Source organism: Curtobacterium sp. MEB011, from assembly GCF_030209655.1.
Taxonomy (GTDB): Bacteria; Actinomycetota; Actinomycetes; order Actinomycetales; family Microbacteriaceae; genus Curtobacterium; species Curtobacterium poinsettiae.
On the sequence record NZ_JARVRN010000007.1, the window covers coordinates 338,320 to 395,990 of the forward strand.

The 57,671-nt window shown below is 72.3% G+C and carries 47 protein-coding genes (1 of these 47 running past the window's edge); 24 read left to right on the forward strand and 23 right to left on the reverse strand.

The genetic code is table 11. The features are described from left to right. Together QRN30_RS11065 and QRN30_RS11070 are read left to right on the forward strand one after the other, a co-directional pair. Positions 1–1,625, forward strand: partial view of a glycosyltransferase family protein gene (locus tag QRN30_RS11065; RefSeq protein WP_139179874.1) — the 3' portion only. It extends 247 nt beyond the left edge of the window; only the last 1,625 of its 1,872 coding nucleotides appear in the window; its start codon lies beyond the left edge, outside the window; it ends in the stop codon at positions 1,623–1,625. Between the two features lie 101 nt (positions 1,626–1,726). Next, positions 1,727–2,758: a lysylphosphatidylglycerol synthase domain-containing protein gene (locus QRN30_RS11070; RefSeq protein WP_284761084.1), complete on the forward strand. Its 1,032-nt coding sequence runs from the start codon at positions 1,727–1,729 to the stop codon at positions 2,756–2,758. Between the two features lie 278 nt (positions 2,759–3,036). Here QRN30_RS11070 and QRN30_RS11075 read toward each other — a convergent pair whose 3' ends face one another. Together QRN30_RS11075 and QRN30_RS11080 are read right to left on the reverse strand one after the other, a co-directional pair. After that, on the reverse strand, positions 3,037–4,593 hold the full coding sequence (locus tag QRN30_RS11075; protein WP_284761085.1) for a DUF2142 domain-containing protein: 1,557 nt from the start codon (positions 4,591–4,593) through the stop codon (positions 3,037–3,039). 15 nt (positions 4,594–4,608) lie between these two features. Continuing rightward, positions 4,609–5,097: a GtrA family protein gene (locus QRN30_RS11080; protein ID WP_017888771.1), complete on the reverse strand. Its 489-nt coding sequence runs from the start codon at positions 5,095–5,097 to the stop codon at positions 4,609–4,611. A 113-nt stretch (positions 5,098–5,210) separates the two neighbouring features. On the opposite strand from QRN30_RS11080, the gene QRN30_RS11085 reads away from it, so the two are divergent. The 6 genes from QRN30_RS11085 (at position 5,211) to QRN30_RS11110 (ending at position 11,242) form a co-directional block, all read left to right on the forward strand. Continuing rightward, the gene (locus QRN30_RS11085; RefSeq protein ID WP_284761086.1) at positions 5,211–6,347 is read left to right on the forward strand and encodes a 5-(carboxyamino)imidazole ribonucleotide synthase; all 1,137 of its coding nucleotides are present in this window, start codon (positions 5,211–5,213) and stop codon (positions 6,345–6,347) included. A 206-nt stretch (positions 6,348–6,553) separates the two neighbouring features. After that, positions 6,554–8,209, forward strand: a complete 1,656-nt coding sequence (locus QRN30_RS11090; protein ID WP_284761087.1) for a glycoside hydrolase family 6 protein — start codon at positions 6,554–6,556, stop codon at positions 8,207–8,209. Between the two features lie 64 nt (positions 8,210–8,273). Further along, positions 8,274–9,374 (forward strand): glycosyltransferase, encoded by a 1,101-nt coding sequence (locus tag QRN30_RS11095; RefSeq protein WP_284761088.1) that lies wholly within the window; start codon positions 8,274–8,276, stop codon positions 9,372–9,374. A gap of 9 nt (positions 9,375–9,383) precedes the next feature. After that, positions 9,384–9,896, forward strand: a complete 513-nt coding sequence (purE, locus tag QRN30_RS11100) for a 5-(carboxyamino)imidazole ribonucleotide mutase (RefSeq protein WP_259575879.1) — start codon at positions 9,384–9,386, stop codon at positions 9,894–9,896. Between the two features lie 66 nt (positions 9,897–9,962). Beyond that, complete coding sequence (locus QRN30_RS11105) at positions 9,963–10,235, forward strand: hypothetical protein (RefSeq protein ID WP_056070860.1); 273 nt, start codon at positions 9,963–9,965, stop codon at positions 10,233–10,235. A gap of 239 nt (positions 10,236–10,474) precedes the next feature. Further along, complete coding sequence (locus QRN30_RS11110) at positions 10,475–11,242, forward strand: family 16 glycosylhydrolase (RefSeq protein ID WP_017888776.1); 768 nt, start codon at positions 10,475–10,477, stop codon at positions 11,240–11,242. A 13-nt stretch (positions 11,243–11,255) separates the two neighbouring features. Here QRN30_RS11110 and QRN30_RS11115 read toward each other — a convergent pair whose 3' ends face one another. The 5 genes from QRN30_RS11115 to QRN30_RS11135 all read right to left on the reverse strand — a co-directional run bounded on the left by QRN30_RS11115 (position 11,256) and on the right by QRN30_RS11135 (position 18,410). Then, positions 11,256–12,398, reverse strand: coding sequence for a glycosyltransferase family 4 protein (locus QRN30_RS11115; RefSeq protein ID WP_056071081.1), 1,143 nt, complete (start codon positions 12,396–12,398; stop codon positions 11,256–11,258). Between the two features lie 204 nt (positions 12,399–12,602). Next, positions 12,603–13,454 carry a dTDP-4-dehydrorhamnose reductase gene (rfbD, locus tag QRN30_RS11120; RefSeq protein ID WP_017888778.1) on the reverse strand — a complete coding sequence of 284 codons (852 nt, stop codon included), beginning with the start codon at positions 13,452–13,454 and terminating at the stop codon, positions 12,603–12,605. A gap of 11 nt (positions 13,455–13,465) precedes the next feature. Further along, positions 13,466–14,452: a dTDP-glucose 4,6-dehydratase gene (rfbB, locus tag QRN30_RS11125; protein ID WP_017888779.1), complete on the reverse strand. Its 987-nt coding sequence runs from the start codon at positions 14,450–14,452 to the stop codon at positions 13,466–13,468. A 90-nt stretch (positions 14,453–14,542) separates the two neighbouring features. Continuing rightward, on the reverse strand, positions 14,543–17,479 hold the full coding sequence (locus QRN30_RS11130) for a putative glycosyltransferase family protein (protein WP_284761089.1): 2,937 nt from the start codon (positions 17,477–17,479) through the stop codon (positions 14,543–14,545). Further along, on the reverse strand, positions 17,469–18,410 hold the full coding sequence (locus tag QRN30_RS11135; protein WP_017888781.1) for a glycosyltransferase family 2 protein: 942 nt from the start codon (positions 18,408–18,410) through the stop codon (positions 17,469–17,471). Before QRN30_RS11135 ends, QRN30_RS11130 begins: the two co-directional genes overlap by 11 nt. Positions 18,411–18,495: 85 nt before the next feature. Here QRN30_RS11135 and QRN30_RS11140 point away from each other — a divergent pair, with 85 nt between their 5' ends. From QRN30_RS11140 to QRN30_RS11150, 3 genes are read left to right on the forward strand one after another with little or no spacing between them, the layout of a single operon-like run. After that, positions 18,496–19,104: a dTDP-4-dehydrorhamnose 3,5-epimerase family protein gene (locus tag QRN30_RS11140; protein ID WP_194589677.1), complete on the forward strand. Its 609-nt coding sequence runs from the start codon at positions 18,496–18,498 to the stop codon at positions 19,102–19,104. Positions 19,105–19,114: 10 nt separating this feature from the next. Beyond that, a complete protein-coding gene (gene rfbA / locus QRN30_RS11145) occupies positions 19,115–19,978 on the forward strand; it encodes a glucose-1-phosphate thymidylyltransferase RfbA (protein ID WP_017888783.1) in 864 nt (287 codons plus the stop codon). 8 nt (positions 19,979–19,986) lie between these two features. Further along, positions 19,987–21,834, forward strand: a complete 1,848-nt coding sequence (locus tag QRN30_RS11150; RefSeq protein ID WP_017888784.1) for a glycosyltransferase — start codon at positions 19,987–19,989, stop codon at positions 21,832–21,834. Positions 21,835–21,887: 53 nt separating this feature from the next. On the opposite strand, the gene QRN30_RS11155 is transcribed toward QRN30_RS11150, so the two are convergent. From QRN30_RS11155 to QRN30_RS11180, 6 genes are all read right to left on the reverse strand, one after another. Then, the gene (locus tag QRN30_RS11155; RefSeq protein WP_284761090.1) at positions 21,888–22,427 is read right to left on the reverse strand and encodes a DUF805 domain-containing protein; all 540 of its coding nucleotides are present in this window, start codon (positions 22,425–22,427) and stop codon (positions 21,888–21,890) included. Between the two features lie 151 nt (positions 22,428–22,578). After that, complete coding sequence (locus tag QRN30_RS11160) at positions 22,579–23,433, reverse strand: glycosyltransferase family 2 protein (RefSeq protein ID WP_042538805.1); 855 nt, start codon at positions 23,431–23,433, stop codon at positions 22,579–22,581. Next, the gene (locus QRN30_RS11165; RefSeq protein WP_284761091.1) at positions 23,430–24,581 is read right to left on the reverse strand and encodes a glycosyltransferase family 4 protein; all 1,152 of its coding nucleotides are present in this window, start codon (positions 24,579–24,581) and stop codon (positions 23,430–23,432) included. The genes QRN30_RS11160 and QRN30_RS11165 overlap by 4 nt, the downstream gene beginning before the upstream one ends. 74 nt (positions 24,582–24,655) lie before the next feature. Then, positions 24,656–25,672 carry a glycosyltransferase family 2 protein gene (locus QRN30_RS11170; RefSeq protein WP_263136471.1) on the reverse strand — a complete coding sequence of 339 codons (1,017 nt, stop codon included), beginning with the start codon at positions 25,670–25,672 and terminating at the stop codon, positions 24,656–24,658. Between the two features lie 59 nt (positions 25,673–25,731). Next, positions 25,732–26,961, reverse strand: a complete 1,230-nt coding sequence (locus QRN30_RS11175) for an ABC transporter ATP-binding protein (protein WP_017888789.1) — start codon at positions 26,959–26,961, stop codon at positions 25,732–25,734. A 3-nt stretch (positions 26,962–26,964) separates the two neighbouring features. After that, positions 26,965–27,867 (reverse strand): ABC transporter permease, encoded by a 903-nt coding sequence (locus tag QRN30_RS11180; RefSeq protein WP_017888790.1) that lies wholly within the window; start codon positions 27,865–27,867, stop codon positions 26,965–26,967. 189 nt (positions 27,868–28,056) lie between these two features. On the opposite strand from QRN30_RS11180, the gene QRN30_RS11185 reads away from it, so the two are divergent. After that, positions 28,057–28,662 (forward strand): hypothetical protein, encoded by a 606-nt coding sequence (locus QRN30_RS11185; RefSeq protein ID WP_159556660.1) that lies wholly within the window; start codon positions 28,057–28,059, stop codon positions 28,660–28,662. 77 nt (positions 28,663–28,739) lie between these two features. Next, positions 28,740–31,232, forward strand: coding sequence for a hypothetical protein (locus QRN30_RS11190; RefSeq protein WP_284761092.1), 2,493 nt, complete (start codon positions 28,740–28,742; stop codon positions 31,230–31,232). 80 nt (positions 31,233–31,312) lie between these two features. Here QRN30_RS11190 and QRN30_RS11195 read toward each other — a convergent pair whose 3' ends face one another. Then, positions 31,313–32,599: a glycosyltransferase family protein gene (locus QRN30_RS11195; RefSeq protein WP_284761093.1), complete on the reverse strand. Its 1,287-nt coding sequence runs from the start codon at positions 32,597–32,599 to the stop codon at positions 31,313–31,315. A 138-nt stretch (positions 32,600–32,737) separates the two neighbouring features. Between QRN30_RS11195 and QRN30_RS11200 the strand changes: the two genes are divergently transcribed. Together QRN30_RS11200 and QRN30_RS11205 are read left to right on the forward strand one after the other, a co-directional pair. Beyond that, the gene (locus tag QRN30_RS11200) at positions 32,738–35,224 is read left to right on the forward strand and encodes a glycosyltransferase (protein ID WP_042538799.1); all 2,487 of its coding nucleotides are present in this window, start codon (positions 32,738–32,740) and stop codon (positions 35,222–35,224) included. Continuing rightward, positions 35,221–35,967 carry a polyprenol monophosphomannose synthase gene (locus tag QRN30_RS11205; RefSeq protein WP_284761094.1) on the forward strand — a complete coding sequence of 249 codons (747 nt, stop codon included), beginning with the start codon at positions 35,221–35,223 and terminating at the stop codon, positions 35,965–35,967. Before QRN30_RS11200 ends, QRN30_RS11205 begins: the two co-directional genes overlap by 4 nt. 155 nt (positions 35,968–36,122) lie before the next feature. Here the strand turns inward: QRN30_RS11205 and QRN30_RS11210 are convergent, their stop codons facing one another. Further along, the gene (locus QRN30_RS11210; protein ID WP_284761095.1) at positions 36,123–37,409 is read right to left on the reverse strand and encodes an O-antigen ligase family protein; all 1,287 of its coding nucleotides are present in this window, start codon (positions 37,407–37,409) and stop codon (positions 36,123–36,125) included. Positions 37,410–37,516: 107 nt separating this feature from the next. Here QRN30_RS11210 and QRN30_RS11215 point away from each other — a divergent pair, with 107 nt between their 5' ends. Then, a complete protein-coding gene (locus QRN30_RS11215) occupies positions 37,517–38,869 on the forward strand; it encodes a hypothetical protein (RefSeq protein ID WP_056070902.1) in 1,353 nt (450 codons plus the stop codon). Positions 38,870–38,882: 13 nt separating this feature from the next. On the opposite strand, the gene QRN30_RS11220 is transcribed toward QRN30_RS11215, so the two are convergent. Next, a complete protein-coding gene (locus QRN30_RS11220) occupies positions 38,883–40,262 on the reverse strand; it encodes an O-antigen ligase family protein (protein ID WP_017888797.1) in 1,380 nt (459 codons plus the stop codon). 66 nt (positions 40,263–40,328) lie between these two features. Here QRN30_RS11220 and manA point away from each other — a divergent pair, with 66 nt between their 5' ends. The 5 genes from manA (at position 40,329) to QRN30_RS11245 (ending at position 47,579) form a co-directional block, all read left to right on the forward strand. After that, entirely contained in the window at positions 40,329–41,537 is a 1,209-nt protein-coding gene (gene manA / locus QRN30_RS11225; RefSeq protein WP_017888798.1) for a mannose-6-phosphate isomerase, class I, read from the forward strand. A gap of 139 nt (positions 41,538–41,676) precedes the next feature. Next, positions 41,677–42,639, forward strand: a complete 963-nt coding sequence (galE, locus tag QRN30_RS11230; RefSeq protein WP_031260600.1) for a UDP-glucose 4-epimerase GalE — start codon at positions 41,677–41,679, stop codon at positions 42,637–42,639. 188 nt (positions 42,640–42,827) lie between these two features. Beyond that, positions 42,828–43,160, forward strand: coding sequence for a WhiB family transcriptional regulator (locus tag QRN30_RS11235; protein ID WP_416354611.1), 333 nt, complete (start codon positions 42,828–42,830; stop codon positions 43,158–43,160). A gap of 175 nt (positions 43,161–43,335) precedes the next feature. Beyond that, entirely contained in the window at positions 43,336–46,173 is a 2,838-nt protein-coding gene (locus tag QRN30_RS11240; RefSeq protein ID WP_140449320.1) for a glycosyltransferase, read from the forward strand. Next, positions 46,170–47,579 (forward strand): DUF5719 family protein, encoded by a 1,410-nt coding sequence (locus QRN30_RS11245; protein ID WP_071252169.1) that lies wholly within the window; start codon positions 46,170–46,172, stop codon positions 47,577–47,579. The genes QRN30_RS11240 and QRN30_RS11245 overlap by 4 nt, the downstream gene beginning before the upstream one ends. An 84-nt stretch (positions 47,580–47,663) precedes the next feature. Here QRN30_RS11245 and QRN30_RS11250 read toward each other — a convergent pair whose 3' ends face one another. Further along, positions 47,664–48,104, reverse strand: a complete 441-nt coding sequence (locus QRN30_RS11250) for a metallopeptidase family protein (protein ID WP_017888803.1) — start codon at positions 48,102–48,104, stop codon at positions 47,664–47,666. A gap of 59 nt (positions 48,105–48,163) precedes the next feature. On the opposite strand from QRN30_RS11250, the gene QRN30_RS11255 reads away from it, so the two are divergent. Continuing rightward, positions 48,164–48,379: a DUF3499 family protein gene (locus QRN30_RS11255; RefSeq protein WP_017888804.1), complete on the forward strand. Its 216-nt coding sequence runs from the start codon at positions 48,164–48,166 to the stop codon at positions 48,377–48,379. Between the two features lie 102 nt (positions 48,380–48,481). Then, positions 48,482–49,960 carry an adenosylhomocysteinase gene (gene ahcY, locus QRN30_RS11260; protein WP_017888805.1) on the forward strand — a complete coding sequence of 493 codons (1,479 nt, stop codon included), beginning with the start codon at positions 48,482–48,484 and terminating at the stop codon, positions 49,958–49,960. Between the two features lie 115 nt (positions 49,961–50,075). On the opposite strand, the gene QRN30_RS11265 is transcribed toward ahcY, so the two are convergent. Further along, positions 50,076–50,945, reverse strand: coding sequence for an RDD family protein (locus QRN30_RS11265; RefSeq protein WP_017888806.1), 870 nt, complete (start codon positions 50,943–50,945; stop codon positions 50,076–50,078). A 42-nt stretch (positions 50,946–50,987) separates the two neighbouring features. Between QRN30_RS11265 and QRN30_RS11270 the strand changes: the two genes are divergently transcribed. Then, positions 50,988–51,986: a stage II sporulation protein M gene (locus QRN30_RS11270; protein WP_194589667.1), complete on the forward strand. Its 999-nt coding sequence runs from the start codon at positions 50,988–50,990 to the stop codon at positions 51,984–51,986. 13 nt (positions 51,987–51,999) lie between these two features. Here the strand turns inward: QRN30_RS11270 and QRN30_RS11275 are convergent, their stop codons facing one another. From QRN30_RS11275 to QRN30_RS11295, 5 genes are read right to left on the reverse strand one after another with little or no spacing between them, the layout of a single operon-like run. Continuing rightward, positions 52,000–53,352, reverse strand: coding sequence for a DUF58 domain-containing protein (locus tag QRN30_RS11275; protein WP_194589666.1), 1,353 nt, complete (start codon positions 53,350–53,352; stop codon positions 52,000–52,002). Then, a complete protein-coding gene (locus QRN30_RS11280) occupies positions 53,352–54,359 on the reverse strand; it encodes an AAA family ATPase (RefSeq protein WP_371831414.1) in 1,008 nt (335 codons plus the stop codon). The genes QRN30_RS11275 and QRN30_RS11280 overlap by 1 nt, the downstream gene beginning before the upstream one ends. A gap of 5 nt (positions 54,360–54,364) precedes the next feature. Continuing rightward, positions 54,365–55,636, reverse strand: coding sequence for a DUF4350 domain-containing protein (locus QRN30_RS11285; protein ID WP_274008072.1), 1,272 nt, complete (start codon positions 55,634–55,636; stop codon positions 54,365–54,367). Next, a complete protein-coding gene (locus QRN30_RS11290; RefSeq protein WP_056070922.1) occupies positions 55,633–56,274 on the reverse strand; it encodes a DUF4129 domain-containing protein in 642 nt (213 codons plus the stop codon). Before QRN30_RS11290 ends, QRN30_RS11285 begins: the two co-directional genes overlap by 4 nt. Further along, positions 56,271–57,527 carry a glycerophosphoryl diester phosphodiesterase membrane domain-containing protein gene (locus QRN30_RS11295; protein WP_284761096.1) on the reverse strand — a complete coding sequence of 419 codons (1,257 nt, stop codon included), beginning with the start codon at positions 57,525–57,527 and terminating at the stop codon, positions 56,271–56,273. The genes QRN30_RS11290 and QRN30_RS11295 overlap by 4 nt, the downstream gene beginning before the upstream one ends. Between the last annotated feature and the right edge of the window lie 144 nt (positions 57,528–57,671).

Here is a 57,671-nt window from a genome sequence, read left to right on the forward strand (position 1 = left end):
ATGCGATCAACGCGTACTGGTCGCCGCTGGTCTCGTGGATGATGGCGCCGTTCGTCGCGCTCGGCCTCGGCCTGCAGACGGCCTTCGCGATCGTCAACTGCTTCGCCGCGGCCGTGGTGCTCGGCATCGGCGGGTGGCTCGTCTGGTCGCAGAACCACCGCATCGTCCCGGCCCTGGTCTTCATGGTCACGGCGATCCCCGCGCTGATGAGCGCCGTGCCGGTGCAGACCCCGGACCTGCTCGTCGTCGCGTGGGTCGTCGGGTTCCTCTGGGCACTCCGGTGGGCCGACCAGGCGCTGCACGGATCGACGCGGGCGCGGGTCGTCTCCGGAGCCGTGCTCGGTGCCGTCGCAGCCCTCGGCTACTTCACCAAGCTGTTCCTGCTGCCGGTGGCCATCGGTGCCGTGATCCTCTGGCTGCTGCTGCGCGTCTGGTCCGCCCGCCGTCGCCACGAGCCCGTGCGGCACTGGTGGACGGCGCCCGTCGCGACGATCGTCGTGTTCGTCGTCGTCATCGCCCCCTGGGTCGGTGCCCTGACCGCCAAGTACGACACCGTGACGCTCGGGTCGTCGCTGTCGGTCAACATCGGATCGAAGTTCGACGACGGCGGTCGAGCCACGGACTGGCCGTTCCTGCCGGTCCCGCCCAACGACCACGCCTTCTCGCCGAACGAGGACTTCACCCCGTCGGTCTACAAGCAGGGCCCGATGGACAACCCGGACCCCGCCGTGGTGCCGCCGGCCACCTCGTCGTCCAGCGACGACACCGCGCCGAAGGTCACGAAGGAGTCCGGCATCGCCGCCCGCGCCGGCTACTACCTGCACGAGCGCATGCTCGCCCTGCCGTACTACCTGCAGAAGATCAGCACGTTCGCCCCGTTCGCGGCACCGATCGCGCTGCTCTTCGCCGCCGCACTCGTCATCGGTGTCGTGCGCTTCCGCCGCTACGCCTTCACCTGCATCGTCGCCGCGACGACCCTGGTCTACTTCGTCGGCTACGGCATGATCACGTCGTCGTCGAGCGGCGGCGGCAACGCGCGCTACTACTGGCCGCTCTTCTACCTGACCGCGATGATCGGTGCGCTCATGCTGCCGGCGGTCTGGCGACTGGTGCGCCGTCGTGGCGTGGTGCGGACGATCGTCGCGTGCCTGGCGATCGCCGTGGTGCCCCTGGCGTCGTACACGCAGAACTGGCTCGGGTCGCCGGCGCCGTTCTACCCGTCGGTGAACCGGACCGAGCCGCTGCGCGTCCTCGGCCCGACCCGGGTGCCGGAGATCGTCCGGCTCGCCGACCAGATCCGGGCGAGCGGCGCGCTCCCCGAGGACGCCACCGTCATCGGGTCGAACTACCGGTCGCTGGCGTCGCTCGCCTTCCTGACCGACACGCGTGTGTACGGTCGCTCAGGTCAGGGGTACACCTACCAGTCGGACGCGATGCGCAAGCTGTTCCTCGACCAGGGCGTGCAGTACTTCGTGCAGTTCGACGCGGCCACCGCCCCGGCGCGCGACTACTCGGCGGCCGGCAAGGTCGTCGGCACGTACAACGCGACGATCTCGTGCAGCACCGACCGGTCGACCGACCCCGAGGTCCCCTGCCGCGTCCAGGTCATCAAGCTCGCCCGGTAGCGCGAGCGACGGGGCGAGCGAGGGCCGCAGCGGCACCGCAGGGAGCGGCCCGCCCCACCGTCTACCATGACCTGAGCCCGAGACCTGAGCAGGAGACCCGTTTGTCCGTCAGCACCAGCGACACCCCCGCGCCCGAGGGGAAGCGTCCGTCGAAGCGACGACGGTTCCTCGGCAAGGCGATCCCGATCGTCTTCTACGTCCTGCTCGCGGTGTTCCTCGTGCTGTACGTGCGCGGCGTCGACTGGGGGCAGCTCGCCGGACTCGACTGGCAGTGGTCGTGGGTGGCCCTCGCGACGGTGATCAGCCTCGGGTTCCGCTACTGGGGTGTCGGCATCTGGTTCTACCTGCTGCGACGACTCGGTGCGACCGGGCTGAAGGGCAGTGGCGTCACCCTGACCTACGTGTACGCGAAGTCGTGGATGGGCCGCTACATCCCGGGTGCTGCCACCTGGATCATCGGCAAGGTCTACTTCGCCTCGAAGCACGGCGTCTCGAAGGCCCGTCTCGGTGTGAGCGGCCTGCTCGAGGGTGCCCTGCAGATCGCCGCGACCCTGGCCCTGGCGCTCGTGCTGCTGCTCATCGACCCGCGCACCCACAACCTCGACCCGTGGCTCATCGTCCTGATGATCGCGGCGTTCGTCGGTTGTGTCGTCTGCCTGATCCCGCGGGTCTTCGTGTTCCTGATCGGGATCGCGCTGAAGATCCTGCGCCGCAAGCCGCTCGAAGCCGACGTCCGCCCGAACCTCGGCACGGTCCTCGGCGGGGCCGGTCTCTACGTCGCCGGAGCGGTGCTGTCCGGCACGGCGTACTACTTCATCACCCTCGGGGTGTACCCCTCGCTGAAGATCACCGACGCGGCCTTCGTGATCGGTGCCGCCAGCATGGCCTCGGCGATCAGCATGCTGGCCGTCTTCGCGCCCGGCGGGCTCGGTGTCCGCGAGGGCGTCCAGGCCCTCCTGCTGGCCCTCGTGATGCCGGTGCCGATCGCCCTCGTGGTCGTCGTCGTCACCCGTGTCTGGAGCCTCGCGGTCGACGGACTCTTCCTGCTCTGCGCCGCGGCCCCCACGTGGTTCCGGCGCAACCGGCCGACGGACGACCCCTCCGCGGTCGAGAGTGGCGTCCCCGCCGCCTGACGCGGCAGCGAGTGTGCAGAAGACGTCGGGTCCCGTGTCGGGACCCGACGTCTTCTGCTCACTGGGCGGCCGTGGCGCGCCTGGCGACGGACGGGAGGCCCGTGCCAGCTGGCACCGGGCCTCCTGTCCGTCTCGCAGGGGCGTCCAACCCGCGCCGTGCGCCGTCCGCCGAGTGGTCACGAAGTGTCGCCTGGAGACGCTCCAGACGACGGTTCGCGACCCCTCGGGGCCGCGCCTGCGGCACGTCGTGCCCGCCCGGCGCTCCGCGGCCGGGCGTGTCAGCGGACGGGAACCGTCGTCGACAGGGCGCGACGGTCGGCGCGCGCGACCTGCACGACCGAGGCGACGAGGCCCACCGCGACCAGCGCCACGACGACCACGAGCACCGCGGGTGGCACCGGGCCGATCTCGGAGTAGCGCAGCAGCCCACGCCCCGTCACCGGGAACACCGCCGCGTTCCAGAACCAGGCGGACGCCACCGCGAAGCCGTACACGCCCACGGCGGGCAGCGCGACCGCCAGTGCCACGGCGCCCCAGGCGCGTGCCCGTCCGGCCGGTACCAGCCGCCGCCACGCGAGCGCGCTCAGCACGATCAGGCAGACGATCGCGGGGAAGTAGTACCGGCCCTGGGTGGCGGCGACCTCGGTGGTGGTCAGGTACGAGTGCGCGCTCGTGCGGTTCTGGATGCCGATCAGGAGCGCCGGGAACACCGCGAGGCAGAGCGCCGTCCGCAGGTCCGGGCCGCGGCGGAACGCCCAGCCGACGAGCACCACGAGGGCGACCAGGGTGAGGACGGCGGTGAGCAGATCGCCGATCGTGACCTGTGCCCGGCCGCCGAAGCTGCCCCAGAACGTGCGGGCGAGGGTGCCCCAGCTGACGTCGAGGAAGTGCCCGAGCGTGGGGCTCTCACCCGGCGGGAAGTCCTTCGGGGGCCGCATGGCCGTGTAGCCGTTCGGCTGGATCCGCCCGTACGACACCAGGTTGTGCAGCCACCACCACGCGCCGATGCCGCCGGAGACCGCCATCGCGACGACCGTGCGCACGATCCGTTGCCGCAGGGACAGCACCCCGGCGCCGGCGAACAGCACCACCACCGCGACGAACGGCACCGCCGGCAACCCCGTGCCCTTGATCCAGACCAGGGCCCCGAGCACCGCCGCCAGTGCGATCGTGGTGCGCCAGCGGGTGTCCCCGGTGAGCAGACGCGTGGCGAGCCAGACGACGATCCCGGCGACGAGCAGGACGGGGGCGTCGTTGGAGAACGACGAGCCGATGGACGCGAGCTCGGGCGTCGCGAACACGGCGAGGGCGCCGATCAGCGCGGCGCGGGGGCTGCGGGTCACCCGGCGCACCGACGCCCAGACGAGCAGCGGCAGCGCGGTCACGGCCAGCACGTCGGCCAGGCGGAGGGCGATGAACGCGTGGTCCCAGCGGAGCTCGCCGAAGTCGACGGCACGGAGCACGGCGGCTCCGGCCAGGTAGGCGGTCGGCGGGTGCTGGGTCATCTGGTTGACCGTCGCCGAGGGGCCGGGGGCGTTCTGCAGCAACTCGCCCACCGTCGACCACTCGTCGGACGGCTTCGTCGCCTGCTCGACCTTGGCGGCCTGCACGGCGTTGGTGACGAACAGCTCGCCGGGGGCCGCCCACGCGTCGCCGAGGGCGAGGTGCACCGAGGCGTCGATGTGCGCGGTCTCGTCGGGCGCTTCGAACACCGGGACGATCAACGCCCACGCCACGAGCCACAGCCCGAAGGTCGCCGTGATCACCGCGATCGCGACACGTTCCCAGCGCGCGGTGCGGGGTGGAGCAGGGGTGGTGGTCGTCTCGGCCGTCACCCCACCGATCCTAGGTCAGGCGTCGTGGGGGACCCGCGGCCCGTCGGACACCGACTCGTCGGCGGTGGCCGGCTGCGTGGCGGTGCGCTCGGGGTGGTAGACCCAGACCTTGTAGAGCCAGAACCGGAAGACCGTGCCGAGCACGAGCCCGACGATGTTCGCGACGTTGTCGGCGAGCACCGAGGTGAGCCCCATGGCGTAGTGCGAGACCCCGAGGCAGGCGAGGGCGATGACCATGCCGCCGAGCGAGACGACGACGAACTCCACACCCTCGCGGGTGGCCACGGCGCGACGCTGCTCACGGAACGTCCAGTACCGGTTGCCCATCCAGTTGACGAAGATCGCCACGACGGTGGAGATGACCTTCGCCCAGAACGGGCCCGAGTGGACGTCCTCGGGGTTCAGGACGGTGATGCGCAGCACGTTGAACACCGTGGTGTCCACGACGAAGCCGACGGCACCGACGACGCCGAAGCGTGCCAGCTGGGCGATGAGGCGCCGCACGAGCCCTCCAGGATCCGTAGAGTTGTGACCGGTCGTCCAGAGCACGACCCGAACAGCGATTGTAGACAACGCGTTCCCACCGCGCGGTGGGAGCGCCGGAAGGATCACACAGCATGGCGTTGCGCGTCGGGGTCATCGGTGGGGGACAGCTGGCACGGATGATGGTGCCGGCCGCGGTCGAACTCGGGATCGACATCCGGGTGCTCGCCGAGGGGCCGCGCATGTCGGCGAGCATCGCCGCCACCGCCGAGGGCGACTACCACGACGCCGCCACGGTGCTCGAGTTCGCCCGACAGGTCGACGTCGTCACCTTCGACCACGAACACGTGCCCCAGGACGTTCTGCGCACGCTGGTCGACGCGGGCGTGGCGGTCCACCCCGGCCCCGACGCGCTGGCCGTCGCGCAGGACAAGATCACGATGCGTCGCCGGCTGAGCGACCTCGGCCTGCCGGTGCCCGACTGGGTGGCCGTGCACGACCCCGACGAGCTCCGCGGGTTCCTGGCCGACCACGGTGGCCGAGCCGTCGTCAAGACCCCGCGGGGCGGGTACGACGGCAAGGGTGTCCGGGTCGTCTCCGACGCCGCCGAGGTCGACGACTGGTTCATCGCCGTGGCCGAGGCCGGCGGCGACCAGGCCCTCCTGGTCGAGGAGCTCGTCCCCTTCACCCGCGAACTCGCGCAGTCCGTGGCACGCCGCCCCTCCGGGCAGGTCGTCGCCTGGCCGCTCGTCGAGACCGTGCAGCGCGACGGCGTCTGCGCCGAGGTCATCGCTCCGGCCCCGGACAGCGCCGGCCGGATCGCCGACCTGACCGAGTCGATCGCCGTCCGCATCGCCGAGGAACTCGGGGTCACCGGTGTGCTCGCCGTCGAGCTGTTCCAGACCGACGACGAGCGCATCCTCATCAACGAGCTCGCGATGCGTCCGCACAACACCGGGCACTGGACCATCGACGGCGCCACCACGAGCCAGTTCGAGCAGCACCTGCGTGCCGTCCTCGACCTGCCGCTCGGTGCCACCGGCTCGTTCGCCCCGGCGTCCGTCATGGTCAACGTGCTCGGCGGACCCGCCGACGGCGACCTCGCCGCCCGGTACCCCGCCGCACTCCAGGCCTTCCCCGAGGCCAAGTACCACTTCTACGGCAAGGCACCCCGGGCCGGGCGGAAGATCGGGCACGTCACGGTGCTCGGCGACGACGTCGACGACGTCGTCTACCGCGCTCGCGCGGCCGCTGCCCACTTCGACGACTGAGGTCGCGTCCTCGACGTGACCGGATGACGACACGGGAGGCCCGTGGTGACGCCGCCACGGGCCTCCCGTGTCGTGTCGGCGCGGGACGCACTTGTCGGCCGGTCTGCGGACACCCCCTCGGGTGGCACCCGCTCGGGAGGCTGGTGGGGGACGGGAACGCGTGTTCTCCTGGAGCAGTCAGGGAACACACGTCCAGGGGAGTCTCCATGCGCCGCCGTCCGCGCCGTACCGCCGTCTGCGCCGCCGCAGTCGCCCTCGTCGCTGCCGTCGCCGGCCTGCTGCCGACCGCGACCGCGTCGGCAGCGACCTCGGCTTCCGCCATCCGCTCGGCGACGTCCGCGTCGCTCTACGGCGCCGGGCCGTACCGGTCGCCCACGAGCGAGGCGGCGAAGGCCCAGACCGCCCTCGCAGCCACCGACCCGGCCGGTGCCGCGGCGGCCGGGACCATCGCCCGCTACCCCGTCGCCACCTGGCTCGGCGACTGGACACAGGGGACACAGCTGACCAAGACCATCAGCACCGCCCTGACCGGGGCCGAGCAGTCCGGCACCACCCCCGTGTTCGTGCTCTACGCGATCCCCGACCGTGACTGCGGCGGGTACTCGGCCGGCGGGTTCGACGAGCGTTCCTACGACGACTGGGTCGACCAGGTCACCGCGGCGCTCACCGGGCACCGTGCAGCCGTCGTCGTCGAACCGGACTCGCTCGCGATGCTCAGCAACGCCAAGTGCAGCACGGCGCTCGACGAGCAGCGCTACCGGATCCTCTCCCGCACCGTCGCCGGCCTGACCGCTGCCGGGGTCCCCGCGTACCTGGACGCCGGCAACTCGAACTGGGTGCAGCCCGCACTGATGGCGTCGCGACTGAACAGCGCGGGGGTGCAGCAAGCCCGCGGCTTCTTCACGAACGTCGCGAACTACTACCCGACCGCCCAGGAGCAGGCGTACGCGCAGAAGGTGTCCGCCGCGACCGGGGGTTCCCACTACGTGATCGACACCTCGCGCAACGGGCAGGGCTGGCGCGGCACGTGGTGCAACGGACCCGGCGCCGGGCTCGGTACCTCGCCCCGGGTGGTGTCCGACGGCACGGCGCTCGACGCCCTGCTGTGGGTGAAGACCCCCGGCGCGAGCGACGGCACCTGCAACGGTGCCCCGGCCGCCGGCAAGTGGTTCTCGGCCTACGCACAGGCCCTCGTCGCGAACGCCCGCCTGGGGGCACCCGCTGCCGACATGACACCCCGTGGGTCGCTCGAGGCCGTCGCCGGCACCGGCGGCGGCGTCCGCGTGTCCGGGTGGGCCTACGACGAGGACGACCCCACGCAGCCCGTGCGGGTCCGTGCCACCGTGGACGGGGCCGCGGCCGGCGTCGCCACCGCCGGGCTCGACCGTCCCGACGTCGACGCCCGCGCCGGTGTCGGCGCGACCCACGGCTTCGACGTCGTGCTGCCCACCGCGGCCGGCGCTCGCCGTGTCTGCGTCACCGCGGTGAACATCGGCGCCGGATCGGACACCGCGCTCGGCTGCTCGACCGTCCGCGCGTACCGGCACGACCCCTACGCCGGGCTCGAGTCCGCCACGGCCGTGGCCCGCGGCATCGCCGTGCGCGGCTGGGCGTTCGACGGCGACGCGGTGACCGCGGCGACCCGGGTGGCGATCACGGTCGACGGCAGACGGGTGACGTCACTGGACGCCGGCCGGAAGCGTGCCGACGTGGACGCGACCTGGGGCGCCGGCCGTTCGCACGGCTTCGCGGGCACGGTCCGGGTGGCGGCCGGCAAGCACACGGTCTGCGCGGTCGCGCACAACACCGGGACCGGAGCGGACCGGACGGCGTCAACGTGCCGGACGGTGCGGGTGCGCTGAGGCGGCGTGCGGCGTGCGGCGTTCGGCGTCCGGTGCGAGGTTCCGGGTGCGAGAGGATGGACGCATGCCGCGTGATCTCGTCCGCCGGGCCGCCCGACGCCTGCGCCGTGTGGTCGTCGGGGCCCCACCGCAGCCGGTGCCCCTGCCCGTGCTCGGGTACGTCGTCGCCGGCGGTGGGGGCGCGCACCCGGCCTCGGCACACGTCCGTGTGGTCCGGCGCACCGAGCACCTGGCGTCGAGCGGCACCGCCGAGGCCCGTCAGGTGGACCCGGCCGCGTTCGTCGACGGCTCCGACACGACGCCGTACGCCGCACTCCTGGTGCAGCGTGACATCCTGCCGCGTGACGACGTGCAGCCCTTCCTGGTGGCCGCCGCGGCCCGGGGCATCCGCGTCGTGGCCGAGGTCGACGACGACTTCTTCACCGATTCCGGGCGCGAACGACTGGCTCGTGCCGAGTACGACCCCGACCGGCTCGCCTCGATCGACGCCCTGGTGCGGGGTGCCGACACCGTCGTCGTGAGCACGCCCGAACTCGCCGACGTCGTCCGTCCGGTCGCGCGGGACGTCGTCGTCGTGCCGAACGCCCTGGACCCGGAGATCTGGACCGCCGGCCCGACGGACGACGATGACGACGAGCGCCCCGAGGGGGAGCACCGCGTGCTGTACATGGGCACGCTCACCCACGCCGCCGACCTCGAACTGCTCCGTGACGTCTTCGCCGACCTCGCCACTGCGGACGGCACCCCGATCCGGCTCGAGGTCATCGGCGTGACGGACGAGAGCGGCGCGGACTGGTTCCGCCGGGTCGTCGTCCCCGACGGGCACTACCCGGCCTTCTCCCGCTGGCTCGTGGCGCACCGGGAGCGCTGGCGAGCGGGTGTCGCACCCCTGCGCGACGAGGAGTTCAACCGCGCGAAGAGCGACCTGAAGTTCCTGGAGTACACCGCGCTCGGACTGCCCGCCGTGGTCTCGGACCGGCCGTCGTACGCGGTGGCACGGGCGCACGGCGCCGTGGCCGTCCCGGATGACGTCGGAGCGTGGCGGGACGCCGTGCGGACCGCTGTCGAACGCGGCCGACCGGACGAGCGCGCTGCGCGCTGGGTCGCCGGGGACCGCACGATCGGCCACGACGGCGACACCTGGCGGCGGGTCCTGCTCGGCTAGGCTCGTCGCGTGACCGACACCGCCGCACCCGCACAGCCGCTCGTCTCGATCATCATGGGGTCGGACTCCGACTGGCCGACCATGCGGGCCGCGGCGGAGATCCTCGCCGAACTCGGCATCCCGTTCGAGGCGGACGTCGTGTCGGCGCACCGCACCCCGGACAAGATGACCCGCTTCGCCCGCGCGGCCGCCGAGCGCGGCATCCGGGTCGTCATCGCCGGGGCCGGCGGCGCAGCACACCTGCCCGGCATGGTGGCCTCGATGACCACGCTGCCGGTGATCGGCGTCCCGGTGCAGCTCGCGCGCCTGGACGGCCTCGACTCGCTGCTCTCGATCGTGCAGATGCCGGCGGGCATCCCGGTGGCGACGATGGCGATCAACGGTGCCGCCAATGCCGGTCTGTTGGCGGCGCGCATCATCGGTTCCTCGGAGCCGGCCGTCGCCGCTCGGCTGACGGAGTACGCCGACGGGCTCGAGCGCCTGGTCGAAGAGAAGGCCGCGCGCCTCCGCGACGCGCTCTGACGCGGCGGGGCAGGGCTGGGCTGGGCTGGGCCGCGATCGGGTCCTGGGCCGCGCTACGGTAGCGGGATGCGCCGCGCCGTCCCCGTCCTCGTCCTCGCCGTGATCGCCGTGGTCGCCGCGGTGGTCTGCGGGTTCGCCCTGCACGCCGCCGGTCCGTTGAACCCGGTGTCCGGCTGGTCCGGCCCTGCTGAACGGGGCTTCGTCTCGACGAAGTCGCAGTACGACTCGATGCTCACCTCGGTGCACGTCGCCGAGGTCGCGGCCGTGGTCGTCGTCGTCGCGGTGCTGGCAGCCGTCGTGGTCGCGCTCGTCACGCGTCGTCGTCGCGCCCGGCCCTGATCGGACGGCGCAGACGACGACCCCTGCTCGAGTCGACGGGGCTCCCGGTCGCGCCACGCGCTCTGACCAGGACTCCCAGCCGACGGTTCGGTCATCGTGCAAGGCCCGCGCACTGGGGGTACGCAGCTGTGTCAACCCCCGGACGCACATCGTGGACAGCAACTACCGTGAACGCCGGGCAGCCGAGATCCGGTCGCCCGGCACCCACACCGAACGGGTGCGAACCGTCACGTCAGGGAGTGACCGAGCCCATGCAGGAACGCGCCACCAGGAGAGCCGCACTCGCCGTCGTGCTCCTCGGAGCAGCACTCGTCGCCGGCCCGCTCGGCCAGGGGACCGCAGCGACCGCCAGCTCGGCACCGCTCGGCGACGTCGGGAAGTTCAAGCAGACCTTCCGCGAGCAGTTCAGCACCCCGGCCAGCGCCAAGGGGGCCTTCGCGAAGCAGTACGCGAGGTCGTGGCAGCCGTACCCGGACGGCACCGGCGGCATGTACTACTCGGGGTCGCAGATCAGCTCGCACCACGGGTACATGGACGTCAAGCTCGACGGCAAGCACGGCGCCGCCGGCACCTTCGGCACGCCGACGGGCGCCTGGGGCCACAAGGGCGGGAAGTTCATCGTCCGCGCCAAGGCGACCGGTGGTGCCGGCAACGGCGCGGCCTTCATGCTCTGGCCGTCGTCCGACCGCTGGGCCGACGGGGAGATCGACTACCCCGAAGCCAACTTCGACCAGCAGCCGATGCTGCACCACCACTCGATGATCGCGGGACAGGAGGCGAACGCGGTGAGCGTGGGCACCGGTGTCTCCTGGCGGTCGTGGCACACGTACTCGATCGAGTGGATCCCCGGGAAGTCCGTCCGCTACCGCCTCGACGGCAAGGTGATCAAGACGGTCACCAGCCATGTGCCGAAGACGGCGCACCGGTACATGTTCCAGGTCGGCGACTGGGGCGACGCGGGGCACCTGTACATCGACTGGGTCAGCACCTACACGTACAAGGGCTGACGCGGTCCGACCGTCAGAGGTCGGCGTGCAGCTGCCAGGTCTCCGCCGCGGAGTCCGACCAGTCGTACATGCGTGCGCGGTCCGGACCCGCCACCGCCAGTCGGCTGGCCAGGTTCGGGTCGTGCACGACCTGGTAGACCGCCTGGGCGAGTCGTGCCGGGTAGGACTCCCGCGGCGACCGGGCGACGGTGACCCCGGCGTCCGAGGCGACCTCGGCCACGGCGGGGTCGTCGGAGTGGATCACCGGGGTACCGAAGCTCATCGCCTCGATCACGGGCAGGCCGAACCCCTCGGCGAGGCTCGGGAACACGAACACCGTCGCGCGGTCGTAGACCACCGCGAGGTCTGCGTCGTCGATGCGGCCGAGGACCTTCACCCGGTCGCGTGACAGGCCCGCACGCTCCGCGGTGCCGTACACGTCGACGTCTCCCCAGCCGTCCGGGCCCGAGATGACGAGGGGGATGTCGGCCGGAGCGTCCGGGTGGGCCATCGCCTCGATCAGGGAGGCCAGGGCCTTGCGGGGCTCGAGCGTGCCGACCGCGAGCACGTAGCGGTCGGGCAGGCCGAGACGTTCCGCGCGCAGGTCGGCGTCGACGGGCAGCCGGAGGCGTCCGCTCGGGGCGCCGCCGATGACGCGGAGCCGGTCGTCGAAGCGGTGGATCTCGTTCAGGGCCCCCGCGACGGCGTGGGTCGGCACCACGACGGCGTCGGCGTGCTTCCACGCCCGCTTCACCATCGCCTTGTGGAAGTGGACGCCGCGCGGCGTCAGGGTCTCGGGGTTGGTCCACGGCACGACGTCGTGCACGGTGACCACGGTCTGCCGACCCGGGTCCTGGAAACGGTCGTGCTTGACCAGTGGTGCGAGCACGCTCGGCGCGTGCACCATGCCCTTCGCGATGCCGCCGACGAACCCGCCCTGCCAGGCGAGCGACAGCTCGCGCCGCGGCAGCGGGAGCCGCTGCAGGTCGGACAGCCCCGGCAGGAGCTTCCGCAGGTGCGCCATCTCGTCGGACCCGACGGCGGAGACCACGCCCGCGACCTCGCACCCGCTCGGCGCGTGCTCGACGAGGTGCCGCGCCAGTTCCTCGGCGTAGCGCCCGATGCCGCCCGGCACGGGAGCGACGATCTGGTCGACGATGACGTGGAGGGTGGTCATGGTGCTGTGCTCCTCGTCGTGGTTCGTGGACCGGTGGTCCGTGGACCCCTGGTCAGGGGCCGAGAGCCGGCCCCGCGCTCGGCTGCCCGACACTACCAGGGTGGTCCCGGCGCCCCCTGGGCGCGGTCGGTGGGCGGTCTGGAGGCGCGGGTCGGGTTCCCGACGTCCCGGGACCGACCCGCGCCTCCTGGCCGAGAGCCGCGCCTACGCGGTCAGCGCACCCGCCGCGACGGCGGCGTGCAGCGCCTCGCGCCAGTCGCGCATCGGCGCGAGGCCGGCGCGCGACCAGCCGTCGTGGCCGAGCACGCTGTACGCCGGACGCGGTGCCGGACGGACGAACGCCGCACTGTCCGTGGGCAGGACGCGCTCCGGGTCGAGCCCGAGCTCGCGGTAGATGGCCTGCGTGAAGTCGAACCAGGACCCCTGGCCCGCGTTCGTGCCGTGGTAGATGCCGGCCGGGGCGTCCCCGTCGACGAGTTCGACGATCCGGGCGGCGAGGTCGCCGGTCCACGTCGGCTGGCCGACCTGGTCGGTGACGACGCTGACGGTGTCGTGCGAGCCGGCGAGCCGGAGCATCGTCGCGGCGAAGTTCGGCCCGTGTGCGCCGTAGATCCACGCGGTGCGGACGACGTACGAGGTGTCCGGGGCGATCGCGCGCACCAAGGCCTCGCCGGCGGCCTTCGTGCGGCCGTAGGCGTTGATCGGGTCGGTCGGGGCGTCCTCGGCGTAGGGCGCCGTGCCGTTGCCGTCGAACACGTAGTCGGTCGACACGGTGACGAGCTTCGCGCCGTGGCGGACGGCGGCCTCGGCGAGGAGCTTCGGCCCGGTCGCGTTCACCGCGTGGGCGTCGTCCTCGTGGTCTTCCGCGTCGTCGACCTTGGTGTACGCGGCCGAGTTGACCACGACGTCGTGCCCGGCCACGGCGGCGTCCACCGCGGCCGGGTCGGTGATGTCGAGGTCGGCCCGCGACAGCGCGGTGACGTCGCGGCCCGCGAGCGCGGCCTGGAGGTCCTGGCCGAGCATGCCGGCCGCTCCGGTGATGAGGTACCTGGTCACGGTGTGCCGGTTCAGCTCAGGGCCGCACGCTGCTTGAGCGGCTCCCACCAGGCGCGGTTCTCGCGGTACCACTGCACGACGTCGGTCAGGCCCTGCTCGAACGGGACCTGCGGCTCGTAGCCGAGCTCGGCCTGGATCTTCGAGATGTCGACCGAGTAGCGCAGGTCGTGCCCGAGACGGTCGGCGACGCGGTCGACGTACGACCAGTCCTTGCCGGTGGCGTCGAGGAGCAGCTGCGTGAGCTCCTTGTTGGTCAGCTCGGTGCCGCCGCCGATGTTGTAGATCTCGCCGGCGCGGCCGCGGGTCAGGACCATCGCGATGCCGCGGGTGTGGTCGTCGACGTGCAGCCAGTCGCGGATGTTGTTGCCCTCGCCGTACAGCGGGACGTGCACGTCGTCGATCAGGTTGGTGACGAACAGCGGGATGACCTTCTCGGGGAAGTGGTACGGGCCGTAGTTGTTCGAGCAGCGCGTGATCGAGAGGTTCAGCCCGTGCGTGCGGTGGTAGCTGCGGGCGAGCAGGTCGCTGCCGGCCTTCGACGCCGAGTACGGCGAGTTCGGCTCGAGCGGGCGTTCCTCGTCCCACGAACCCTCGCTGATGGAGCCGTAGACCTCGTCGGTGGAGACGTGCACGAAGCGCTCGGTGCCGTGGCGGAGTGCCGCGTCGAGCAGACGCTGGGTGCCGACGACGTTGGTCTCGACGAAGATGCCGGAGTCGCGGACCGAGCGGTCGACGTGGGACTCGGCGGCGAAGTGCACGATCGCGTCGACGGTCGGGACGACCTCGTCGAGCTTCGCGGCGTCGCGGATGTCACCGTGGACGAAGGTGTAGCGGGGGGAGTCGGCGACCGGAGCGAGGTTCGCTTCGTTGCCGGAGTAGGTCAGCGCGTCGTAGACCACGACCTCGGCGCCCTCGAGGCCGGGGTACGCGTCCTCCAGCGTGCGGCGGACGAAGTTCGAGCCGATGAAGCCGGCTCCTCCGGTGACGAGGATCTTCACGAGGTCTCTTCCTTTGCGTTGTCGACGGGGACGCGGATGGCGGCACCGGCGGGGTCGTCGGATCGAAAGCCGATTGTACGGGGCCGAGGCTCAGTCGGCCGTGGGGGCACGTCGACGTCGACGACGGCCGACGACGAGCACGGTCACGGTCGTGAGCACGGCGATCCCGACGGTCCCGCCCGTGACGAGCCACCCGGCGGTGAGCCCGGGCACCGAGTAGGACAGCCGGACGGTGTGCGAGCCCCGCGGGACCCAGACCGCGCCACCGGCGTTGTCCGCGGCGACGAGGTCGGTTGGCTCGCCGTCCACCGTGGCGTGCCAGCCCGGACGCCGGAGCGAGTCCGCGACCACGAGCCAGCCGCCACCGGTCGCATCGACGTCGGCGACGGTCTCGCTCGGGGCACTCGGCCGTAGCCGGACCACGGCGTCACCCGTCCGGTCGGCCCGGTGGTCGGTGGACGTGCTGAGGACGACGGTGTCGTCGGAGAGCGCGTGCCCGGCGAGTGCCGCGAGCCGGTTGTCCGTCGATGCGAGCACCCGCTGGTCGGACGCCCACCGCACCCGGTCGAGCGCCGAGCTGCGCTGGTAGATCGTGGCGTCGCCGGTGTGCACGACCGACACGCCCTGGCCGGCGACGGGCCGGACGGTGTCCAGGACGGCCTTCCCGCCGGTGCCCGTTCCGATCGCGACCGGCTGCGACTGCCCGGTGACGGTGATCTGGGCGTGCCACTGCACACGCGACGGGATGCTCGACCCCGCGACGGCGACGTTGCGGGGGCCGCCGAGGGCGGGCACCCAGCTCTCGGTCTCGGCGAGGGTCTTCCCGGTGCCGTCCGCGACGATCGCGACGGTGAGGGTCATGCCCCGAGCCGACGTCGTGAGCTGCGGCGGGCCGGTGAGGGTCACACCGTTCACGGGGCCGGAGTTGCTCGGCCCGTCGACGGACGGTCGCCTCTTCGTCAGGTCGGTCCACCCCGTACGGCGGGCGCTGGCCTCGGGGGTCCCGGCGATCGGGGCGGAGGGGTCGGCGACGACGTACTTCGTGGCGACGCGGTCGAGGACGGCGGAGTCGACCAAGTGGGTCATCTCGTCGGGCGCGAACGTCAGGTACGTGGCCGTCGGGTACGTCGTCGGGTCGACGGTCCGCATGAGCTGCTTCCACTCCCGCGTCTGGAACGCGTGCCCGGTGGTCGAGCGGATGCCGTAGTACGAGGCCGACCCGGGCAACGTGGCGGTGCCGGCGGTGGCGAAGCGGTCCTGGGCGGACACGTGCTCCTGCAGGTAGTCGATCGCCGGCGACGACGGGTAGAACGTCGAGTTCGGCGCGATGGGCCACCAGCGGACCGTCGCCGCGACGGCGGGCACGCAGACCGCGGCGACGATGCCCATCGCGGCGGCGACGCGGAGCGAACGGATCCGCAGGAGCCATGGGACGAGGACGAGGACGGCCGTCCCGGCGCCGACGACCCCGGTGACGAGGACGAGGAGCTTGGTCCGGTGCAGCACGTCGGCCGGCACCGTGTCGAGCGCCAGCGCCGTCTGCAGCCCGACCGACGCGGTGAACAGCACGACGAGGACGACCGTCGCGATCCGGCCCGCGCGCCGGAGCGGCGTGGCACGGCGGAACCGTGCGAGTTCGTCGCGCAGCGTCTCGGGCTCGACGACGCGTCCGAACCCGATGCCGGCGAGCACCGCGGCGAAGAAGCCCACGACGACACGCGCTCGACCGATCGGACTCGAGTCGAACACCGGGAGTTCCCGGACCGCGGCCAGGAGCGGGCCGCCGAGGAACACCAGCACGACGCTGAACGCCAGCAGCGACGCGACGATCGGCACGACACCGCGCTGCCGACGCCGGACCAGCGCGGCGTCGGCGTCGCGCGCCGGTGCGGTGGCGGGCGCTGCGTCGACGGCGGGCGCTGCTCCGCCGGCGGACGCTGCGTCGCGTCGACCCGGGCGGATCAGGACGGCGGCGGCGATGAGCACCACCGCGGCGATGCCGATGTACGAGTACTCCTCGACCGGGTTGCGGAGGCCCCACGCGCGGCCGGTGCTCGCCAGCGACGTGATGTCCGGGATCCAGGAACTCACCAGGGGCGCGGACCCGATGCCGGCACCGCCGCGCTGACCGCGACCGCCGAAGTCGACGACGTTCGCGGCGCTGATCGCGAACGGCACGAGTTGCCAGGCGGCGAGCAGGACACCGAGGACGATCCCGCCGAGGGCGATCCCCGCACTGACGAGCACCTGGCGGAGTGCGCGGTGGGCCACGATCGTGCGGGCCAGGAAGAAGAGGCCACCGACGAAGAGCCCGTAGCCGACGATCGCCGGGAAGCCCCCGAGCAGCATCGCGGTGACGACGAGGCCGACGCTGAACAGGTCGCGTGCACGGAGCTCGACGGCGGCCCGGTCGATGGCCCAGAACAGCAGCGGCAGGAAGGCGGACACCCGGGTCTGCGGCCAGTTCGACCACGCGACCATGAAGCCGGACGACGCGAAGACGAGCGAGGCGATCGGCCACGCGGGCCGCGGGACGCCCCACCGACGCAGCAGCAGGGACATGCCGGCCGTGATCGCGACGATCTCGAGGAGTTTCACCGCGCCGGCCGCGGCCGAGAACGGCAGGATCCACCAGGGGAGCGACAGCGGCGACCACGCCCCGGAGTTCGGCACGCCGCCGAGTTCGACGCCCCCGGCGACGTACGGGTTCCATGACCCGAACACGCCTTCGTGCGCGAGCTTGACCAGGAGCGTCGTCTGGGGTGTGACGCTGTCGAGAGTGTCACTGCTCAGGATGTTCGTCGAGTTCCGCAGGGTCTCGAGCGACTCACCCCACGGGGTGTACCGGCTGAGCATGCCGGTGTTCAGGAACGTGCCCTGACCGATCAGTGCGGGCCCGATGGTGCAGGCGACGAACGCCACGAGCGCGGCCCAGGCGACGATCTCGACCCAGGACGAAGGGCGACGGAGCCAGAGCGCGAACCGCGTTCGGCCCTTCAGCATCGCCGACGCCGGGTCAGTCGCCATACCGCTGCAGTTTCTGCAGGTCGAGCTGCTCCTCGGCCAGCGTGCGGTTCAGGCGGGTGAGGTCGGCCACGACGCCGATGACGATCGACAGGAGCGCGGTGATGAGCAGGACGACACCGAGGATGATCGACTGCAGGTGGTTGCCGCCGGTGTGCATCGCCAGGAGCACCAGGTACCGGATGAGCGGCCAGAGTCCGAGTGCTCCGAGCACCGCCGCGACCCAGAGAAACAGCGCCATCGGCCGGTACATCAGGTAGACGCGGGCGATCGCCGAGCCGGACTCGAACATGTGCTGGAAGATGTTGTTGAAGAGCCGCGACTCGCGGGTCTTCGGGTTCGTCGTGATCGGCACCGACGCGATCGCCAGGCGCTTGTACCCGGCCTGCACGATGGTCTCCATGCAGTAGCTGAAGCGCGTCACGATGTTCAGGCGGATGAGCGAGTACTTCGAGTACGCGCGGAACCCGCTCGCCGCGTCGGGCAGGTCGAGCCCGGCCGCACGGCTCGCGACCCACGAGCCGAAGCGCTGCATGGCCTTCTTGAAGCCGGAGAAGTGCTCGATGGTGCGCGTCTGCCGGTCGCCGATGACGATCTCGGCTTCCTTCCGCAGGATCGGCTGCACGAGCTCGGCGATCTGTGCCTGCGGGTACTGGTTGTCCCCGTCGGTGTTCACGACGATGTCGGCACCGTGCAGCAGCGCGTAGTCGACGCCGTCACGGAACGAGCGGGCGAGGCCCATGTTCGTGGTGTGGTGCACGAAGTGCTTGACGCCGTGCTCCTTGGCGACCTCGACGGTGCGGTCGGTGCTGCCGTCGTTGATCACCAGGATCTCGATCTCGTCGATGCCGTCGATCTCCCGTGGGATGGAGTCGATGACGCTGGCGAGGGTGTTCTCCTCGTTGAGGCAGGGGATCTGGACGAATAGCTTCACGGGCTCGCTTGGTCTCGTTTCGGGAGTCGGCAATGCGCAGAACCATGACAGCCTATGCGAACTCACGGCTTGCTAGGCTTCCCCGGTGCAGATCCGCGAACTGAAGATCCCTGGCGCGTGGGAGTTCACGCCCGTCCAGCACGGCGACGCACGAGGAGCATTCCTCGAGGCGTACCGCGCCGACGTCCTCGAGGAGACCGTCGGTCACCCGCTCGACCTCCGCCAGGTGAACATGTCGATCTCCGCGGCCGGTGTCGCCCGCGGCATCCACTACGCCCTCGTCGCACCGAGCCAGGCGAAGTACGTCACCGCCGTGCGCGGGGCGTTCATCGACTACATCGTCGACATCCGCGTCGGGTCCCCGACGTTCGGCCAGTGGGACTCGGTCCGCATCGACGACGTCGACCGCAAGGCCGTCTACCTGTCCGAGGGGCTCGGCCACGCGATCGTCGCGCTCGAGGACCAGTCGACGGTGAACTACCTGGTCAGCGCGCACTACGACCCCGAGCGCGAGAAGGGGATCGCCATCCTCGACCCGACGGTCGGGCTCGACCTGCCCGAGGGTCTCGGCGAGCTGGTGCTGTCCGAGAAGGACACCAGCGCCCCCACCCTCGAAGAAGCCGCGGCCCAGGGGCTGCTGCCGACGTACGAGGAGTGCGTCGCGTACACCGAATCGCTCCGGACGAAGAAGTAAGGGGAAAGCGATGAAGGGCATCATCCTCGCCGGCGGTTCCGGCACGCGCCTCTGGCCGATCACCAAGGGCATCAGCAAGCAGCTCATGCCGATCTACGACAAGCCGATGGTCTACTACCCGCTGTCGACCCTGATGATGGCGGGCATCCGACAGGTGCTGGTCATCACGACGCCGGAGTACAACGACCAGTTCCGGGCCCTGCTCGGCGACGGCTCGGCGTTCGGCATGGAGATCGAGTACGCCGTGCAGCCGTCCCCGGACGGTCTCGCCCAGGCCTTCGTCATCGGTGAGGAGTTCATCGGCGACGACAGCGTCGCGCTCGTCCTCGGCGACAACATCTTCCACGGCACCGGCCTCGGCACGAACCTGCGGAAGAACACCGAGGTCGACGGCGCGACGATCTTCGCCTACCACGTGGCCGACCCGAAGGCGTACGGCGTCGTGGAGTTCGACGACGACTTCACCGCCGTCTCCATCGAGGAGAAGCCGGCCGAGCCGAAGTCGAACTACGCCGTCCCCGGCCTGTACTTCTACGACAACAAGGTCATCGAGATCGCCAAGACCATCGAGCCGAGCGCCCGCGGGGAACTCGAGATCTCGACGGTCAACGAGCGCTACCTCGAGGCCGGTGAGCTCGGCGTCCAGGTCCTCGACCGCGGCACGGCGTGGCTCGACACCGGAACGTTCGAGTCGATGATGCAGGCGTCGGAGTACGTGAAGGTCATCGAGGACCGTCAGGGCTTCAAGATCGGGTGCATCGAGGAGATCGCCTGGCGCAACGGCTGGATCGACGACGCGCAGCTCGCCGAGCTCGCCGCGCCGCTGGTCAAGGGCGGCTACGGCGTCTACCTCCAGCGACTCCTCGGCGTCTAGCACCGCCCGTGGCCTCCGGTTCCGGGTGGTTCGGTCGCCGTCGTCGCGACGCGACGGCTGCCGACCACCCCGACCGGGAGGCCCGTCCCGCGCCCGCGACGACGGCTGAGGTCGTCCGCGTGGCCGGGTTCCCGGACCCGCTGCCGCGGCTGGACCACGACGTCACGGTGCTCGTGACGACCCGCTCGGACCGGCACGCCGAGGTCGCCCGGCTGGTGTCGGTCGCCCACGATGCCTTCGGTCGTGGCGCTGACGTCCGGGCCGTGAGCTACGTCGCCGATGCGTCGCCGGTCGACCCGTTCGGGCGTCGCCTGCCGTGGGTGCGGACCGTGCCCGTGGACGGCATGGGGTCCGCGATCAACGCCGGCCTCGCCGCCGGGGTCGGACGGGTCCTCCTGCTGGTCGACACCTCGGTGACGATCGATGCCGGCGGTCTCCTGGCACTCGCCGAGACCGGAGTCCACCGCCTGGTGCAGGCCTCGGTGCGCACGGCGGACGGTTCGGCGAGGAACGGTGCACTGCTCATCCGTCCCGGCGCACTCCCGTGGTCGGACGACCGTCCGTTCGGCACGGGGGACTCGGTGTTCGGTGCCGATCAGCCCGTGCTCGCTGTGCCCCGGGCCGCGATCGTCCCTGTGCCCGTGCTCACGGACGAGCCGACGACGCTCGTCGGGTGGACGCACGCGTGCGCTGTGCGCCAGCGACCGCAGTCGGGTCCCACGATCCTGGTGGAGGACGTCGGTGAGACCGTCCGACTCACTGAACCCGGGCGGACGATCGACGCCGCCACCGTGGACGCGTTCTCGGCCTGGCGGGACGCGAGACGGGACTCGGTCGACGGCCGGGGTGCTGCAGTCTCCGCCGGGCCGCCGTTGCCACCGTGGGGAGCGCGCCCGGTGACCCCGGTCCGTCAGACGCCTCGTCGCGCCAGCGATACGCTCGCCTGGTCGCTGAAGATCGCCGCGCCTGCCGGGCCGGAGGGCGACGGGTGGGGCGACGTGCACTTCGCCGCCGAGCTGGCCGGTGCCCTCGAACGCCTCGGGCAGCGCGTCCGGATCGACCGGCGGGACGCCCACGTGCGCGACGACGATGCCGACGACGACGTGACGCTGGTGATCCGCGGGCTGGATCGGGTGCCGCCGAACCCCGCCTCGGTGAACCTGCTCTGGGTGATCAGCCACCCTGATGACGTCGCCGACACCGAGCTGCGGTCGTTCGACGTCGCCTTCGCGGCCGGTCCGGTGTGGGCGGCTGCCGCGGCCGATCGTTCGGGCGTGCCGGTCCGGACGCTGCTGCAGGCGACCGACCCCGCGGTGTTCCACCCGGGCTCGCGGGCGGCGACGAGCCCCGATGCCGACCGCGTGGTGTTCGTCGGCTCGACCCGCGGCGCCGCACGCCCCATCGTGTCCGACGCGGTCGGGCTCGGTGCCGACCTGCGCGTGCACGGTCCGGGGTGGGACGAGGTCGTCCCCGCGGAGTCGCTCGGCGAATCGTCGCTGACCCGGCCCGAGGTCGCGGCGGCCTACGCCTCGGCGCGTGTGGTGCTCAACGACCACTGGCCGGACATGGCCGCCGGGGGCTTCGTGTCGAACCGGGTGTTCGACGTGCTGGCGTCCGGGGGAGTCGTCGTCACCGACGAGGTCGCCGGGCTGTCCGACGTGCTCGACGTGCCGACGCTCGCGGTCGCGCGCTCCCGCGACGAACTCGCCGCGCTGCTGGACCCGTCGTACGCCTGGCCGACTGCTGCCGAGCGGGCCGTCGTGGCCGAGTACATCGCCGCCGAGCACTCCTTCGACGCCCGTGCCGCCGTCCTGCTCGAGGCAGCTCGAACCGAACGCACCCGCCTCCGCTCCTGACCCGACTCCTCGCGAACCAGGTTCCGGCGCGGGCGGGGTTCGGCTCAGGCGGGTCAGGCGGCGCGGTGGGCGACAGGGAGTTCGGCGCCTGACGGGTCCGGTTCCGGTGGGAGCGTCGGGCGCCAACTACGTCGGAGCGCGCCGAGTAGGAGGAACCAGTGGATGACCGGGAAGGCACCGAAGAACGCCATCCACGCCGGGGTCCCGATGTCACGGAGCCGCCGTGCGCCGAGTGCCAGGTTCGGGATCGCGGTGACGATGCACCACGCGAAGAGCACCCACTGCGACGGGGAGCCCTCGGCGAGGATGCGCCATCCGTGGTCGCTGCCCTCGAGGGTCAGGACGGACTGTCCGATCCCGAGGAACCCGGGGGTGTTCTGGAAGTCGGTCATCGAGTCGTCGGTGCCCCGGACACCGGTGATCATCGGCACGAGGGTGAGCACGAGCCAGACCACGAGCAGGTCGGCCCCGCGTGCCCACCAGAACTCGGCGCGGCTCGCACGGCCGCTGCGGAACGTGAAGGCTCCGGTCCAGTAGCGGCGGGCGGCGTCGATCGGGCCGCAGCCGAGCCAGGGTCCGGGATCACGTTGCACGGCGCCGAGCCTAGTGGCGCCGGGTACCCGCAAGACACCGGTGTTCGCACGTCGAACACTCCCAGATCGCGGTGTAACACGTGGACACCGGTGTTTTGCGACCTGGGCGACTTGGGCGACCTGGGCGACCGGGGCCACCGGTGGGCGGGGGCTACTTGCGCGTCACCCAGCGGGCGCGGAGCGACAGGCCTGCGTGCAGGGCGACCCGCAGGGGCCAGAGCCACCACGCCCGGTACTTCCGCGACAGGAACCGGTACGCGCTCCGGTGGTGCTCGATCTCCATGCGGCGGCGGTTGGACGACGTCGAGTGGGCACCGGTGTGGGTGACGACCGACGACGGCACGTACACGTTCGCCCGGCCGGCACGACCGATGCGCTGCCCGAGGTCGACGTCCTCGAAGTACATGAAGTACGACTCGTCGAAGCCCCCGAGCTGGCGGAACAGGTCGGTGCGGATGAGGAAGCACGCACCCGAGAGCCAGCCGGCCTCGCGTTCGACGACCTTCGTGGTGGACCAGTACCGCTGGCTCCACGGGTTCGCGGGCCAGAACCGCGAGAACGCCGCGTGGCCGAGGCCGGTGCGAAGCGAGGGGAGCTGCCGGGCGGACGGGTAGGTCTCGCCCTGGTCGTCGAGGATCCGGGGGCCGAACGACCCACCGGACGGCATCCGGTCGGCCGCGGCCACGAGCTCGTCGATCGAGCCCTCGCCGAGCACGACGTCGGGGTTCGTCACGAGCAGGAACTCCGGTCGCACGTCGGGCAGTACGTCGTCGAGGGCGCTCAGGGCTGCGTCGATCCCGCCGCCGTACCCGCGGTTGCCGCCGGAGGACACCACGACGGCGCCGTAGGACTCACCGATCGCCCGGAGCGCGTCGATGTCGGCCGAGCCGTTGTCCGCGATGACGACGGCGACCGGGTCCTTCGAGGCGCCGGCGACGCTCGCCAGGAACGGCCGGATGGTCTCACCGGTGTTGTAGGTGACCGTGAGCACCGCGACCCGGATCACCGCGTCCCCCCACCGACGGACTCGTACGCCTCGACGTGCACGGCGGCGGTGGCGTCCCAGGTGAACTCGTCCGCCCGCGCCAGCGCCGCCGCACGGTGCGAGGCCACGAGCGCCGGGTCGTCGAGCAGCGCCGTCATCGCGGCGGCCAGTGCCGTCGCGTCGGGCTCGGTGTAGACGGCCGCGTCGCCACCGACCTCGGGCAGCGACAACCGCCGGGTGGTCAGGACGCAGGCGCCGGAGGCCATCGCCTCGACCACGGGCAGGCCGAAGCCCTCGCCCAGGGACGGGTAGACGACGAACTCCGCACCGCCGAGGAAGCCGGCGAGGTCCTCGAGCGGCAGGTACCCCGCCTCGATGACGTGGTCGATGGGCTGCAGGGCGTCGAGGCGTGCGATCGCGGCCTCGTCCCAGCCGCGCGCCCCCGACAGGACCAGCCACGGCGTGTCCGCGCCGCCGGCCGCACGCGCGGACCGCACCGCGGCGTACGCGTCGAGCAGCGCGGTGACGTTCTTCCGCGGTTCGATGGTGCCGAGGAACGCGATCCACGGAGCGCCCTCGGGCAGGGTGGCGGCGATCCGGGCGTCCTCGACCGCGGCGACGTCGGGCTCGTGGAACACCGTGCGGTCGACGCCGAGCGGTGCGACCCGGACGTCGGCACGGATGCCGCGGACGACCCGCGCGGCCTCGGTCGCGGTGGCCGCGCTCGGCACGATGACGACGGGCCGGGTGCGCAGCGAACGACGGCTCCACCACGTGAAGAAGGTGCGCTTCAGGCGCGAGTGCCACTCGGGGTTCGAGAAGAACGTGGCGTCGTGCAGCGTGACGACGGACCCGCCGCGCCAGCCGAACGGGAACGTGTAGTGCGGGGAGTGCAGCACCCGCGCACCGAGCCGACGGCCGAGTGCCGGCAGTCCGGTCTGCTCCCACAGGAACCGCAGCGGTACCGAGTCGGTCCACGCCGGCGCCGTGTGCACGGTGGCGTGCGGTGCGAGCGAGCGGAAGTGCGCGGCGTGCACGGGACGGACGACCAGGTGGACGTCGAGCGACGGGTCGCTCAGGTGCGACACGACCCCTTCGACGTAGCGTCCGACGCCGCCGAGCGCCTGCGGTACCGCGGTCCCGTCGACGAGGACGGTGAGCTGCGGCACGCGTGGTTCCTTCCGGGCGGGGGCGTCGTGGCCGTGGCCGTCGACAGGGGAGTGTCCAGGATAGCCCGCTGCGCTCATGCGCCCGGGTCCACGCGGCGGCGCGGGACGGACGCGCGCCGGGTCTCGCGCAGCCGGCGCGCGAGGTGGACCGGCAGGGTCCCCGCGACGTCCGCGAACGCTGCCAGGACGAGCCGCGCCTCCCGGCGGGTGCGACCGGTGGCCAGCCCGCGCAGACCGCGGCCCAGCGTGCGGACGCTCGCCCGCGCGACGGTCGGCCAGGGGGCGTGCCAGAGGGCGACGACGATGCGGTTGCGGGCGTTCCGGAAGACGAACAGGTCGCTCTGCACGCCGGACGACGCCGAGTGGTCGTGCTCGACGACCGCGTCGGCGGCGTGCTCGACGCGCCAGCCGCGGCGGCGGAGCCGCCAGGCGAGCTCGGTGTCCTCGTAGTACATGAAGAGCGACTCGTCGAGCAGGCCGACGTCGTCCAGGGCCGTGCGCCGCAGCGCGGAGGCGCCGCCGGAGAACCCGAAGACGTCGACGTCGGCGACCCGGTCGACGGGCGCGAACCAGTCGCGGTCCATGCCGTTGCCGTCGCGGTCGACACGGACGCCGGTCGAGTTGAGCCGGACCTCGCCGTCCGCCGACGGCGTCCAGTGCCGCCCGTCGTGGTCGCGCAGCACGCGCGCATCGGGTGCTGGTTCCGCACCGGCCGGGAGGACCGTCCAGCGTCCGGCGAGCACGATGCGGCCCGTCACCGCCGCGACCTCGGGCCCGGCGTGCGCCAGGTGGTCGCGGAGCGCCGCGACGAAGCCCGGCGCGGGCACGGCGTCGTTGTTCAGGAGCACGACGACGTCGGCGTCGGTGTGCCGGATGCCGGTGTTGGCGCCGGCCGCGAACCCGCCGTTATCGTCCCGCGCGACGACGGTCGCGTCCGGCAGTGCCTGGCGGAGCACGGCGACCGAGTCGTCCGACGACCCGTTGTCGACGACGATGACGTCGTCGGCGGTGCCCTCGTCGAGCACGGCGCGGACGGCCGCGGTGGTCAGGTCGGCGCGGTTCCAGTTGACGACGACGACCGCGGTGCGCAACGTGTCGTCGGCTCGGGGAGCGCCGACGGCACGGGCCCCGGTGTCGCCGTCGACCGGGGTCAGTCGAGCTCCTCGACCGTGGGCTGCGCGTAGACGGTGCCGACGGCGTTGCCGAACGAGGGGACCTCGAACGAGTCGCACTCCGGCATGTCGTGCAGGTGGCGGCCCGCGGAGTCCATCATCGACACGTTGATGAAGTACTTGCCGGTGCCGAAGGCGGTGTCCGCGATGCGGAGACGGAGCTTCCGGCGGCCGTGCAGCGGGTGCAGTTCGAGGCCCATGATGCCGGTGGTGGTGCCGTAGACGACCTGGCCGCCGGCGTTGTTGATCTGGACTGCGGCCTCCCAGTCGGCGATGCCGTCCAGGTGCTCGAACTCCATGTCCACGACGAGGTCGTCGCCCGGCATGACGTCCGCGCGGGGCTCCTTGCCGTCGACGTGCACGCTCGCACCGAGGACCTTGCCGCGGCCGACGGCGACGTCGGTGCTGAGCTCGCCCTGGCGGCGTTCCTCGAGCACCTCGCGGAACATGCTCACGGCCTGCACGGGGTCGCCGTCGTGCAGCACCTTGCCCTTGTTGAGCAGGACGACGCGGTCGCACATCTCCTGCACCTGGCTGAGCGAGTGCGTGACGATGATGATCGTCTTGCCGGCTTCCTGGAAGGTGCGGATGCGGTCGAGGCACTTGCGCTGGAAGGCCTCGTCACCGACCGCCAGGACCTCGTCGACGAGCAGCACGTCGGGGTCGGTGTGCACGGCGACGGCGAAGGCGAGCCGCACGTACATGCCCGATGAGTAGAACTTCACCTGCGTGTCGATGAAGTCCCCGATGCCCGAGAACGCCAGGATGTCGTCGAATTTCTCGTCGGTCTGCTTGCGGCTGAGGCCGAGCAGGCTCGCGTTGAGGTACACGTTCTCGCGGCCGGACAGGTCGGGGTGGAACCCGGCGCCGAGCTCGAGCAGCGCGGCGAGGCGACCGCGGCGGGACACCGTGCCGGACGTCGGCTGGATGATGCCGCCGATCGCCTTGAGCAGGGTCGACTTGCCGGAGCCGTTTTGACCGATCAGTCCGACGGTCGAGCCGGCCTGGATCGACACGGTGACGTCGTCGAGGGCCCAGAAGTCCTGGCGGTGCTTGCGGCCGGCGCGACCGAGGGTGACGATGCGCTCGCGCAGGGTGTTGTCCTTGCGCACCGTGAAGCGCTTGCGCACGTGGTCGATGACGATGACGTCGGGACGGTCGGCGGTGTCGCCGGTGGTCGTCGGGGCGACGGGGGTGCTGATGGCCATGGTCTAGAGCTCCTGCGCGAAGTTGCCCTGCAGGCGGGAGAAGATCCGCTGCGCACCGATGAGGCAGAAGAGCCCGATCACGAAGGCGATCCCCAGCCGCAGCATCAGGTGTTCCGGGTACGTGACGTCGGCCGGGTCGTGCAGCCAGATCGCGTTCTGCAGGCCGAGCACCGCCAGCGTCAGCGGGTTGTTCGTGTACGCGGTGATGAGCCAGTCGGCGTTCACCGTGGCGACCACGCGCGCGTAGGAGTAGACGATCGGCGAGGCCCAGAGCAGGACCATCAGGCCGACGTCGATGACGAACTGCACGTCGCGCAGGTACACGTTGAGCGCGGACAGTACGAGACCGATGGCCGCGCCGTAGACCAGGATGACGGCGAGCGAGGGGATCAGGTAGACCAGGCCCTCGTGCCAGGGGAAGACCCCGATCACGACCGTCGCGGCGAGCAGGATCGCGAACTGGATGGTGAAGTTCACCAGGGCCGCGCCCACACTGGCGAGCGGGAAGACCTCGCGCGGGACGTAGACCTTCTTGATCAGCCCGGAGTTGCCGACGATCGAGCCCGTCGACCCGGCGACGATCTCGCTGAAGAGCGTGTAGGCGGTCAGGCCGGTGAAGACGTAGATGGCGAAGTTGTCGATGCCGTTGGCGGCGCCGAGGACCTTGCCGATGACGAAGTAGTAGATGAGCAGCTGGGTCAGCGGGCGCACGAGCGTCCAGACGAACCCGAGTGCCGAGTCCTTGTACCGGGCCTTCAGGTCACGTCGGACGAGCATGCCGAGCATCTCGCGCTGCCGGAAGACGTCGCGCAGCTCGCGGAAGGTTCCGCGGAAGGCGCTCGTCGGAGCGCCGATCACGACGAGGGGTTCCTTCGCGAGCGCGGTCATGCGGGCTTGGTCGACCATACGTCTCTTCGTTCGTGGGGGCAGGACCGGAACAGCATACTCACCGGGCCCGCGTGGCGGGGTTGGGCGACGGCCGTCGTGCACCCCGAGTGGGGGTGATTCCGGCCGATCCAACCCTCAACCTTCACTTTCGAGTTACCGTTGTTGCAACCCGGACCCTTGTCAACATCCTCAGGACGGCCCGTCAGCATGCTCCTCGCATCCAGGCCGATCGCTGCGTTCGCGGTGGTCGGTGCACTCAGTCTCCTCGTGGCCGGTTGTTCCGGTGGTGGCGACGACGCCACCCCGTCGCCGTCGGCCTCCGCCACGCGCACCCCGAGTGCGACCCCGACCGGCGACGCCTCGGCGACCGCGGCACCCACCGGAGCGGCCCCGTCGCCGACCGACGGTGCGTCCGGCGACGGCGGCACCGACTCCGGCGCCGGCGACGACGACACCCCCGGTCCGTTCCCGGGCAGCGGCGCGACGAACCAGCCGGACACCGACCCGTCGGAGTTCCCGGCCACGGCCGTCGTGACCTACGCCGGCTGGGACACCGGCTCGAAGACGCTCCAGGCCGGCGGCCTGGTCTCCGGCACCACCGACACGAGCGGGAAGTGCACCTTCACCGCGACGAAGAACGGCGTCACGCGGAAGGCCACGAGCACCGCGCAGGCGAGTGCCTCGTCGGTGAACTGCGCGCAGGTGTCGTTCCCCGCGGCGAAGGTGCCGAGCGGCACCTGGTCCGTCACCCTGACCTACGCCATCGGCTCCGCGTCGACGACGTCCGACCCCCTGACCGCCGAGGTCCCGTGATGCGCCCCACCCGTTCCCCCCGTCCCGACAGCGATGACCGCCCCGTCCGGCGGTCCCTCCGCAGCTCCCTCGCGCTCGTGGCGTCCCTCGCCGTCGCGGTGAGCGGTCTGACCTTCGGCACGGTGCTCTCGGAGCAGACCACGACCCGGTCGGCGTCGGCCGCCGTCGCCTCGGACTTCGACCCGGGCAACATCATCAGCGACGCGAACTTCTACAACGGCTCGGCCATGAGCGCCGCCGCCGTGCAGTCGTTCCTGACGAGCGTCGCACCGAACTGCCGCAAGGCCTCGGGTGGGCCCGCCTGCCTGAAGGACTTCTCGCAGAAGATGAGCTCGATCGGCGCGGTCTCCGGCCGGTGCAAGGCCATCGCCGGCGGCACCAAGAGCGCCGCGACGATGATCGCCCAGGTCGGTGCCGCGTGCGGCATCAGCCAGAAGGTGCTGCTCGTGCTCCTGCAGAAGGAGCAGGGCATCGTGACGACGTCCTCGCCGACGTCCTACATGTACCTGCACGCCACCGGCTTCGCGTGCCCGGACACCGCCCCGTGCGACCCGGCGTACTTCGGCTTCGGCCAGCAGGTCTACGCCGCGGCGCTGCAGTTCAAGCGGTACCAGGCGACGCCGACCTCGTGGGCGTACCAGGCGGGCCGGACGAACTCGATCCTGCTCAACCCGAACGCCGCGTGCGGCCGCAAGTCCGTCTACATCCAGAACCAGGCCACCGCGGCGCTCTACATCTACACGCCGTACACGCCGAACGCCGCGGCGATGTCGAACCTCTACGGCAGCGGCGACGGCTGCTCGGCCTACGGCAACCGCAACTTCTGGCGCATGTACACCGACTGGTTCGGCGCCTCCAGCGGCAGCGGCAACCCGGTCGGCAACGTCGACGCGGTGACCGCCACCGCCACCTCGACCCTGACGGTCCGGGGATGGGCAGCCGACCCCGACACGACGAACCCCCTGCGCGTCGCGTTCTACGTCGACGGCGACGGCGCGAAGACCATCACCGCCGACGCGAACCGCAGCGACCTGGCGGGCACCCTCGGGGCGAACAACACCCGGCACGGGTTCTCGACGACCCTGACCGGGCTGAGCCTCGGCAAGCACAACGTCTGCACGTACGCCATCAACCAGGGCCGCGGCGGCAACACCCTGCTCGGCTGCTACACCCGCACCGTCACGAGCGAAGCGCCGAAGGGCGTCCTCGACTCGGTGACCGGCGGCGTCGGCACGATCTCGGCGAGCGGCTGGGTCCTCGACCCCGACTCGTCGAAGCCCGGCTCGTGGAAGATCCTGGTCGACGGCGTGAGCAAGGCGACCGGCACGGCCGACACGACCCGCACCGACGTGGCGAAGGTCTACCCGGGCGTCGGCAGCACCCTCGGCTTCTCGAAGACGATCGGTGGGATGTCCGCCGGCAAGCGCGCGGTGACGCTCTACGTGGTGGACAAGCCCGGCACGAAGTACGTCAAGGTCGCGTCGAAGTCCGTCGTCGTCGACGCCCCCACCACCGGCAAGACCGGCAAGACCGGCAAGGTCCGCGGCTCGTACGACTCCGTCACCGGCGGCGTCGGCACGGCCACCGTGCGGGGCTGGGCGATCGACCCGGACGTCTGGGACCCGGTCAAGTACAAGATCCACGTCGACGGCGTGAGCACGAACAGCGGTGTCGCGGACGCCACGCGCACCGACGTCGCGGCGGACCACCCCACCTGGGGCTCGGACGTCGGCCTGACGCTCCGGCTCACCGGACTGAAGGCCGGCAAGCACACCGTGCGCGTCTACTTCCAGGACCTGCAGGGCGGCAAGTACGTCAGCTTCGGCACCAAGTCCGTGATCGTGACCGCCGCATCGTCCGCCGAACCCGACGCGTCGGGGACGACGGGCAAGACGGGCAAGACGGGTTCGGTCAAGGGCGCGTACGAGTCCGTGACCGGCGGCGTGAACAGCGCCACGGTGCGCGGTTGGGCGATCGACCCCGACGTCTGGGACCCGGTGCAGTACAAGATCCACGTCGACGGTGTCGCCATCGCCCCCGGAGCCGCGAACGCGAAGCGGACCGACGTCGAGGCCGTGCACCCCGCCTGGGGTTCCGACGTCGGCCTGTCCCTGAAGATCCCCGGGCTGACCGCCGGCACCCACTCGGTGCGGGTGTACTTCCAGGAGCTGCCGAGCGGCACCTACAAGAGCTTCGGCACGAAGAGCGTGCGGGTCACCGACCCGCCCACCACCGGCAAGACGGGCAAGACCGGTTCGGTCAAGGGCCTGTACGAGTCGGTCACCGGCGGCGTCGGCACCATCACGGTCGCCGGCTGGGCCATCGACCCGGACGTCTGGGACCCGGTCGGCTACAAGATCCACCTGGACGGCGTGGCCGTCTCGCCGGGCACCGCGAACGCGACCCGGACCGACGTGCAGGCCGCGCACCCGGACTGGGGGTCGGACGTGGGACTGTCGCGGAAGTTCACCGGGCTGAAGAAGGGCACGCACACCGTGCGCGTCTACTTCCAGGACCTGCCGAGCGGCACCTACAAGAGCTTCGGCACCAAGACCGTCACCGTGCAGTAGACGGTCACCACGACGGACGGGAGGCCTGGTACCAGCTGGTACCGGGCCTCCCGTCCGTCTGTTGGTCGCGTCGACCGCCGTCAGCGGCGTGCGCGCCGCGCCATCAGACCGACGCCGTGCAGCAGCCGGTACTCGGGCGAGCGCGTGAGGCCCTCGAAGCGGGCCGCGATCTGGTCGCGCTCCGCCTCGGCCCGGCGGCGTGCGGTGTCGTACGCGCCGACCTGCTGCTCCGACGCGACCAGGCGTGCGTTGATGTCGTGCACGCCGGACAGGTGGACGTCGCGGTCGTGCTCGGCCTGCCGGAGCGTCTCGCGCTGGGCGGTGGCCCAGCGCAGGAACGCCCCACGCTCGCCGCTCCGACCCGAGGCGGCGGCGACGGCGGCGTCGAGCGACGGGCCGACCTGCTCGGCACGGGTGCGGAACGAGTGCCGCTCGAGCACCACGGCGCGGAGCCGGGCGACCAGGGCCGTGCGCTCGTCGCGGGGCATCGCGAGCACGCGCTCGAGCGAGTCGGCGTCGTCGAACACCGGCACGTCGGACAGGCCGAGCTCGTCGAGCCCGAGCGCGCAGTCGGTGACGGGCAGCGCGCCGGACGCGAGCGACTCGTACAGGCGGGAGTTCAGGGTGCCGTACTCGGCGGCCGGCTCGATCACGTCGTCGACGACGAAACCGGCTGCGCGGTAGACCTCGGGCAGCGCGAAGTAGGACACCGCTGGGCGGAGCTCGACGCCGGCCGAGGCCTCGACGTGGTCGACGTTCGCGGCGAACCAGACGATCGGTTCGGTCGGGGCGACCTCGGCCAGGACGTCCTGCACGCGGCGGCGGACACCCCAGAAGTTGACGGTGGTGACGGCGCGGTCGGTACGTTCGCGCGGTGCGGTGGCGTCGGTGGTGAACAGCTCGGTGTCCACGCCGATCGGGACGACCTCGACGGGGCCGCTGTAGCCCGCGGCGACCGCGTCGCGGGCGGCCTCGGACGACGTCCAGACGGCGTCGAACTCGTCCAGGTACGGCAGGGCTGCCCACTTGGCGGTCCAGTTCCGCACCCACGCCACCAGGGCGGTGCCGGCGGGGACGTAGCCGGGCACGAAGGACTCGATCATGCTGACCACGACGGTGGTGTCGGCGGGGAGCTCCTCGCCCCAGCGCGCCAACGGCCACATCGCCACGCCCCAGCCCTCGGCCCGGAGTGCCCGCGCGAGGCCGAGCGCGACGAACAGGTCGCCCTTGCCCTCGGCCGGATCGGCGGTCGAGACCGCGAAGCGGATCGTGCCGCGGGGGCCCTCGGCGTGCTCGTCGGCCGCGAGGGCCGCGTAGTCCTCGCGGAGGGGGGAGGGCATGGGGGTGCTCGGGATCACAGCGGTCACGCACGCCATTCTGCACGAATCCGCAGCGGCGGCAGGGAGTCCGTGGGCGCGCCTTGTAGGGTGTCATCGGCCCGCGGCACCCCGCTGGCCGAGCCACCTACCCGCGCCCGGTGCGCGGCAGCTGCTGGAGGAACTCGCGTGACAGAGCGCAAGCCGGGAGTCGTTTCCGTCATCCTCGTGAACTACAAGGGCACGGACGACACCCTGACGAGCATCGCGGAGCTCCGCAAGCAGGACTGGCCGCAGGACAAGCTCGAGGTGATCGTCGTCGAGAACGGTTCGGGCCCCGAGCACCTCGGTCGGCTGAAGGCCTCGTCCCTCGACTTCACCCTGATCGACGCTGGTGCGAACCTCGGGTTCACGGGCGGGTGCAACCTCGGCGTCGAGAAGTCCTCCGGCGAGGTCGTGGCGTTCCTCAACAACGACGCCCGTCCGGACACCGGCTGGGTGCGCGAGGCCATGGCCACGTTCGCCTCCGGTGCCGACATCGGTGCCGTCGCCTCGAAGGTCCTCGACTGGGAAGGCGTCAACGTCGACTTCACCGAGGCCGCGATGACCTGGTACGGCATGGGCTACAAGCCCTTCGCCGGGTCGCCGGACACCGGCCGGTGGGAGAGCGAGACCGACGTCCTGTTCGGCACCGGCGCCGCGATGTTCATCCGCGCCGAGCTCTTCGAGCAGCTCGACGGCTTCGACGACCGCTACTTCATGTTCTACGAGGACGTCGACCTCGGCTGGCGGCTCAACCTGCTCGGCTGGCGCTTCCGGTACCAGCCGAAGTCCGTCGCGTTCCACAAGCACCACGCGTCGATGAACAAGTTCGGCGACTTCCGCGAGACCTACCTGCTCGAGCGCAACGCACTGTTCACGCTCTACAAGAACCTCGGTGACGAACAGCTCGCCGCGGCGCTGCCCGGTTCGCTGGCGCTCGCCGTCCGCCGTGCCGTGGGCCGCGGGGAGCTCGACTCCACCGAGCTCGACCTGCGCAACCCCGGCGACGACAGCGTCCCCACCATCCCGGTGCCGAAGACGAGCATGGCGGGCATCTACGGCGTCGACCAGTTCGTCGAGCAGCTGCCGTCGATGACCGAGTCCCGCCGCCAGATCCAGGCGACCCGTGTCCGGTCCGACCGCGAGCTCCTCCGCCTGTTCGGCAACCGCGACGAGCCCGCGTACCCGATCGAGAACTACCTGGCCGGCTACGACAAGATCGTGCACTCCCTCGGCGTGCTCGAGGTCGGCACCCGTCGCCGCGTCCTCATCATCACGGGCGACTCGATCGGCGCGAAGATGGCCGGTCCGGCGATCCGTGCCACCCAGATGGCGAAGCAGCTGGCATCGGAGCACGACGTCCGCGTGGTCAGCCTCACCCGCTCGTCGCCGATCGACCCCTCGTACGAGGTCGTCACGGTCCCGCACCGCCACCCGCGCCAGATGGTCGAGCACGAGGGCTGGGCCGACGTCATCATCGTGCAGGGCCACGCGCTCCGGCTGTTCCCCGTGCTCGAGTCGACCAGCAAGATCCTGGTCGTCGACGTCTACGACCCGCTGCACCTCGAGCAGCTCGAACAGGGCCGCAGCGACGACGTCGACAAGTGGAACCGCCAGATCCTCGACGCCTCGGACACGCTGAACCACCAGCTCGAGCTCGGCGACTACTTCATCTGTGCCTCGGAGCGTCAGCGGATGTTCTGGCTCGGGCAGCTCGCCGGCTCCGGCCGCGTGAACGCCCGCACGTACTCGCGTGACGCCGACCTGCGCTCGCTCATCGGCGTCGTGCCGTTCGGCCTGTCCTCGACCCCGCCGGTGCACGACCAGCAGCGGGTCAAGGGCGTCGTGCCGGGCATCGGCAAGAACGACAAGCTCGTCGTCTGGGGCGGGGGGATCTACGACTGGTTCGACCCGATCACCCTGGTCCGCTCGATCGCCCGGCTCGCCGAGCGCCGTCCGTCGGTCAAGCTCTTCTTCATGGGTGTGCAGCACCCGAACCCCGACGTCCCCGAGATGGACATCGTGGCGAAGGTCCGCGCCGAGGCGGACGCCCTCGGGCTCACCGGCAAGCACGTGTTCTTCAACGACCAGTGGATCCCGTACGAGGAGCGCGGCGCCTACCTGCTCGAGGCCGACGCCGGCGTCTCGACGCACTACGAGCACCTCGAGACGACGTTCTCGTTCCGCACCCGCATCCTCGACTACCTGTGGGCACGTCTGCCGATCGTCACGACGGCCGGCGACTCGTTCGGTGACCTCGTCGCGGAGCAGAAGCTCGGCATCGCGGTGCACGAGCAGGACGTCGACGGCCTGGCGACCGCGCTCGAGACGGCGCTCTTCGACAAGAAGGCCCGCACCGAGTTCATCGGCAACGTCGACCGTGTGCGCGAGCAGTTCACGTGGGAGAACGTCCTCGCCCCGCTCGTCGAGTTCTGCCGGAACCCGATCCGCGCTGCGGACAAGTCGGTGCGCGACACGACGTCCTCGATCGAGCCGCACAAGATGCGCGTCCGCGTGCCGGAGCGCAAGAAGCTCTCCGGTGTCCGCTACGACCTCGGTCGCGCCGTGCACTACCTGCGCACCGAGGGCCCCCGCAGCGTCGCCGGCAAGGTGAAGCGGCGCCTGAACCGGTGACCCCGGGGGACACCGCCGCCCTCGTCATCGTCCCGACCTACGACGAGGCCGAGAACATCCGCGCGATCACGGCCGCCGTGCTGGCGGCGGTGCCCGGTGCCCACGTGCTCGTCGTCGACGACGGCAGCCCGGACGGCACCGGGGACATCGTGCGGTCGCTGGCCGCCGCTGACGACCGCGTGCACCTGCTGCAGCGCCCCGGCAAGGCCGGGCTCGGCACGGCGTACGTCGCCGGCTTCCGGTGGGGTCTGGAGCGCGGCTACCCGCTGCAGGTCGAGATGGACGCCGACGGCTCGCACCCGGCCGACCGGTTGCCGGCCATGATCGACGCCGTGACCGCGTCCGAGGACGTCCTGCTCGCGATCGGGTCCCGCTGGGTGCCGGGTGGCTCGGTCGTCGACTGGCCGCTCCGACGCCAGGCGCTCAGCCGCGGGGCGAACACCTACGCCCGCCTGGTGCTCGGCCTCGACGTGCGCGACATCACCGCCGGGTACCGCGTGTACCGCTCGTCGGCGATCGCGCGGATGGACCTCGCATCGGTGGACTCGAAGGGGTACTGCTTCCAGGTGGACATGACGCTGCGCGTGGACGCCCTCGGCGGCCGCATCGTCGAGGTGCCGATCCGGTTCCGCGACCGCGTGCACGGGGTCTCCAAGATGAGCCGGTCCATCGTGGTCGAGGCGATGCTCCGTGTCACCCGGTGGGGTGTGCAGCGCCGTCTGGGTCGCCGCACGCGCCCGTAGCGCGAGGCCCGGAGCGCGCGCTCGCTTCGTGCGCAGGAACGGTCGCGTCGCGTCTACTGGGGCGACCGTTCCTGCTCACGATGCGCGGGCCCGGAACGTTCGGCGTGACGGCCTGGAGGCGCGGTGCGGGGCCGCCACGGGCCTCCGGTCCGGCGCTACACGCGCGGCAGGTGCCGGCGCCACGATCGCCGCCGCGCGGCGATCACGAGCACCGTCACGAAGAACATCAGCCCCGCGCCGTGCAGCAGGTAGCTCTCCGCCGTGCTGGTGACGGCGAGCAGCACGAGCACCGCGGCCGGCCACACGTACGCCACCCCGGGGAACGTCGTCGCCGTCACCCAGGCCCGCGCGAACGCGAGCAGCGCCGTGATCCCGAGGATGAGCGTGCCCGCGAAGCCGATCTGCAGCCAGGCGTCCACGAAGGCGTTCAGGCCCGAGGTGAAGCGGACGCCGGCGGGGTCGATGAGCGTCACGTACGGCACCACCGGCTCGGTCGGCCAGGTCCCCACCCAGCCCCAGCCCTGGATCGGGTAGCGCTCCACCAGGACCCGGATCTGGGACCACAGGTCCGTGCGCGTCGCGGTGCCGCCGGCCGCCCCGATCTCGGCGAGCAGCCGGTGCCGCGCGAGCACCCCGACGGCCAGGGTCAGCAGGACGACCACGCCGAGGACGCCGTTGACCACCGGTCTGGTCGCCGGTCTCGCGTGCCGGAGTGACCAGAGCGCCAGTGCGGTGACGGCGAGTGCGATCATCGCCAGGCCGGTGATGGGGGACTGCACGAGCATCAGGGCGATGACGGCGAGCGAGGTCGAGGCGATCGCGCGCCAGAGCGTGACGGACCGGGTGAGGAACTCGACCACGAAGGTGACCAGTGCCATGGCGGCGATGAAGCCCATGAAGTTGCGTGTGCCGCCGATGCCCTGGATCAGGCCGCCGTACGCGATGTCACCGCGGATGCCGAACGCCGGGAACGGGACGTCGAGCACCAGGCCGGACAGGACCTCGAGCCCGAGGGCGGTCACGAGCAGGATCCGGAAGGCGTCGCCCGAGGCCCGGATCACCTGCACCAGGTCGCGGCCGAGCGCCAGGTACAGCCCGAGGCCGATGAAGCACACGGTCTGCACGAGCCCGCGGAGCGCGAACCAGGAGTACTCGCTCCACAGCACGCTCAACGCGCAGTAGCCGACGAAGGCCAGCAGCGAGAGGGGGAGGACCCCGTGCCACTCGATCCGGTAGCGCTGTCCCAGCAGGCTCAGCCCCGCGAGCACGAACAGCGTCACGAGCACCGCCCAGGTCCCCGCCTGACCGACGAGCGTCTCCACCGTGGGCTGGCCGAACCCGAACAGCACGATGACCGTCGCGAGCGCCTGGCTGAACCGTCCACCGGCCGAGAAGCCGATCCAGGCGGAGAGGTACCGGCGCCCGAGCACCTGTCTGCTCACCCGGCCGTCCGTCACGCGTCCATCTTGGCGCACGACCTTGTGACGAGCACACCGCATCGCGGTGTGGCTGTATCGACGATGCGTGATGAGCGATCTATCCTCACCGAATGGACGTCGCGCGCAGGGTCGTCGGCGTCCCGCTCGTCGCGGTCCTCGTCGGCCTGCTCACGACCGCACTGGCCTGGTACCGCCTCGGTCCGGTGGCGCGGAACACCGTCTGGGCCGAGGACGGCGGCGTGTTCCTGCGCGAACGGATCGCGATGGGGCCCGTCGACACGCTGCTGCACCCCTACGCCGGCTACCTGCACCTGCTGCCCAGGCTCATCGTCGACCTCGGCTACGCGCTGCCGCCCGAACGGTACGCGCAGGTGGTGGCACTGGCGTCCTGCGCGGTGGTCGGCGGGGTCTGCGCCCTGGTGTTCGTGCTGTCCCGCGACGTCGTCCGCCCGTGGCCGTTCCGGCTGGTGCTCGCCGCCGTCCCCGTCGTCCTGCCGCTCGCCCCGTACGAGATCAGCGGCAACGCGGCGAACCTGCACTGGTTCCTGCTCGTCCTGGTGCCGTGGGTCTTCACCTTCCGCAGCCGCTCCTGGTGGGGCGCGGGCGCGCTCGCCGTGGTCGCTGGTGTCGCCGTGCTCACCGAACCCCTCACCGCACTGTTCGCGCCCCTGCTGCTCCTCGCGTGGACGCCCCGAGGCCGAACGCCCGGCTCATCCGGCCGGTGGTCCGCGCTGCCCGTCACGGTCGTCGTGGTCGTCGCCCTGGCCGCGCAGGGCGTCACGGCCCTGACGAACCCGCGTGCCCTGGCCACGGGGTCGCCGGCGGTCGTGGACGTGCTCGCCGGGTACCTGTTGCGTCCCGTGGCGGGTGCCTGGGGTCCGGACCTCGGCGCCGCGCTGACGGCGGTGGTGGAGCACGGCTGGGCCGTGGTCCTGGTCCCCGCCGCCCTGCTGCTGGTCGTCCTGGTGGCGGCCGTGGTCGTCGGGCCGACAGGCACCCGGTGGATGGTCACGGCACTCGCCGCCGGTTCGGTCGCGGTGTGGTGGGTGGCCGTCCTCGCCAACCACGGCGCCGGCGTCCGCTGGTCCGCGCCGGTGAGCGCGATGGCCGCCCTGCCGCCGCAGCGCTACGCCGCCGCTGCCGGCCTGCTGCTCGTGAGCGCCGCGGTGGTCGCCGCCGCAGCGCTGGTGGACGCGCCCCGCTGGTCGCGTGTGGCGGCACGGACAGGAGGCGCGGGTCGCCTCGTCGGCGCGCTGGCCGGTTGGTGCGTGGTCACCGCCGTCGTCGCGTCGGCCGTGCTGCACGTCGCGCCGGCGGACACGCGGCGCAGCGACGGCCCGGTGTGGGCCGGGCAGCTGCCGGCGGCGGTCGAGGCGTGCGACGCGGACCCGTCGCTCGAGGTCGCCCGGGTGCGGTCGAACCCGTGGTCGTCCCCGGTGGCGTGCTCCTGGCTGTCGCGCTGAGGGAGCGCCCGGGTCAGCGCGTGCCGGCCCAGCGGAACTCGCGCTTGGCCAGCGGCGTGCGGGGGCCGTCGCCGGTGGACACGGGTTCCTCGCCGGTCAGCACGATGCGGGTCTTGATCGCGAGCAGGGCGAAGAGCACCCAGTTCCCCTGGTAGAGCAGGCGGGACTCGGCGACGGACTGCACGAGCAGCGCGACGACGACCAGGAGCGGCAGGAGCGACACCGGGTCGAACGACCGCGGACGCAGCGTGGCGTCGTACCCGATGCGGGTCGCGCAGGCCCACGAGCGCGACAGCGTCGTCACCACGTAGATCGCGAAGAGCACCAGGCCGATGATGCCGGTCTGCATCCAGACGTCCAGGTAGGCGTCGTGGGCCTGCAGGTAGGTGACACCCTTGCGGTGCGCCAGGTCGGCGAGCGTCGGGATGCCGGGCCACCAGTACCCGATCCATCCCCAGCCACCCACGGGGTGCTGGTCGATCAGCCCGAGCACCTTGCCCCAGATCTCGCCCCGACCGGTGGCGTCCGAGCCCTTGCCGAGCAGCTCGGAGACCGGACCACGCAGCACGGCCGCGGCGACGGCGACGACGATCGCGCCCACCGCGAGCAGCAGGTAGCGCGGGGTGCGGCGCTCGGTCGGCACACGGCGCATCCACACCGCGACCAGGGCGACCACGGCGACCACGAGGGCAGCGGCGATGACCGTCGACGAGCGGGTGAGGACGAAGCCGAGTGCGGCGACGAGGAGCCAGCCGATCGCTTGGTTCCGGCGGATCCGGCCCTCGGCGAACTGCACGGCGACCACGATCGCGACGAGCAGGGCGACCATGGCGAGCAGGTTCGCGTTGCCCGGCAGGCCCTGGATCCGACCACCGGTGAAGAGCTCGGCGCGCGAGAAGTAGAACGCGTCGGGGACGTCGCGGTCGCCGTAGTCGGTCCAGATCGGCGCGATCGGGTGGCGGACGAACACCGCGACGACGGCTTCGAACAGCAGCGAGAGCATCAGGACCCAGCGGAGCGCGAGGCTCATGGCGTCGGTGATCCGCCGCCACGTCAGGGTCGAGGCGATCGTGAACGCCACGGCGGCGCAGATCACCTGCACGGTCAGGCTCGAGATCGTCGCGAACCGCCAATGCGACCAGACCAGCGTCACCAGGCACCAGCCGAGGAACGCCCAGAGCGCCCAGGGGGTGCGGACGAGCGGCGGCTTCGCCCGGACCAGGATCGTGGTGCCCCAGGCGGCGACGAGGGCCCAGAGGACACCGGCCCCGACCCAGGTGAGGGTGTTCGGCACGGCGTCGCCCGCGAACAGCACGAACAGGGTCGTCGCCCCGAAGGCGAACGCCTCGCGCTCCGGTACGGCCCCGCGCGCCAGCGGCCAGGTGTTCGTCACGACGCCAGGGTACCGGCCGGTCGCCGTCCGCAGGACTCCCTCGGCGGCGCCGGTAGGCTCTGGCCCATGTTCCTCGGCATCACGAACACCCCCCGCGACTACGCCTGGGGCTCGGTCACCGCGATCCCGGAGCTCCTCGGCCGCACCGTCACGGGTGCCCCGCAGGCGGAGCTCTGGCTCGGCGCCCACGCCGGCAGCCCCAGCGTCGTCGTCAACCCCGCCATGGTGGGCGGAGCCGACACGCTCCGCGACTGGATCGCCGACGAGCCGGAGACCGCCCTCGGTCCGGACCGCACCGACCTGCCGTTCCTGCTCAAGGTGCTCGCGGCGGCCGCACCGCTCTCGCTGCAGGCGCACCCCACCCCGGAGCAGGCGGCGGAGGGCTTCGCCCGTGAAGAGCGCGAGGGCATCCCGCTCGACGACCCGGCTCGCAACTACAAGGACCCGTTCCCGAAGCCCGAGCTCGTCGTCGCGCTGAGCGAGCGGTTCGAGGCGCTGAGCGGCTTCCGCCCCGTCGAGGAGACCCTCGCCGAGGTGCGCGTGCTCGACGCCGGCACCGGACGGCTCGGTCCGCTCGAGGTGCACCTGCTGCACGGGCTCGAGGACACCGTCCGCTGGCTCGAGACCGCCGACGAGTCCGCACTCGCCGTGGTGCAGGCCGCGAGCGACCTGGCCGTCGCCCTCGACGACGACCTGCTCACCCCGAACACCGCGACCGTGCGCGACCTGGCGACCAGCTGGCCGGGCGACCCCGGCACCGTGGTCTCCCTGCTCATGCACCGTGTGACGCTCGGTGCGGGGCAGGCGATGTACCTGCCCGCCGGCAACATCCACGCGTACCTCGACGGGCTCGGCATCGAGCTGATGGCGCCGTCGGACAACGTGCTGCGCGGCGGGCTGACGCCGAAGCACGTCGACGTGCCGGAGCTCCTGCGGGTGCTCGACTTCACCGCGTACCCGGCCCCGGTCCTCGAGCCGGAGCGCATCGCCGGCGGCGTCGACCGGTTCGCACCGGACGGCGTCGGCTTCGCGCTGCTGCGGGTGGACGGCGACGGCCGCCCGGCCGGCCTGAGCACGGGCGGGGTCGCGCCGCTCGTCGGACCGTCGATCGCGATCTGCACCGAGGGCGTCGTCACGCTCGTCGGCGCGCAGTCGGCCACCCTGCTCCGCAAGGGCGAGTCGTGCTTCATCACGCCGGACGAGGGCGACGTGACCGTCGAGGCGGACTCGTCCGACGGCATCACGTCGACGGTGTTCATCGCCACCGGCGCCTAGGACCGGCGCCCAGGACCGGCGCCCAGGACAGGCGTCCTGGCCGGGGACGCCGTCGCGGAACCGGCGCGGAACCGCACGCGGCGGCGCGGACCCGCACACCGCCACCGTGGCGTCGCCGACGTCCGCTAGCGTGGCGAGCATGAGTTGGCTGGTCACCGGCGGTGCCGGGTACATCGGGTCCCACGTCGTCCGAGCACTGCGCTCGGCCGGCATCGACACGGTCGCGTTCGACGACCTCTCGAGCGGCTTCCGCGCGTTCGTGCCGGACGACGTGCCGTTCGTCGAGGGCACGATCCTCGACGGGGAGCTCGTGGCGCGCACCCTGCGCGAGCACGAGGTCACCGGCGTGGTTCACGTCGCGGGGTTCAAGTACGCCGGCGTCTCCGTCGAGCGCCCGCTGCACACCTACGAGCAGAACGTCACCGGCATGGCGACCCTGCTCCGCGCGATGGCCGAGACCGGCGTCACCAAGGCGGTCTTCTCGTCGAGCGCGGCGGTCTACGGCACGCCGGACGTCGAGACCGTGGTCGAGTCCACCCCGAAGAACCCGGAGTCGCCGTACGGCGAGTCGAAGCTCATCGGCGAGTGGCTGCTGCGCGACATGGAGGTCGCCGCCGGATTCGCCACCACGTCGCTCCGGTACTTCAACGTCGTCGGCTCGGGGGAGCCCGACCTGTACGACGCCAGCCCGCACAACCTGTTCCCGCTGGTCTTCGACGCGCTGCTCGCCGGCCGGACCCCGCGGATCAACGGCGACGACTACGCCACCCCGGACGGCACCTGTGTCCGCGACTACGTGCACGTGGCCGACCTGGCGCACTCGCACGCCGTGGCCGCACGGAAGCTCGAGGCCGGGGAGCCGCTCGAGCGTGCCTACAACCTCGGCAGCGGCGACGGCGTGAGCGTCCGGCAGATCATGGACGCGATGGCTGCCGGCACCGGGATCGCCTTCGACCCCGAGATCGCACCGCGGCGCCCCGGCGACCCGGCCCGCATCGTCGCGACCGGCGAAGCCGCCGCCCGAGACCTCGAGTGGGCGATGCGGCACTCCCTGGACGAGATGGTCTCGAGCGCGTGGGAGGCCCGCCGCAGCGCCTCCTGAGCGCCTGAGGACGAGTCAGTTGTCCCCCGGAAGGCCCACCCGAGCGGCGCGACACGCCCAAACGGGGGACATGACACGCTGGAGCGGTCAGTGCCTTCTATGATCCGCGACTTGACTCAGGCGAATGACACCGCTGTAATTACAGGCAACGGCCGCAAGAGTTGGGGTTCGTTGTCGAGGCGGCAGGGGTGATCAGGGTGAACGGTTCCGAGTTCCACGCCGGAGTTCCGGAGGACTGGCACGTCGATCCCGTGGCGCTCGGCGTCCCCGGGGTCCGACGTCCCGAGGTGGACGACGAGGAGAACCCGCTCGCCTGGCAGGTCGACTCGCTGTGCGCACAGACCGACCCCGAGGCGTTCTTCCCCGAGAAGGGCGGCTCCACGCGCGAGGCGAAGAAGATCTGCACCTCGTGCGAGGTCCGGGCGCAGTGCCTCGAGTACGCGCTCGAGAACGACGAACGCTTCGGCATCTGGGGTGGCCTCTCCGAGCGGGAACGCCGCAAGCTGCGGAAGCGCGCCTGAGCGGTCACGGCGCGCCAGCGCCGTGCGAGGGCGCGCCGAGGAGCCTGCGACGAGGACGCCGGGACCAGCCGTTCTCCGCCCGTCCCGCACCGCGCGGTGAGCGCGTCCACAGCTTCACGGCGCGCCGCCGCCCGCAGCCGACACCGCGCCTCCAGACCGTAGAGTGACGCCCGTCATGCAGCCCAGAGTCACCGCGATCCTCGTCGCCGCCAACGGGGCGGCCCACCTCGACCGGACCCTGGACGCGCTCGCCGCCCAGACCCGCCACCCCGAGAACCTCGTGGTCGTCGACGTCGGCACGACCGACGGATCGACCGCCGAGCTGTCCTTCGGTGGGTCCGCGCAGCTCGTCCGCCTCCCGGCGGGCCGGTCGTTCGGTGACGCCGTCCGGCAGGGCGAGCGCAGCGCGCCGCCCGCCGCGACCGACGAGCCGGTCGACGAGTGGCTGTGGATCCTCGGCCACGACAACGCGCCGGCACCGACCGCGCTCGCCGACCTGCTGGGCGCCGTCGAGATCGCGCCGTCGGTCGTCGTCGCCGGTCCGAAGCTCGTCGCCGACGACGATCCGTCGCTGATCCGCGCGTTCGGCGAGAGCATGACCCGCTTCGGCCGCTCGATCGTCCTGGTGCAGGACGAGCTCGACCAGGGCCAGCACGACCGCAACACCGACGTGCTCGGCGTCACCGCCGGCGGCATGCTCGTGCGTCGCTCGGTCTGGAACGAACTCGGCGGGTTCGACCCGGCACTGCCGGACGTCGACGCGGCGCTCGACTTCTCGGTCCGGGTCCGCCTCGCCGGACACCGCGTGGCCCTCGTGCCCGAGGCCAGGGTCACCAGCGCCGGGCCGATCGAGGAGTTCGGGCGCAAGCGTGTGTCCGAGGCGCGGCGCGTCCGGATGCACCGGCAGGCGCAGCTGCACCGTCGGATGACGTACGCCCCCGTCGCGCTCGTCTGGCTGCACTGGCTCACGCTCGTGCCCTTCGCCGTCGGCCGCGCCCTGGGGCACCTGGTCGCGAAGCACCCAGCCGCCGTGGTCCCCGAGCTCTCCGCCGCGTTCGCGGTCGCGTTCGGCGGCGGCACGGGCCGTGCACGCAAGAACCTCGCCCGCACGAAGCAGCTCGGCTGGGCGGCCGTCGAACCGCTCCGGGTGAGCTGGCGTCGGGTGTACGAGCACCGCACCACCTCGCGCGACGTCGAACTCGCCCGCGTCGAGGACGCCCCGATCGCCAGGGCGTCGTTCCTCGGCGACGGCGGGATCTGGGTGGTCCTGGCCGCCGCGGCGCTCAGCGTCGTGACGCTCTACCCGCTGCTCGGCTCGCCGGCCCTGACCGGCGGGGGACTCCTGCCGCTCTCCGCGACCCCCGGTCAGCTCTGGCAGAACGTCGGGTACGGCTTCCACTCGCTCGGCACCGGCTTCACCGGCCCGTCCGACCCCTTCACCGCGGTGCTCGCCGTGCTCGGCTCGATCGTCTTCTGGTCGCCGTCCACCGCGGTCGTGCTCGTCATGCTCGTCGCGTTCCCGCTGTCCGCCCTCGGTGCCTGGTTCGCGGTCCGCAAGGTCACGACCCGCACCTGGGTGCCGGTCATCGGCGCGTCGCTCTACGCCATCGCCCCGTCGCTCGTCGGCGCGGTGACGACCGGGCACCTCGGCGCCGTGATCGCGCACCTGGTCCTGCCGTGGCTGTTCGTCGCCGTGCTCGAGGCGCACCGCTCGTGGGCCTGGGCCTCGGGTGCGTCGCTGCTGTTCGCCGTGGTCGCCGCCTCGGCTCCGTCACTGCTGCCGGTCCTGCTGATCGGCTGGCTCGTGGCGCTGCTGGTCGGCTGGCGCCGGGCCCACCGTCGCGTGTTCATCCCGGTGCCGACCGCGGTGCTGTTCCTGCCGCTGATCCTGGCGCAGGCGGCACGCGGCAACCTGCTCGCCGTGTTCGCCGACCCCGGGGCGCCGTCCGCGACCCGGGCACCGTCCGCCCTGCAGCTGGCCATCGGGCAGCCCCTGCCCGACTGGAGCGGCTGGCTGCCCGCGACCTCCGGGCTGACGCTCGTCGTCGGGGCCCTGCCGATCGTGATGGCCGTCCTGGCACTCCCGGTCGCCGTCGCCGCGATCGGGGCGGTGCTCGGCCACCGCTGGGCGGTCGCCGGATCCGCGCTCGTCATCGCGCTCCTCGGCTTCGCCACGGCCTTCGCCGCCACCCACGTCACCGTCACCGGTGTCGGTTCGACCACCACCATCGTCTGGCCCGGCAGCGGGTTGTCCGTGTACTGGCTCGCCCTCGTGGTGGCGGCGTGCATCGGCATCGACGTGCTGCCGAAGGCCGCCCCGGTCACCGGACTCGTCGCGACCGTGCTCGCCGGGATCGCCGTCGCGCCGGCGTTCGCGGCGTTCTACCTCGGCACCGCCACGATCGAGCCGACCACGGGCCGCGTGCTCAGCGCCTACGTGAACGCCGAGGCCCAGGCGAACCCCGACGTCGGCACGCTCGTGGTCGTGCCGCAGGACGACGGGTCGCTCGCCGTCACGCTCGAACGCGGGCAGGGGTCCACCCTCGACGACCAGTCGACGCTCGACGCGACCGCGCTCCGGCTGAGCGAGTCCGGCTCGCGGCTGACCACGCTCGCGGGCAACCTGGCCAGTCGCAGCGGGTACGACCCCCGGCCGGCGCTCCGCGAACTCGGCGTGAGCTTCGTGCTCATCGACGACGCGGGCGACGACCCCGAGGCGCAGACGGTGCACGACCGGGCCGCCGGTGCCATCGGCCAGAACGCGCTCTTCACCAGCATCGGCGAGACCACCAACGGGCAGCTGTTCCACTACGACGGCGAGGTCGACCGCACGCGCTCCGGCTCCGCGGCGACCCAGGCCACCCACGTGCTGTACCTCGTCGTGCTCGGCGTGGTCTTCGGCGCCGCGGCCCTGCTCGCGGTCCCGACGGCCCCGCGCCGCCGCCGTGCCACCTCGAACGTCATCGAGGCCGAGGAACCCGCCACCACCTTCGACGAGGAGCGCGACGAATGAGCACCACCCCCTCCTCCGTCCGGCGCTGGATCGTCCGCGGCACCGCCACGGCCGTCGCCGTCGTCGTCGCGGCGGGCGCCGTCACCGCGGCGCACGCCATCGGCACCGAGTCGGAACCCGGCCGACCCGCCGGGCGCACCGTCACGCCGGTCCCCGCCGCCGCCGAACGTGTCTGCGCCGGCAGCGCACTGCGTCTGTCCGACGACGCGGGCAACGACGCGACGCAGGCGAGCACCGTCGGCACCGCCACCGTCGCGACCGCGACGACCGGTTCCACGGTCGAGCGGTCCGCGCTCGACGCCTCGACCACCGGCGGCAGCGACCCCCGGCTCCTGACGGCGCCAGCGGGGGAGACGACCCCGCAGGTCGCGGGCAGCAGCTTCCAGAGCGTCTCGAGCGGCGACCTGGTGGGGGCCGGAGCGGCCTCGTGCGACGACCCCACCCAGTCCACGTGGCTCGTCGGCGGATCGACCGAGACCGGTCGCACGAGCCTCGTGACGCTCTCGAACCCGACGGACGTCAACGCCACGGTCGACCTGGCGATCTACGACGGCGACGGGACGGTCAGCGCCCCCGGGACCACCGGCATCGTCGTGGCACCGAACACGCAGAAGGTCGTCCCGCTGTCGGGCTTCGTGTCCGACGCCGCGTCGACGGTCGTGCACGTCACGTCGTCCGGTGGGCAGATCGTCGCGCACATGCAGGAGACCGTCGTCCGCACCCTGACCCCGGGCGGCTTCGACATCGTCTCCGGCGGCGCTGCGCCGTCCCGGTCCCAGGTCATCCCCGCCGTCGTCCTCGCCGACGCGCAGGCCGCCCAGCGTGGTGATGACACGGCCGACGCGGCACCGGTCGTCCGACTGTTCGTGCCGGGCACGAAGTCGGCCCGCGTCACCCTCGGCATCAGCACGGCCGACGGCGGCGGCACGACCGTCAACGCCACCGCCGAGCCCGGCGTCGTGACCGACGTCCCGCTCGACGACTTCCCGGACGGCCGGTACTCGTTCACCGTCACGTCGACCCAGCCGATCGTCACCGGGGCGCGCACCACGACGCCCACCGACGGCACCAGCACCGGCACCGACCTCGGGTGGTTCGCCTCCGCCGAGCCGCTCGGCGACGAGACCATCACCGCCATCGCGCCGGGCGAGGGTGTGCGGCTGAACTTCGTGAACCCCACGAGCGAGGACCGCACGGTCACGGTGCGGTCGGGCGACGAACGACGCACCCTGACGCTCCTGTCCGGCGCCACCGGGACACTGTCGGTGCCGACGGCGAAGCAGCTCACGCTGACCGGCACCGACGGCGTCGTCGCGGGGGTCACGTACCGCGGCGCTGACGGGATCGCCGGGTTCCCGGTGCGCCCGGCCACCGACGTCTCCACACCGGTGCGCGTCTACCCCTGACGGGTGGTGCCAGCGGCCCGGGTGGTCGGCACGGTGCGGTCGGTCCGGCTCACCGGCGGGTCGGCGCGGTGCGGCCGGTCCGCTTCACCAGTGTCGGTAGCGGTCCGGTGCCAGGTCCCACGGGTCCTTGCCGATCAGCTCGCCCACCGCGCGGAACACCGCGGTCTCGATGATGATGCGGCGGTCGGAGTCATCCTTCTCGGGGCTCCGGTTCACCCGCTCCACGGGGATGCGGAACACGGTCACGCGGCGGGTGTCACGGTCGATGCGCCAGCGTGGCATCTCGTCCGGCAGGGTCTGGTCGCTCGGCATGTCCGCCACCTGGAAGACCACGCCCGCGAGTTCCTCGGGCCACAGGCCGAGCAGGTAGTGCGCACTGTCACCGACGATGCGGTCGAACGCCTCGGCGCGGGTGATGATCGGCGCGAGTTCGGGTCCGGTGACGCTCGAACGCCCGCCACGGCCGTGCCGGGAGCGCCCCCGACCGCGGTCGACCGGGGTGACGAGGCGAGGCTTCCGACGCATCCCCACATCGTACGCGGGGACGGGTGCACGCCGGACGCTCCGCTAGGCTCCCTGACGACATGGACGTGCGGATCTGCAGCAAGGTGGCGTGTGCCAACAGCGCTTCGTCGACCCTGACGTACGACTACGGCGACTCCATGGTCGTCATCGGTCCGCTGTCGACCCGGGTCGAACCGCACGGTTACGACCTCTGCGCCCGCCACGCGGCCACCCTGCGCGTCCCGCGCGGCTGGCAGGTGGTGCGGCGCGAGCCGCTCCCGCGCGACGCGGACTGACGGCGCGCGTCCGCGACGTGGGTGGGGGCGATCTGGAGGCCCGGGGAACGTGACCGGGATCGGCTGGTGACCCGCGCCTCCCGGCATGGAAGACTGACGGGCATGCCCACCGAAACCCGCACCGCTGCTGTGTTCCGCGTCGCCGACCTGTCCCTCGCCGAGGCAGGCCGGCACCAGATCCGCCTCGCCGAGAACGAGATGCCGGGCCTGATGTCCCTGCGTGACGAGTTCGCGGCGGCGCAGCCGCTCGCCGGCGCGCGCATCGCCGGGTCCCTGCACATGACGGTGCAGACCGCCGTGCTCATCGAGACGCTCGTCGCCCTCGGCGCCCAGGTGCGCTGGGCCAGCTGCAACATCTTCTCCACCCAGGACGAAGCCGCCGCAGCCGTCGCCGTCGGACCCACCGGCACCCCGGACGCCCCCGCCGGCGTCCCGGTGTTCGCGTGGAAGGGCGAGACGCTCGAGGAGTACTGGTGGTGCACCAGCCGCATCTTCGACTGGAGCGACGAGGCCGCCGCGGCCGGAGCCGACTGGACCGGCCCGAACCTGATCCTGGACGACGGCGGCGACGCCACCATGCTCGTGCACACCGGCGCCGACGCCGAGGCCGCCGGTGCCGCCCCGGTCGCCGAGCCGGACGCCAGCGCCGAGTGGAAGATCGTGCTCGACACCGTCGCGCGGTCGCTCGAGACCTCGTCCGACCGCTGGACCCGCATCGCGGCCGACATCCAGGGCGTCACCGAGGAGACCACGACGGGCGTGCACCGTCTGTACGAGCTGTTCCGGAACGGCGAGCTGAAGTTCCCGGCGATCAACGTCAACGACTCCGTGACGAAGTCGAAGTTCGACAACAAGTACGGCATCCGGCACTCGCTGCCCGACGGTCTGAACCGCGCCACCGACGTGCTCATCGGCGGCAAGGTCGCCTTCGTCGTCGGCTACGGCGACGTCGGCAAGGGGGCGGCCGAGGCGCTCCGCGGGCAGGGCGCCCGCGTCATCGTCAGCGAGGTCGACCCCATCTGTGCGCTGCAGGCGGCGATGGACGGCTACCAGGTCGCGCGCCTGGCGGACGTCGTCGACACCGTCGACATGGTCATCACGTGCACCGGCAACCTGGGCGTCGTCGGGGTCGACGAGATGCTCGGGCTGAAGCACCTGGCGATCGTCGCGAACGTGGGGCACTTCGACAACGAGATCGACATGGCCGGGCTCGAGGCGCTGCCCGGCGTCTCGAAGGTCGAGATCAAGCCGCAGGTGCACGAGTGGCGGCTGCCGACCGGACGGTCGATCCTGGTGCTGTCCGAAGGGCGGCTCATGAACCTCGGCAACGCGACGGGCCACCCGTCGTTCGTGATGAGCAACTCGTTCACGAACCAGGTGCTCGCGCAGATCGAGCTGCACACCCGGCGCGACGAGTACCCGACCGGCGTGTACGTGCTGCCGAAGCACCTGGACGAGAAGGTCGCGCGCCTGCACCTCGACGCCCTCGGGGTGCAGCTGACGTCGCTGCGTCCGGAGCAGGCCGCGTACATCGGTGTCCCCGTCGAGGGCCCCTTCAAGCCGGACCACTACCGCTACTGAGCTCGGCGTTCCTGCGCTCCCGCACGACACCGGTGTTCGCACGTTGCACCCCGGCACGCGGGTGTTCAGCGCGCGAACACCGGTGTCTTGCGAGCAGCCCGCGCCGCGCGCTGCGTCAGCGGGGGAAGCCCGGCGGGCGCGCCGACGCCGTGGACCCCGCTGCGGTGAGCAGCTCGGCGCGGGCGCCCAGCGCCCGGACGTCCCGACGACGACGCAGCACGACGACCCCGGCCAGGAACACCTCGGGCGGCACGGGCGGCACGGGGTGGGCGAACGCCGACACCTCGGCCGCGAGCGACTGCGCCGCTGCCTCGCGCAGTTCCGGTCGCATCAGCGCCGCCCCGCGGAAGAACGCGCCGAGCCGGTTCTCCAACCGCTGCGGCAGCGCCGAGACGTCCGCGACGCCGGCCCACGCCGCCAGTTCCGGTGGCAGGAGCACCTCGGGGTCGCGCTGTTTCGGCAGGCGCTCGTGCTGCACGATCGTGCCTGCGAGCAGGTCCCCGAGGCGCCTCGGCCGGGTGCCGAACAGCGCGACGAGCAGGGCGACCGACCCGAACGTCATCCAGAGCTCGAACAGGCCGACGAGCGACCGGGTGAAGGCGTGCCGGAACCCGATCGAACCGCCGTCGAGCCGGACCACCCGGGTGCCGGTGGCGAACCGTCCGACGCTCCGCCCCTTCGTCACCGTCTCGACCGCGGCGGGGACCAGCACCAGCACGACGACGAGCAGCACGATGTTCAGCGCAGCACCCCAGGCGGGTTCGAGGCCCCTCGGCCAGAGTCGTGCGACCCCGAACATCGCGAGCACGAACAGGACGAGGACGCACAGGCCGTCCAGCAGGGCCGCTGCGAGCCGCAGCACGAGTCCGGCGGGTTGGACGTCGAGCGCGACACCCTCGCCCACCACGAGCTCGTCGGCGGTCTCGTCGAGATCGCGCGAGAACCGGGCGTCGGCGAGGTCACGCGGCGTGCGGGGCTTCGGCATGGGATCATTCTGTCGGAGATCGCGCGACCTGAGGGGGAACTCGTGGACCTGGATGCCTACGCCGAGGTGCATCGTGACCGGTGGCAGGAGCTCGACCGGCTGGCGCGTGCCCGGCACCGGTCCGGTGCGGACGTCGACCGGCTCGTCGCCGGCTACCAGGAGGCCGCCACCGACCTCGCCCGCATCCGCGGTGCCGCACCGCGCACCGTGACCGGCGACCGGCTCTCGCTCACGCTGTTCCGCGCCCGACTGCGCTTCACCGGCACCCCCGTCGACCCGCTGACCGCGGTCGCACTGTTCTTCACGCGGCAGCTCCCCGCGGCGCTCTACCGGATCCGCTGGGTGACCATCTGGGTCGCGCTCGCGACGGTGGCGATCGGGGCGATCGTCGCGATCTGGATCACCACGACCCCCGGTGCGACGGCGACCTTCGGCAGCGACGAGGCCCTGCGCCGGTACGCCACGCAGGACTTCGTCGACTACTACTCGAACCGCGGTCTCGGGGCGTTCACGGCGCAGGTCTGGACGAACAACGCGTACATCGCCGCGACGATGGTCGCCTTCGGGATCACCGGGGTCTTCGTGCCGTTCTCGATCATGCAGAACGCCGTCAGCCTGGGGGTGTCCGCGGCGATCATGCACTCCCAGGGACGCCTGGCCGACTTCTTCCTCTACATCTCCCCGCACGGGCAGCTGGAGCTCTACTCGGTCTTCCTGGCCGGTGGCGCGGGGCTGATGATCTTCTGGTCGTGGGTGGCACCGGGCCCCGGTCGCACCCGCGCCCAGGCCCTCGCCGAGGACGGCCGGGCACTCATCACCATCGCGATCGGCCTGACCCTGACCCTGCTGCTGTCCGGCATCGTCGAGGGCGTGGTGACGCGGCAGGACTGGCCGTGGCCGATCAAGATCGGCATCGGCACGATCGCCCTGGTCGCGGTGCTCGCGTACCAGTGGGTGCTCGGCGGTCGCGCCTACCGGGCGGGGGAGCGCGGCGACCTCGAGGAGTTCGAGCGCGGCTCCACCGCCCTGGTGGCGGGCTAGGGCCTGCCCCGGTTCAGAGTCGGCCGGAGGCCTTCGCCCGGATGTAGGCGTCGGCGACGAGCGGCGGGACGTCCGCCGGCGCGCCACGGACGACCTCGGCGCCGGATCGGCGTGCGACGTCGGCCGCTCCGTCCGCGTCGAGCAGCGTGCGTTCCGCGGCGGCGCGTCGGTAGACGTCGCGCTCCGCGCCGGTGGGGAGGCCCGGCACCCGTCCGCCCCGCGCGGTGCGGATCGACGTGGTCGGGTCCACCCCGCCGTGTGCCATCCGCTCGACGGCCGGGTCCTCGATGCTCGTCACGACCACCGCGTGCCGTCGTGACAGCCGGGGGAGCACGGCGAGCAGGTCACCCGAGGCACCGACGGAGTCCAGGCTCGAGGCGAGGACGACCAGTGCGCGCGAGGTCGTGATCGAGTCGACGAGTGCGGGCACGGACGCCCAGTCGGTCGCGGCGAGCCCGGGTTCGGCCATCGCGAGTGCTTCGCCGAAGCGCTGCACGACGTCGGTGCGGGTGGCGCCGTGCACGCGGTCGTGCGCGGTGTCGTCGAGGACGACCAGGTCGACCCGGTCACCGGCGGCGGCAGCGAGCGCGCCGAGGAGCAGCGCCGACTCGATGAACGTGTCGAGCCGTGGCTCGTCGGCGACACGGCCGGCACCCGCTCGCCCCGCGTCCACCACGACGACGACGCGCCGGTCGCGCTCCGGCCGCCACGTGCGGACGACGAGGTCCTGTCGCCGAGCGGTCGCCCGCCAGTCGATGGAGCGCACGTCGTCGCCGCGGACGTAGTCGCGCAGCGAGTCGAACTCGGTGCCGTGCCCGCGGAGCTGCAGGGTGGTCTCGCCGTCGAGCTCGCGGAGCCGTGCCAGGCGTGACGGCAGGTGCCGCCGCGACCGGAAGGGCGGCGTGACGACGAGTTCGCCCGGTGCTGCCACGACCCGCTGGCGCGCCGCGAGGCCCAGGGGGCCGAAGGACCGCACGGCGACCCCGGTGGTGCGACGTCGGCCGCGGCGGAACGGTGTGAAGCGCATCTGCGCCGTCCGTCGCTCCCCGCCGGGCACCGTCATCCGGATCCGCCGGGGGCGGTGGCCGGCCGACGGCTCCCACATGTCGCGGACCACGCCACGGACCGTCCGGGTCCCGTCGTTCGCGAGCACGAGCGTGCCGTCGGCGGTGCTGTCACGTCGGGCGAGCCGCGGCATCCGGCGTTCCACCCGGACCCGGCGCAGGTCGGCGGCGAGCAGGACGTCGAGCACGGCGGCGAGCAGCACCACCCCGACCCACGCCAGGCCCGCCCACCCGCTGCCGAGCAGCACGGTGGGGACGAGGGCGACGGCGAGGAGCGCGACGAACCGACCGGAGACCGCCACTAGATCGGCACCCGCACCTGCTCGAGCACCTGCTGGAGCACGCCGTCGGCGCCGACGCCCTCGAGCTCGGCGTCCGCGGCGACCCGCAGGCGGTGCCGCCAGACCGGCAGGGCCATCGCCTGCACGTGGTCCGGGGTGATCGCGTCGTAGCCGGTGAGCCACGCCCAGGCCTTCGCGGCCGCGAGCAGGGCCGTCGCGCCACGGGGACTGACGCCGACCCGGACCGAGGGCGCCTGACGCGTGGCCCGGGCCAGGTCGACGATGTAGGCGAGCACGTCGTCGCGGGCACCGACGCCGCGGACTGCGCGCTGCGCCCGCACGACCTCGTCGACGCCGACCACCGGGGTGATGCCGGCCGACCGCACGTCGCGCGGGACGAACCCGTCGGCGTGGCGTCGGAGCACCTGCCACTCGACGTCACGCGGGGGGATGTCGAGGGTCAGCTTCATCAGGAACCGGTCGAGCTGTGCCTCGGGGAGCGTGTACGTGCCCTCGAACTCGATCGGGTTCATCGTCGCGGCGACGAAGAACGGGTCGGGCAGCGCACGGGCGTCGCCGTCGACGCTGACCTGGCGTTCCTCCATCGCCTCGAGCAGGGCCGACTGGGTCTTCGGGGGCGTCCGGTTGACCTCGTCGGCGAGCAGGACGTTGGTGAACACGGGGCCCTCGCGGAACGGGAACGTGCCGGTCGACGCGTCGTAGACGAGCGATCCGGTGACGTCGCCGGGCATCAGGTCGGGCGTGAACTGGATGCGCTTCGTGTCGAGCGTCATCGCGGCGGCGAGGCTGCGCACGAGCAGGGTCTTGGCGACACCCGGGACGCCCTCGAGCAGCACGTGCCCCTGGGCGAGGAGGCCCACGATCATGCCGGAGACCGCGCCCTCCTGGCCGACGACGGCCTTGGCGACCTCGGTGCGGACCCGGCCGAACGCGTCGCGCAGATCGGTGCCGGCGGCGCTCGAGTGGTCGGGCTCCGCCGCGGCGTGCTCGGTGGTGGCAGGGGGCAGGTCGGTCACGGTCGTGCTCCTGGTCGGTCGGGGTCAGAGGTCGGGTGGTCGCCGGAGGTCACCCGGCGGACGGCGCGTTCGAGGTCGTCGAGCGCCGCGGTGCCGTCGACGAGCGCGCGGTCGTCGTCGGTGGTCCCGCCGACGAGCACGGCGCCGACACGGGTGTGCGGCATGCCGGTCGCCTGCGCAGCGGCGCGGACGACCTCGTCGACGTGGGCGGAGCGGGGGAGCCCGAGCAGCCGGGCGATCCGTCGGACGGCGGCGACGCGCAGGGTGTCCAGCGCGTGGGTGCGGTCCCGCGTGCGGGCGTACATCCGGGCGCGTCCCTCGGTCGTCTCGGCGGCCCGGACGACGACGGGCAACCGCTCGACGACGAGCGGGCCGAGGCGCCGACCACGCCAGACGCCCGCAGCCACGGCGACGAGGGCGAGCAGGGCCAGGGCACTCGGCACCCACGGCGGGGCGAGCTCGCCGAGGGTCGGAGCGGCGTCGGGTGTCCCGACCGTCGGGGTGTACCAGACGAGCCGCTCGTCGCCGCCGAGCAGCCCGAGGGCCAGCGCGGCGTTCCCTGCGGTGGCGATGGTGTCGTTCCGGAACGCCGAGGTGGTGCCGACCAGCGTCACGTCACCGCCCGGGGTGGTGGTGCGGACGAGACCCCAGACGCGGGAGTCGCCCGCACCGGTCGGCGCGCACCGCTCGGCGCTCTCGTCCTGCACGGTGTACCCGGAGCCTGCGGTCGTGACCCGCGCTGCCGAGGCCGCCGCGGGGATCCCGCACGAGGTCGTCGAGACGGTGGCGTTGCCGTCGATCTGGCCGGGCGGGTCGATCGGGAAGCCGAGCAGCGCGTCGAGGCCGGCGCCGCTCGTCCCCACGACCACGACGTGCCGGGCGGTGCGCGCGATCCGTTCCGCGACGGCGGGGTCGAGCGCGCCGTCGGCGTCGTCGATGAACACCGTGCCGCCGTCGAGCGCGCCGGTGCCGTCGAGGGTGTCGGTCACGGTGACCGCGGTGCCGCGCTGCTCGAGGACGCGCACCAGGGCGGCGGATCCGCTCGCCGTCGTCGAGGTCGGGTCGAGTGCGCGCGGTGCGCCCTTCTCGGTGCCCTGCACGACCGCCGTCAGGGCGGCGAGCAGGACCCCGACCAGGACGATCACGACCCAGAAACCGAAGCGGAACCGGCGTCCCTCGGCCGGACCGGAAGCCGGATCCGAGGCCGGAGCCGAGGCCGGGGCCGAGGCCGGGGCGGCGCTCGTCCGGGTGGCGGTGTCGGCCGTCATGCCGGCACCACCGGTGCCTCGACCCGCGCCGGGCGGGCCTGTCGGACGGTCTGCTCGGTGTCGAGCACGCGGAGGGCGGTGTCCTGGTCGGCCTCGGCACCGAGGTACCGGACCGCGTCGAAGGACGTCGCCGCGGCGTCGAGCGCACCGGCTGACGCGGGGAACGGCACGGCGCCGCGTGCGGCGATCGTGCGGGCGGTCGCACCGGGCACGTCGGGCACCAGGTCGCGCTCACCGAGTCCGCGGGCGATCGCGCGGAAGCCGTCCAGCACCGCTGCCGACCAGTCGGCGCGGCGCACTGCGGCCTGGGCCGCCTCGAGGAGTTCGCGGGCGGAGCGCAGGTCGTCGGCGTCGAAGACCCCGCCGGTGTCGCCGTCGCCGGCCCGGGCGCGCCGTCGGGGGAGCCCCCGCGCGACGACGACGAGCACGACGACCGCGACGAGCACCACGATCGCGATCACCAGCGCGGTGCGGGCCGCGGCGGGGGAGTCGAGACCGTCGGCGCGGAGCGAGCCGAGCCAGTCGAGGAAGGACCGCGAGGCACGGTCCCACCACGTCGGCTGGGCACCGTCGTAGGCGGACCGGTCGAGTTCGCGTTCGAGCAGACGACGCGCCTCGTCCGGGTCGACCGCCGTCACGCGTTGCCGTTCGGCGGCGACTGGCCCGGACCCTGCTGCCAGGGCGGCTGCTGCGACTGGGACTGCGGCTGTTGCTGCCCCGGCTGCCACGGCTGCTGGGTGGGGTGCCACTGCGGTTGCTGCTGCTGTGCGGGTTGCCACTGCGGTTGCTGCTGCCCGGACCACTGCTGCTGCCCCGGCCACTGCTGCTGCTGCTGCGCCTGCCACTGCTGGCCGCCCCACTGCTGCTGCGGGGGCCACGGCGGCCGCGCGACGGGCTCGGACGGCGCGAACGGGTCGGTCGGCTGCCCGGAGTCCAGGTGCGACGCGATCCGCTGGTCCAGGGCCTCGGTGCGGATCCGCCGGTCGATGGCCAGGAACGTGGTGACCGACGCGCTCAGGACGTCGGTGATGCACTGCACCGCCATCGCGAGCAGGCTGCCGATGACGATCGCGATGACCGCACCGGCGCCGGCGCCCGACGGACCGCCGGTCTGCCCGAGCGGGTCGAACGTGCCCCCGACGAGCACGGTGCCGACGGTGAGCGGGATCGACGCGATGGACGCCGCGAAGCCGAACATCAGCTGCACGAGCAGCAGGATGCCGAAGGTCCGCCAGAAGGCCCCGCGGGTCAGGCGCCACGACTGGGCGGCAGCGGCGAAGACCGGTCGGCCCTCGAGCGCGATCGTCGGGACGGTGAACACGAAGCGGATGCCGAGCCACACGACGACGACACCGAGCCCGAGCACGAAGAGCACGAGCGCCAGCACGAACCAGCCGGTCCCGGAGCCGGCGGCACCGATCGTCGCGAAGACCCCGAAGAAGACGAGCCCCGCGACGATCGCGATGACGACGCCGGCCGCGGTCTGCACGAGCATCCACGCGACGACCGGCCAGCGGCGTCCGGCCAGCAGCGCCCACAGCCCGCGGAACGTGGCGCGGCGGCCGAGCACCCGCTGCCCGGTGTCCGCGGCGACCGGCGCGACGAGGAACCCGCGACCGAGGTAGGCGAGGAAGGGCAGCCCGATCGACATGAGCGCCGTGAGCGTCAGCGTGCCCGCGGCCACCGAGCCGGCGCCACTGCCGCCGTCGAGGGCGGAGAACATCCGCGACTGCAGTGCCTGCTGCCCGAACGTGCTGGCCAGCGTCGACAGCAGGCCGAGTACACCGCTCAGCAGCACGCTCCAGAGCAGCAGCACGCGGGCGTTCCGACGGAAGACCGTGAACGCGCCGGCCAGGACGTCGCCGAGACCGAGCGGGCGCAGCGGGATCACCGGACGCGAGCCGCCGGACGGACCGCCCGGTCGCCCCGGACCCGACCCCGGGGCGGGCTGCGGCGGCACCGAGAAGCGGGGCGGGCCTCCTGGCTGGGGTCCGGGTCCCTGTGTCGGTCCGGACGCCGGCGGTGTCGGCGCACC

Coding starts and splice junctions, on each gene's coding strand:
- QRN30_RS11085 (WP_284761086.1), top strand. CDS start 5,211: ATGGCGTTGCGCGTCGGGGTCATCGGTGGGGGACAGCTGGCACGGATG.
- manA (WP_017888798.1), top strand. CDS start 40,329: ATGTTCCTCGGCATCACGAACACCCCCCGCGACTACGCCTGGGGCTCG.
- QRN30_RS11265 (WP_017888806.1), bottom strand. CDS start 50,945: ATGCCGAAGCCCCGCACGCCGCGTGACCTCGCCGACGCCCGGTTCTCG.
- galE (WP_031260600.1), top strand. CDS start 41,677: ATGAGTTGGCTGGTCACCGGCGGTGCCGGGTACATCGGGTCCCACGTC.
- QRN30_RS11095 (WP_284761088.1), top strand. CDS start 8,274: ATGCCGCGTGATCTCGTCCGCCGGGCCGCCCGACGCCTGCGCCGTGTG.
- QRN30_RS11175 (WP_017888789.1), bottom strand. CDS start 26,961: ATGGCCATCAGCACCCCCGTCGCCCCGACGACCACCGGCGACACCGCC.
- QRN30_RS11245 (WP_071252169.1), top strand. CDS start 46,170: ATGAGCACCACCCCCTCCTCCGTCCGGCGCTGGATCGTCCGCGGCACC.
- QRN30_RS11255 (WP_017888804.1), top strand. CDS start 48,164: ATGGACGTGCGGATCTGCAGCAAGGTGGCGTGTGCCAACAGCGCTTCG.
- QRN30_RS11285 (WP_274008072.1), bottom strand. CDS start 55,636: ATGACGGCCGACACCGCCACCCGGACGAGCGCCGCCCCGGCCTCGGCC.
- QRN30_RS11115 (WP_056071081.1), bottom strand. CDS start 12,398: ATGACCACCCTCCACGTCATCGTCGACCAGATCGTCGCTCCCGTGCCG.
- QRN30_RS11250 (WP_017888803.1), bottom strand. CDS start 48,104: ATGCGTCGGAAGCCTCGCCTCGTCACCCCGGTCGACCGCGGTCGGGGG.
- rfbA (WP_017888783.1), top strand. CDS start 19,115: ATGAAGGGCATCATCCTCGCCGGCGGTTCCGGCACGCGCCTCTGGCCG.
- QRN30_RS11180 (WP_017888790.1), bottom strand. CDS start 27,867: ATGGTCGACCAAGCCCGCATGACCGCGCTCGCGAAGGAACCCCTCGTC.
- ahcY (WP_017888805.1), top strand. CDS start 48,482: ATGCCCACCGAAACCCGCACCGCTGCTGTGTTCCGCGTCGCCGACCTG.
- QRN30_RS11090 (WP_284761087.1), top strand. CDS start 6,554: ATGCGCCGCCGTCCGCGCCGTACCGCCGTCTGCGCCGCCGCAGTCGCC.
- QRN30_RS11105 (WP_056070860.1), top strand. CDS start 9,963: ATGCGCCGCGCCGTCCCCGTCCTCGTCCTCGCCGTGATCGCCGTGGTC.
- QRN30_RS11185 (WP_159556660.1), top strand. CDS start 28,057: ATGCTCCTCGCATCCAGGCCGATCGCTGCGTTCGCGGTGGTCGGTGCA.
- QRN30_RS11240 (WP_140449320.1), top strand. CDS start 43,336: ATGCAGCCCAGAGTCACCGCGATCCTCGTCGCCGCCAACGGGGCGGCC.
- QRN30_RS11130 (WP_284761089.1), bottom strand. CDS start 17,479: ATGGCGACTGACCCGGCGTCGGCGATGCTGAAGGGCCGAACGCGGTTC.
- QRN30_RS11215 (WP_056070902.1), top strand. CDS start 37,517: ATGGACGTCGCGCGCAGGGTCGTCGGCGTCCCGCTCGTCGCGGTCCTC.